Raw genomic sequence first — 57,671 nt, 5'->3', positions numbered from 1 at the left:
ATCTTGAAAGCGCCCCGCGTTACCCTCGATCAATGGCGCACGCTGCAAGCCGTGGTCGACCACGGCGGCTTCGCCCAGGCGGCTGAAGCGTTGCACCGTTCGCAGTCTTCGGTGAGTTACACCGTTGCTCGCATGCAAGACCAACTCGGCGTGCCGCTGCTGCGCATCGACGGACGCAAGGCGGTGCTCACCGACGCCGGTGAAGTGTTGTTGCGCCGCTCGCGGCAACTGGTGAAAAACGCCAGTCAACTGGAAGACCTTGCCCACCACATGGAACAGGGTTGGGAGGCTGAAGTGCGGTTGGTCGTGGATGCCGCCTACCCCAATGCACGCCTGGTGCGCGCCCTTACCGCCTTTATGCCGCAAAGCCGTGGCTGCCGCGTGCGCCTGCGTGAAGAAGTGCTGTCGGGCGTCGAAGAGTTGCTGATAGATGGCATGGCCGACCTGGCGATCAGCGGGTTCATTATCCCCGGCTACCTGGGCACGGAAATGAGCGATGTGGAATTTATCGCCGTGGCCCACCCGGACCATTCGCTGCATCGCTTGAACCGTGAGCTGAGCTTCCAGGACCTGGAAAGCCAGATGCAGGTGGTGATCCGCGACTCCGGCCGCCAGCAACCGCGAGATGTGGGCTGGCTTGGCGCCGAACAGCGCTGGACCGTCGGCAGCCTGCCCACCGCCGCGACATTCGTCAGCAGCGGCCTGGGCTTTGCCTGGCTGCCCCGGCACATGATCGAGCGCGAACTCAACGATGGCCTGCTCAAGCAGCTACCCTTGGAAAAAGGCGGCAGCCGCAACCCGACGTTTTATCTGTACGCGAACAAGGACAAACCCCTGGGCCCAGCCACACAGATCCTCGTGGAATTGCTGCGCACCTTTGACACCGCCCCCCTGGACGCGCCTTACGCCGCTCCCCAGCAAGCCTGAAACGGAGTTCATGCATGGCCTGGTTCGACCATGAAGGCTGCAGCCTGCATTACGAGGAATACGGTCACGGCAGCCCGTTGATCCTGATCCACGGCCTGGGCTCCAGTAGCCAGGATTGGGAATTGCAGATTCCGGTGCTGGCCCGGCATTACCGCCTGATCGTGGTGGATGTGCGCGGTCACGGGCGCTCCGACAAGCCTCGCGAGCGCTACAGCATCAAGGGTTTCACCGTCGACCTGCTCGCCTTGATCGAACATCTGAACTTGCCGCCCGCTCATGTCGTGGGCCTGTCCATGGGCGGCATGATCGCCTTCCAGCTGGCGGTGGACGAACCTGCCCGGGTCAAGAGCCTGTGTATCGTCAACAGTGCGCCCGAGGTCAAAGTGCGCAGCGCCGATGATTATTGGCAGTGGGCCAAGCGCTGGAGCCTGGCGCGAGTGCTCAGCCTGGCCACCATCGGCAAGGCCCTGGGTGATCGGCTGTTCCCCAAACCGCACCAGGGCGACCTGCGGCGCAAGATGGCCGAACGCTGGGCAAAAAACGACAAACGTGCTTATCTCGCCAGTTTCGACGCGATTGTGGGCTGGGGCGTACAGGAACAACTTTCCGGGATCACCTGTCCAACCCTGGTCATCAGCGCCGACCACGACTACACACCCGTGGCGCAAAAAGAAATCTATGTAAAACTGCTGCCCGATGCGCGACTGGTGGTGATTGAAGATTCCCGCCATGCCACGCCTTTGGATCAACCCGAAGTCTTTAACGCTACCCTGCTCGATTTTCTAAAGACAGTCGAAACCACTACCCAGGATCACTGACCCATGTTGAAAAAAATCGCCTTCTTTGCCGGTTCTGTTTTGTTCGCCGCCAACCTGATGGCCGCCGAGCCCGCCAAGGCGCCTCACGTCCTGATTACCACCACCAATGGCGACATTGAAATCGAACTGGACCCGGTCAAGGCGCCGATCAGCACCAAGAACTTCCTGGCCTATGTCGACAAAGGCTTCTACACCAACACGATTTTCCACCGCGTGATCCCGGGCTTCATGGTCCAGGGCGGCGGATTCACCGCGCAGATGTCGCAAAAGCCAACCGAAGCACCGATCAAGAACGAAGCCAGCAACGGCCTGCACAACGTACGCGGCACCCTGTCGATGGCCCGCACCAATGACCCGAACTCGGCCACCAGCCAGTTCTTCATCAACGTGGCCGACAATGCTTTCCTCGATCCGGGCCGTGACGCCGGTTACGCCGTATTCGCCAAAGTGGTCAAGGGCATGGACGTGGTCGATATCATCGTCAACTCGCAGACCACCACCAAGCAAGGCATGCAGAACGTGCCTATCGATCCTGTTCTGATCAAGTCGGCCAAGCGCATCGACTGAGGTCTGCAGGTAGCTCCGCGCATGGCCCACAAGGCCACGCGCGCATTTGAACAGGAGAGCCCGCCAGGCGGGCGTCAACCTAATGCTCTATCGTCGTTTTGAACAACTGATCGATATTTTCCGCGCTGCCCCCAGCGACGCCCCGCCCGACAAAGTCCTGCCCTTCTACCTCTATTACCTGCGCCAGGTGTGGCCAAGCTTTGCCGCCTTGCTGGTGGTAGGCCTGGTCGGTGCGTTGATCGAAGTGGCGTTGTTCAGCTACCTGAGCCGCATCATCGATCTGGCCCAAGGCACACCGCCCGCCAACTTCTTCCAGGTTCACAGCGCCGAGCTGATCTGGATGGCCGTGGTCGCCCTGCTATTGCGCCCGATCTTCAACGGCTTGCATGACTTGCTGGTGCACCAGACCATCAACCCCGGCATGACCAGCCTGATTCGCTGGCAAAACCACAGCTACGTGCTCAAGCAGAGCCTGAATTTCTTTCAAAACGATTTCGCCGGGCGTATTGCCCAGCGCATCATGCAAACCGGCAACTCCTTGCGTGACTCGGCGGTGGCGACGGCGGAAGCCATCTGGCACGTGTCGATCTATGCGGTCAGCGCCCTGGTGCTGTTTGCCGAGGCCGACTGGCGGCTGATGATCCCGCTGATCACCTGGATCATCTGCTACAGCCTGGCCTTGCGTTACTTCGTGCCGCGCGTGAAAGAGCGCTCGGTGATCTCCTCTGAAGCGCGCTCCAAACTGATGGGCCGCATCGTCGACGGCTACACCAACATCACCACCTTGAAGCTGTTCGCCCATACGCAGAATGAGCAGGAATACGCCAAGGAAGCGATCATCGAGCAGACCGAAAAAACCCAGTTGGCCGCGCGCGTGCTGACCAGCATGGACGTGACGATTGCCATCTTGAACGGCCTGCTGATCGTCACCACCACCGGCCTGGCTCTGTGGCTGTGGACCCAGTCGCTGATTTCCGTGGGCGCGATTGCCTTGGCCACCGGCCTGGTGATTCGTATCGTCAACATGTCCGGCTGGATCATGTGGGTGGTCAACGGCATTTTCGAAAACATCGGCATGGTGCAGGACGGGCTGAAAACCATCGCAGCGCCGCTGGCGGTCACCGACCGCGAGAATGCCCCGCGCCTGAACGTGCCCCATGGCGAAGTGCGCTTTGAGCAGGTGGATTTTCACTACGGCAAAAAGAGCGGAATCATTGGCGGCTTGAACCTGACGATCAAGGCCGGGGAAAAGATCGGCCTGATCGGCCCGTCCGGCGCGGGCAAGTCGACCCTGGTCAACCTGCTGCTGCGCCTGTACGACCTGCAAGGCGGGCGCATCCTGATCGACGGGCAGAACATCGCCGAGGTTGCCCAGGAAAGCCTGCGCGCGCAGATCGGCATGATCACCCAGGACACTTCGCTGCTGCACCGTTCGATCCGTGACAACCTGCTGTACGGCAAGCCGGACGCGACCGATGAAGAACTGACGGCCGCCATCCACAAGGCCCGCGCCGATGAATTCATTCCGCTGCTGTCGGACGCCGAAGGGCGTACCGGGCTGGACGCCCATGTGGGTGAGCGCGGGGTCAAACTCTCGGGTGGGCAACGCCAGCGCATCGCCATTGCGCGGGTGCTGCTCAAGGACGCGCCGATTCTGATCATGGACGAGGCCACCTCGGCGCTGGACTCGGAAGTGGAAGCGGCGATCCAGGAAAGCCTGGAAACCTTGATGCAAGGCAAGACGGTGATAGCGATTGCGCACCGGTTGTCGACCATCGCGCGAATGGACCGATTGGTGGTGCTGGAGAAAGGGCAAATCGCCGAGACTGGCAGCCACGCCGAATTGCTGGCCCACGGCGGGTTGTATGCCAGGTTGTGGCAGCATCAAACCGGAGGCTTCGTCGGCATCGACTGATAGTTTGAGGGCACACACAATCCAAACTGTGGGAGCGGGCTTGCTCGCGAAAGCGGTGTACCCGTCGCCCTATAAGCTGACTGACACTGCGCCTTCGCGAGCAAGCCCGCTCCCACAGTTGATCGCATTGCATAGCAGCATTGGCCTATCGCGCCAGCGCCCAAAGGGCCCTGGCGCTTTTTTATGGCCTGGACTTGCCCACAAACCCTGCTTCAATCAAAGCAGTGCCCAGACGGGCGCTGAAGTAAATCTGCAGGGAGCATCATTGATTTACTGATTGGGTAGAGCGATCTATCAAGGACGTGTTGCATGTCTTTGTTCAAACGTTCAATCACAGAGGGGTTGGGTACGTTTTGGCTGGTGTTGGGCGGTTGCGGGAGTGCGGTGTTGGCCGCAGCGTTTCCCGCCGTCGGGATTGGGCTGTTGGGTGTGGCCCTGGCGTTCGGGCTCACGGTGTTGACCATGGCGTTTGCCATCGGGCACATCAGCGGCTGCCATCTCAACCCTGCCGTATCAGTAGGCTTGGTAGTGGGCGGGAGGTTCCCAGCCAGGGAGTTACCGGCTTATATCCTCTCGCAGGTTATCGGCGGCACGGTCGCCGCTGCGCTGTTGTACTTCATTGCCAGCGGCAAACCCGGGTTCGAACTGGCATCGGGCCTGGCTGCCAATGGCTATGGCGAGCATTCGCCGGGCAGTTACTCAATGGCAACGGGGTTTGTCTGTGAGCTGGTGATGACGGCGATGTTCGTGCTGATCATCCTTGGCGCCACAGACCGTCGTGCCCCAGCGGGCCTCGCGCCCATCGCCATCGGCCTGGCCTTGACCCTGATCCACTTGATCTCCATCCCCGTGACCAACACCTCGGTCAACCCGGCCCGCAGTACCGGCCCGGCGCTGATTGTCGGCGGGTGGGCGCTTCAGCAGTTGTGGATGTTCTGGCTGGCGCCCATTTTGGGTGCTGTGATCGGCGGCGCGACCTATCGATGGCTGGGCGAGGAGGACCCAGCCTGAGGTCAAGGGGTTCAGCCCTGCCGATAAGGCAGGGCTGTCCTCGCTTCTTCGGCATACGCCAGAATCCCCACGCGCTCGCGCTCGAGGAAATCTTCCACGGCATTCTTCAGGCCCGGATGGCGCAGGTAGTGCCACGACCGGGTGATAACTGGTTCAAACCCGCGAATCAATTTGTGCTCGCCTTGGGCGCCGGCGTCGAAGCGCTGCAAGCCGTGAGCAATGGCGTAATCCATGCCCTGGTAGAAGCAGGTTTCGAAATGCAGACGATCGAATTCCGCCAGGCAGCCCCAATAACGCCCGTAGAAGCTGTCGCCACCGATCAGGCTGAAGGCCATCGCAACCGGGCGCACGCCCTGTTTAGCCAGCACCACGCGAATCGCTTCGGGCATGCGCTCGGCCAGCAGGCTGAAAAACGCCCGCGTCAGGTACGGCGACTGGCGGCGCACGGCATAGGTGTTGGCGTAGCAGGCGTAGACAAAATCCCACTGCGCTTCGCTCAACTCATGGCCTTGCAGCCATTCGAACTCGATGCCCTGCCCCGCCACTTGCTCGCGCTCTTTGCGCATTTGTTTGCGCTTGCGCGAACTCAAGGCGTCAAGGAAATCCTGGAAGTCGCGATAACCGCGGTTTTGCCAATGAAACTGGCAGCCCAAGCGCTGTAACCAACCTGGATGCTGCGCCAAGGCTTGGTCGGCCAAAGGGTCAGTGAAGTTGATGTGGGCGCTGGAGAGCCCTTCGATTTCCAGGTAGCCCGGCAGGCTGTTCAGCAGCTCGAAGCCATCTTCGGCGCTCCTGGCCAGCAAGCGCGGCCCGCTGACCGGGCTGAACGGCACTGCGGTCAGCAACTTTGGGTAGTAATCAATGCCTGCCCGCTCACACGCATCGGCCCAACCGTGATCGAACACGTACTCACCGTAGGAATGCCATTTGCGGTAGCTGGGCATTGCCGCCACCAGGCGATCGCCTTCCCAGTGCAGCAAATGCTCAGGTTGCCAGCCCGATTGCGGGCCCAGGCTGGCGCTGTCTTCCAGCGCACTCAGGAATGCATGCCGCACAAAGGGTTGGGCCTGCGGCACGAGGGCATCCCACACCTGCGGGGCGATTTCGGACAGGGCGTCCAGGCGTTGCAACGGCATCGGCATCCTCACTACTTCAGGGCGTGAAAGCCTGGCGAGTATCGCTTATCGCTGGCCTTCGCACACGCTCAAATGGCACGACAAAGGCCGAATCAAATAGTTCCTTCTTAAATATTTTGTCATCTACATGACATCACTTAGCCACTGCCCCGTCATAAGTGATCGTGATACTGACGCCTGTTTTTAGAGCGCCTGGTTCTAGCAGGCGGCTATTTTCCGTCCGTCATCGGTCGGTTGTGTCCTGGGTGGTTTGCCATCCCTCCTCACTTTCGGAGATTGATATGCGTCTTGCTTCCACTAAAACTGCGGCGGCCCTGTGTGGCGGCCTGTTGCTGGCCCTGAGCGTTCCGGCCAGCGCTGCAGTCGACGCTAAATTGCTCGACATGCTCAAGGCCAACGGCCAGATCACCGCTGCGCAGTACACCGAACTGCAAGCGGAATTGGCCAAGGACCAGAAAGAAAAGCAGATCGCACAGCAAGCTCAACAAGAGACCAACGAGCAGATCGCGGCCACCGCGAAAAAAACCAATGACCTGAGCGTGTTCGACCAGAAACTGGCCTGGGCCGCGCGCACTCAGCTTAAGGGTGACGTGCGTTTCCGTCAGGAAACCGTGAAGATCCAGGGCGAATCCAACAACGGCGGGCGTGACAAGGACCGTCAGCGCATCCGTGCCCGCCTGGGCGCCTACACCGAGGTCAACTCGCAGGTCGACACCGGCATTCGCATTGCCACCGGCAGCAGCGACGACGCGCGCTCCACCAATCAGGACCAGGACAACTACTTCGACAAGAAGTCGATCTGGCTGGACCTGGGCTACATCGACTACCACCCGGACCAGATCAAAAACCTGCACGTGATCGGCGGCAAGATGCTGCAGCCGTGGGTCAACATGGGCGACGTGATCTGGGACAGCGACATCAACCCGGAAGGCCTGGCCCTGACCTACAAATACCCATTGGGCAGCAGCGCCGAGTTGTTCGGCAGCATCGGCAACTACAACCTCAAGGACAACGTCGACGGCGACGGCGTGCAATTTCGTCACGACCTGCGCCTGACGTCCGGCCAGCTGGGCACGCGGTTCTCGGTGACTGACAACTTGAAAATGACTCTGGGCGGCAGCGTCTACGCCTACCAGAACGACAAGGACAGCCGCTGCACGACCACCACCACGCCTTGCGCATTGGCGGTCAACGGCAACTCGGCCGACAACCAGTTCCGCCTGTACGAAGGTTTCGCCCAGGCCGACATCGGCGGCCTGGCAGTGCCGTTGGCGTTCTATGGCCAGTACGTGAAAAACAACGACGCCGTGACCGATCAGGACACTGCCTGGTTGATCGGTGCCAAGTCCAAAGTGTTCGGCTTGAACCTGGACTACAACTACCGCGATATCCAGCGTAACGCCGTGGTGGGTGCCTTCACCGACTCGGACTTCGCCAACGGCACCACCGGCTCGCGCGGTCACAAGATGAAGGTCAGCTACGACATCGACAAGAACTTCGCCCTCGGCGCCACGTACTTCCTGACCAAGGCTGACTATGCCAGCCGCACGCAGCGTGATGCCAACACCAACACCCTGCAGTTGGATGCTGAAGCCAAGTTCTAATGGGTGTGCAATAAACCTTGGGCCAGGACGGCCCGAGGTGGTTTCAACAGCCTTGCGTGGGTGGATCGCCCCTCATCATCCGTTCGCCCCGCCCACGCGAGTCTGCATTGTTCGCGCTTTTACTGATCTTTCAGCCGCTCGGCCACCAGCCGGTCAGCCAATGCATCCACGTCCTTTACCGGTTCTTCCGGCATGATTTTCAACGTCGCCTGCATCAGGTGCATCTGACGGATAAATCGCCGGCAATTAGGGCAAAACATCAAGTGATGACGCACCAGCAGACGTTCGCGAAAGGTCAATTGCCCATCGAGGTAGTCACTGGAACGTGCCACTTGTTCTTTGCAGGTCAACATTCGCCCGTTTCCTCAAAATGCTCCACCGTGGCGAAGACTTTAAGCCGTGCCCGATGCAACAGCACACGGACATTGGAGAGCGAGAGCGTCAGAAGATTACAAATCTCTTCCAACTCCAGGCCTTGGCGCTCACGCAGCACCAGCACGCTGCTTTGCAGCTCCGACAAACTCAGCAACGTATGCTCCAGGCACTTGCGCAATTCATCCTCGGTCAACAACGCTTCCGGGGTGTCCTGGTGCCAGGCGTAGGGGGCGACGGCCCAGTGGCCATCGTCGGGGACGAAGCGATCGTCACCGATGGTGCCGTGAGGTGAGGGCAAATCGTCGAGCAACACTTCCCGGCGATTTTGTTTATAGCGGCCCTTGGCGGAGTTGGCGGTGATGGTCAGCAGCCAGGTCTTGAGGCTGGAACGCCCTTCGAACTTGGCCAGGTTGCGCACCACCGACAACCACGCGTCCTGCACCACTTCGTCGGCGTGGCGCTGGCCGACGATGGCGTAGGCCACTGCGCGCATGGCGCTCTGGTAGGTGGTGACCAATTCCTTGTAGGCGCGCTGCTCGCCCTTGAGCAGCCGTTCCAGCAGGTGCGCGTCGTCGGCGGCTGCCATCGTTTACCTCAATCCTGCTGTGGAAATCCGATACCTGTGGGAGCTGGCTTGCCTGCGATAGCGGCGGTGGCGCCACTATCGTCATCGCAGGCAAGCCAGCTCCCACATTAAATCTGGCCAAATCCAACGATTAGCGTTTACGCAGGATCACGCTGCCGATCGAGTAACCCGCACCGAACGAACTGAGCACTGCCACGGCTCCTTTTGGCAAGTCGTCCTGGTAGGTGTGAAACGCAATCACCGAACCTGCCGAACTGGTGTTGGCGTAGGTGTCGAGAATCACCGGCGCTTCTTCCACCGAGGCTTCGCGGCCCAGCAGCTTTTTCACGATCAGGTGGTTCATGCTCAGGTTGGCCTGGTGCAGCCAGAAACGCTTCACATCGGTCACATTCAGCTGGTTTTCGTCCAGGTGCACACCGATCAGTTCGGCAACCATCGGGCAGACGTCACGGAAGACCTTGCGACCTTCCTGTACGAACAGCTTGTCCGGCGCGCCGATGCCCTCTTCCGCCGTGCGGTTGAGGAAGCCGAAGTTGTTGCGGATGTTGTTGGAAAACTTGGTCAGCAGTTTGGTGCTCACCACGTCGAACTGATGCTCGGAAGTCGCCAGGTCGGCGCGCTCGAGAATCACGGCCGTAGCCGCATCACCGAAGATGAAGTGGCTGTCGCGATCACGGAAATTCAGGTGGCCGGTGCAGACTTCCGGATTGACCATCAGGATCGCCCGCGCCTGGCCCAGCTGGATGCTGTTGGCGGCGTTCTGGATACCAAAGGTCGCCGACGAGCACGCCACGTTCATGTCGAAACCGAAACCTTCGATACCCAGCGCTTCCTGGACTTCGATGGCGATGGCCGGGTAGGCGCGCTGCAGGTTGGAGCAGGCGACGATCACGCCGTCGATGTCGGCGGCAGTCTTGCCGGCGCGCTGCAGGGCCTGTTCGGCCGCGCCAACCGCCATCTGGCAAAGCACCGACCACTCGTCATTGCTGCGCTCAGGCAAACGCGGAGCCATGCGCTGCGGGTCGAGAATACCGTCCTTGTCCATGACAAAACGGCTCTTGATGCCCGATGCTTTCTCGATAAAGGCCGCGCTGGACTCAGTCAGTGCCTGAACCTCACCGCGCTCGATGGCGGCGGCGTTGTCAGTGTTGAACTGCTGAACATAGGCATTGAAAGACTGCACCAGCTCTTCGTTGGAGATGCTGTTGGCCGGGGTGTACAGGCCAGTGCCGCTGATGACGACGTTATGCACGGTCGTTCCTCTAAATCTGTCAGGCAGAAGATATTGGTACCGTCGTACCAAACTTTAAGTCGTTCGATTCCGTCCAGCGGGCATCAAACTGGCAACGCTTTATTCCAGTACGCCGCGGCTGAACACCAGCCCTTCACGACGATCCCGGCATTTATGACCGCGAAGTTTGCCACAACCTCGGGGATTTGGCGCCATTTCCCGGATAAACCCGGTGCTGACTGTGGGCGCTGGCTTGCCTGCGATGGCATCCCAGTGTTTTGACTGATACACCGCGGTGTCTGCATCGCAGGCAAGCCAGCTCCCACATGAGATCGGTTTTGCTCTGGAAGCCAAGAAAGCCTCAGGCTTCCACCTGGCTCCATTGCTTGCTCAAACGCTTGTCGGAGATCGGCACTTTGGTGCCCAACTGCTGGGCAAACAACGACACGCGATATTCCTCCAACCACCAGCGATACAGCTCCAGCTGAGGGTCGCGCTTGCCTTCCTGGGCGTGTTTGTTCAGGCGGTTCTGGTATTGGGCCCACAAGCCGCTCAGCTCAGTGCTCCACACCCGGTCTTTTTGCACCTGGCTGGGCAGTTTCTCCAGGCGCAGTTCAATCGCCTTGAGAAAGCGCGGCAGTTCCTTGAACCACTGCGCCGGGGTTTCCCGCACAAAGCCCGGATACACCAGGTTGCTCAACTGCTGCTTGATGTCATTCAAGGCCACCGCCTGGGCCAGGTCGATCTTGCCCTTGAAACGCTTTTGCAAGCCATGCCACAGCTTCAGCACTTCCAGCGTCAGGCGGGCCAGGCGCTCGGCGTGCTCGGTCCAGCTGCCGCGCTTGCGTTCGGCCAGGGCCGCCAAACCTGCACCGTCACGCGGCAAGCTGGCTTCGCCTTCCAGTACGCAGGTGTCGAGGCTGGCCAACAGAATGTCTTCCACCAGTGCGTCGATGCGCCCCAGTTCGCGGTACATCAGGCCCAATTCGGTCAGGCCGGGCAATTTGCCGCGCAGGAATTTGGCCGGCTCGGCCAATTGCTGCAGTAGCAGACGCTGCAACGCGCGACGATGCTGGAACTCCGCCTCGGCGGCCGTCGAGAACCGCCCTTCCTTGACCGTGCCATTCTCTTCAACCAGCGCCGGGTAGACCGTCATCGACAGCCCGGCGATCTTTTGCTGGGTCTTCTCGGCCACCGCCGCAAACACCTTGGCTTGCACCGGTTGCTGGCTTTTCGCGGTTTGCGGCACGGCCAACGCGGCCTGGCTGGCCTCGGCAAAACGTGCCGTCAGCTCGGCCAGGTCGCGACCTTCGCCGAGGAACTTGCCCTGGCCGTCGACCACTTCCAGGTTCATCTTCAGGTGGTTTTCCACCTGCTGCGCCGCCTCGGCCCAGGCTTCATCGCTGACCCGTGCGCCGGTCATGCGCAGCAGTTCGCGCCCCAGCGCCTGGGGCAGCGAGCCCTGGCCGAATTCGATGCGTTGCAGCGCCGCCTTGACGAAATCCGGCACCGGTACGAAGTTTTTGCGCAGCGCCTTGGGCAGGTTGCGCACCAGGGCAATGCACTTGGCTTCGATCACTCCCGGCACCAGCCATTCCAGGCGTTCCGGCGGCAACGCCGGCAGCAGCGGCGCCGGCACGCGCAGGGTCACGCCGTCGCGTGGGTGATTGGGCTCGAAGTGGTAACTCAAGGCTAACTCCAGATCGCCCAGGTGCAAGGTGTCCGGATAATGCAGGGCCGTGACTTCACTGGCCTCGCGGGCCAGCACGTCTTCCTCGCGCATGATCAGCAGTTGCGGGTCTTTCTGGCTGTTGACCTTGTACCAGCTGTCGAACGTCGCGGTCTGGTGGATCTCCGCCGGCAAGCGCGCATCGTAGAAGGCGTACAGGGTTTCTTCGTCCGCCAGGATGTCGCGACGGCGCGCCTTGGCCTCCAGTTCGTCGAGCTGCTCCAGCAGTTGCTGGTTGGCCGTCAGGCACTTGGCCCGCGACTGAATCTCGCCGCGCACCAGGCCTTCGCGGATAAACAGCTCGCGCGACACCACCGGGTCGATCGGCCCGTAATGCACCGGCCGGCGCCCAACCACAATCAGCCCGAACAGGGTGATCTGCTCAAAGGCCACCACTTGGCCGCGCTTCTTCTCCCAGTGCGGCTCGAAGTGGTTTTTCTTGATCAGGTGCCCGGCCAGCGGCTCGATCCAGTCGGCATCGATCTTCGCCACCATGCGCGCATACAGCTTGGTGGTTTCCACCAGTTCGGCGGTCATCAGCCATTGCGGGCGCTTCTTGCCGATGCCCGAGGACGGATGAATCCAGAAGCGCCGCTGACGCGCGCCGAGGTAATCGCCGTCTTCGGTCTTCTGGCCGATCTGGCTCAACAGGCCAGACAACACGGCCTTGTGCAGCTTGGCAAAGTCCGCCGGCTCTTTATTGACGGTCAGCTGCATGTCGCGGCAAATCAGGCTGAGCTGGCGATGGGAGTCGCGCCACTCGCGCAGGCGCAGGTAATTCAGGAAGTTCTTGCGGCACCAGTTGCGCAACGGGCTGGCGGTCAATTCCTGGCGCTGCTCTTCAAAACCACGCCACAGATTCACCAACCCGGCGAAGTCCGAATCCGGGTCCTTCCACTGGGCGTGAGCCTGGTCGGCCGCTTGCTGGCGTTCCGGCGGACGTTCGCGCGGGTCCTGGATCGACATGGCACTGGCGACGATCAGCACTTCCTGCAAACTGCCCAGCTTGGCGGCTTCGAGCAGCATGCGGCCCATGCGCGGGTCCACTGGCAGGCGCGCCAGTTGACGGCCCAGCGGCGTGAGCTGGCTGTTGCGGTCGACCGCCGAAAGCTCTTGCAGCAGGTTGAAACCGTCGCTGATGGCCTTGCCGTCCGGCGGCTCGATGAACGGGAAATCGGTGATTTCGCCGAGGCGCAGGTGCAGCATCTGCAGGATTACGGCGGCAAGGTTGGTGCGCAGAATTTCCGGGTCGGTGAATTCCGGGCGGCCAATAAAATCCTCTTCGCTGTACAAGCGGATGCAAATACCCGGCTCGACCCGCCCGCAACGGCCTTTACGCTGGTTGGCGCTGGCCTGGGAAATCGCCTCGATCGGCAGGCGCTGCACCTTGGCGCGGTAGCTGTAACGGCTGATGCGCGCGGTGCCGCTGTCGATCACATACCGAATGCCCGGCACGGTCAGCGAGGTTTCCGCTACGTTGGTCGCCAGCACCACACGGCGGCCCGGGTGGGACTGGAAAATGCGCTGTTGTTCAGCCGGTGACAGGCGCGCATACAGCGGCAGAATTTCGGTGTGCTTGAGCTGGGCCTTGCGCAGCATCTCGGCGGCGTCACGAATCTCGCGCTCGCCCGGCAAGAACACCAGCACATCGCCAGGGCTGCGCCGCTCGCTGCGTTCATAAGCGGCAATTTCATCCAGAGTGGCGAGGATCGCCTGGTCGACGGTCAAGTCGTCCTCGACGCGGTTGCCCTCCTCGTCCTGCTCCAGGGTCAGCGGGCGATACCAGGTGTCCACCGGGAAGGTACGGCCCGAGACCTCAACAATCGGCGCATCGTCAAAGTGCTTGGAAAAACGCTCCAGGTCGATGGTCGCCGAGGTGATGATGACTTTCAGGTCGGGGCGACGCGGCAACAGAGTTTTCAGGTAGCCGAGCAGGAAGTCGATGTTCAGACTGCGTTCGTGGGCTTCGTCGACGATGATCGTGTCGTAGCGTTCCAGGTAACGGTCGTTCTGGGTTTCCGCCAGCAGGATGCCGTCGGTCATCAACTTGATCAGGGTATTGGCGTCACTCTGGTCTTCGAAACGCACCTGATAGCCGACCAGCGCGCCCAACGGCGTGGCCAGTTCATCGGCGACGCGACTGGCGACGCTGCGCGCGGCGATTCGGCGCGGCTGGGTGTGGCCGATCAGGCCGTATTGGCCACGGCCGATTTCCAGGCAGATCTTCGGCAGTTGGGTGGTTTTACCCGAGCCGGTTTCACCAGCGATGATCAACACCTGATGCTTTTGCAGCGCGTCTTTGATCTCGTCGCGCTTGGCGGCAATCGGCAGGCTGTCGTCGTAGCGAATCACCGGCAGGCTGGCGCGCCGCGCCGTGACCTGTGCGCAGGACGCCTGCATGCGCGTGACCCACTGCGCCAGCTTGTCCTCGTCGGGCTTCTTGCGCAGCTCGAGCAACTGGCGCCGCAAGCGGTGGCGGTCGGCGAGCATGGCGTGATCGAGGTTTTTCAGCAGTTGGTCGATAGCGGGCGCTTGGTCAGTCATCAGATGCGTTTGGGTCGTCTATTTATGCAGGGGCCGGATTGTCGCAGAAAACCGCCAACGCGCGCGCCCCTCATTCGTTATCACGGTCTTTGCGCCGGTACGGGAACACGTCGATGACCTTGCCGGCGCGAATCGCGTCCTGCAGGCCTTTCCAATAGTCGGCGTTGTACAACTCGCCATGCAGCTCATCGAACAGCTTGCGCTGGCCGGCGTCGGCAAACAGAAACGGCGGGAATTCTTCGGGGAACACGTCCAGCGGACCGATGGAGTACCAGGGCTCCGAGGCCATTTCGTCCTCGGGCGTGCGCGGTGCCGGGATGTGGCGAAAGTTGGCTTCGGTGAGAAAGCAGATTTCGTCGTAGTCATAGAACACCACGCGACCGTGGCGGGTGACGCCGAAGTTTTTCAGCAGCATGTCGCCGGGAAAGATGTTCGCCGCCGCCAGTTGCTTGATGGCCAGGCCGTAGTCCTCCAGGGCTTCACGCACCTGGGCGTCGTTGGCGTTGTCGAGGTAGAGGTTGAGTGGGGTCATGCGCCGTTCGGTCCAGCAGTGGCGGATCAGCACGGTGTCGCCTTCCACTTCGACGGTGCCCGCAGCGACTTCCAACAGCTCGGCCAGGCATTCTGGCTCGAACTTGCTCAAGGGGAAACGGAAATCGGCGAACTCCTGGGTGTCAGCCATGCGCCCCACGCGGTCGACGCTTTTGACCAGGCGATACTTCTCGATCACCGTGGCGCGGTTGACGTTTTTCGACGGTGAAAAACGGTCCTTGATGATCTTGAACACGGTGTTGAAGCCCGGCAGCGTGAACACGCTCATGACCATGCCACGCACGCCGGGCGCCATGATGAAGCGGTCATCGGTGGTGGCCAGGTGGTTGATCAGCGCGCGATAGAACTCCGACTTGCCGTGTTTGTAGAAACCGATTGAGGTGTACAGCTCGGCGATGTGCTTGCCAGGCAGGATGCGTTTGAGAAACCCGATGAATTCCGCGGGCACCGGCACATCGACCATGAAATACGAGCGCGTGAACGAGAAGATGATCGACACGTCGGCTTCGTCCGTGATCAGCGCGTCGATCTGAATGCCGCGCCCTTCGCGATGCAGCAGCGGAATCACCAACGGCCATTGTTCGTCACGGGTATAGATGCGTCCTACGAGGTAGGCGCCTTTATTGCGGTAGAGCACCGAGGAAAACAGCTCGACATTGAGGTCAGGATCTTTGCACACCCAGTCCGGCAAGTTCTCGCGCAGTTGCGATTCGAGCCGGCACAGGTCGGTCGCAAGGTCTGCGTAGGGTTCGCTGAACGCGTAGTCGGCGAAGACCTGCGCCAACATCGCCGTCAGGTCGCCCGCCGGCTGATAAACGCGGGTTTGCGCCGCACGCGCACGGCGCAGGCTCGGCCGCGTGGTGTGGATGAACATGCAGGCGTCGCTGATCAGGTCATGACTGAACAGGCCGCAGAAGATCGAGTTGTACCAGGTCTCGGACAGCTCATCGTCAAAGCGCAGGTCGATCAGGCCGATGTACGCACGCTTCACCAGCGGCCACGCGTCCACTTCCAGCAGCGTGGCCTCGTCGAACTGGGCGCGCAGGCGCGCCGTTACTTCAGCCACTTTCTCTTCATACAAGTTGATCCGCGCCGCCGAAGCCGCCTGCCCTTGCTGCCACTGGGCCTTCTCGAAACGTTCACGGGCGCCGTCAGTGATCTGGCGAAAGTGCTCACGGTAATCGTCGAAGCCCTCGAGGATCATGCGGGCGATGGCGAGGGCGGATGGCGACATGCGGGAAACCTCGAACGGGCATCTGGAAGCCCTGAGCTTAGCCAGTGAAACGAAGCAGGAGAAGGATGATTTTCCGGGCTTATCTGTAACCCTTCGCGCAGTTTGTACATTTACTTTCAATTTTCCCAACTCGACCAAGCGGTCAATAAACATACCGAAAAGTCTCACCGCGCACGCCTGTAGCCCCACAACCGCATGGCTTGGCGCTGGCGCGAGAGAACACCAGTGCTGTCGCCGATTCTCAGCACAGGTCACCGCCTCGATGCACCGTAAGGGAAACCCTGATTACTACCTTGATGGCACTTTGATATATAGCGCACCCCTTTTCCCACCCAAATCAGGTCCGAAGACCGGTCCGGGAACAGAAGCTAATCGCCTAAGGAGCACCAAGATGTCATTGAGGAATATGCGAATCGGTCTGCGCGCCAGTCTGAGTTTCGGGGTTTTGGCCGCCATGCTGGTGATTGTCGGCCTGTTTGGCCTGGGCCAGATGGCCAAGCTGCGGGAAAGCGCGCTGGTCATCGAAGCGTCATGGATGCCGAGCATCGAGAATATTCACGACAGTGCCGCCTATGTGGCCAATATTCGCCTTGAGGCCTTGCGCCTGGCGACCACCGACGAATCGCGGATTCGCGACAACAGCAAAAGCCTGATCACCCGCCAGAGTGCTGAGCTGCAAACGCTGCTGACCCATCACGAAACCCTGACCAGCGGCGACGAAGAAACCGCTCTGCTGAAAAAACTCAAAGGCGACGTGGCGACCTATCTCGGCATCGTCGGGCAGATGGTTGCCCTGGTGGACAAGGATCAACAGCAAGACGCCATCGACCTGCTGACCAGCCGGCTGGCACCCCAAGGTGCGGTCCTCAACAAGAGCCTGGAGGACATGATCACCTTCAATCAGAAAGGCGTCGAAGACGCGGCCGACGCGGCCGCGCAGATGTATTCCAGCGCGCAGTGGGTAGTCGGCCTGATCATCGTTTGCGCGTCGATCGCCACCTTATTGCTCGCCTGGCTGCTGACCCGCAGTATCACCGCCCCCCTCGGCCAGGCCCTGGCCGTGGCACGCACCATCGCCGGCGGCGATTTGAGCCAGCCTGTGGTGGTCAAAGGCACCGACGAACCGGCGCAATTGCTGACGGCCCTGGCCACCATGCAGGGCCAGTTGCGAACCACTATCCATGGCATCAGCGAATCGGCGCAGCAACTGGCCTCCGCCGCCGAGGAGATGAGCTCGGTGATGGAACAGAGCACCCGTGGCCTGCAGGCGCAAAACGATGAAATCGAACAGGCTGCGACCGCCGTCAACGAGATGAGCGCGGCCGTGGACGAAGTGGCGGGCAACGCGGTGTCCAGCGCTGAAGCGTCCAAGGCCTCCGATGAAGACAGCAAGCACGGCCACTACCAGATCAGCGAAACCATCAGTTCAATCCAGAACCTGGTGGACGAAGTGCTTGGCGCCTCGAACAAAGCCGAAGGCCTGGCCGTGCAGGCTCAGGACATCAGCAAAGTGCTTGAAGTGATCCGCGGCATCGCCGGGCAAACCAACCTGCTGGCCCTCAATGCCGCCATCGAAGCGGCGCGCGCAGGCGAAGCCGGCCGAGGCTTTGCGGTAGTGGCCGATGAGGTGCGCTCGCTGGCGCAACGCACCCAGGATTCCACCGAAGAAATCGAACAGATGATCACCGGTATCCAGCAAGGCACCCAGGACACCGTCGACGCCCTCAACAGCAGCGCCGAACACGCCGGCCAAACCCTGCAACGCGCCAACAGCGCCGGCAGCGCGCTGGAGAAAATCACCGCGGCCATCTCGCAGATCAGCGAGCGCAACCTGGTGATCGCCAGCGCCGCTGAGCAGCAGGCACTGGTGGCCCGTGACGTCGACCGTAGCCTGGTGAACATTCGCGACCTGTCCACCCAAACCGCCGCCGGCGCCACCCAGACTTCAGCCGCCAGCCAGGAGCTGTCGCGCCTGGCCGTGGACCTCAACGGCATGGTGACGCGGTTTGTCCTGTAATTAGCGATTGTGTCGACCAGGCCTCTAGGCAACACTCGCCGCCTAATTCAGTTAGGAGTGTTCCGTGAGACCTGTCGACACCCTGTATTTGCTGGGGCTGGCTGCCATCTGGGGCGCGAGCTTCCTGTTCATGCGCATCATCGCGCCGGAAATCGGCACCGTGCCGACCGCATTTTTTCGCGTGTCGATTGCCGCCGCCGGCTTGCTGGTGATACTCGCAGCGATGCGCGTCAACTGGGACTTCCAGGGCAAGTTCAAGACCGTGCTGCTGCTGGGCGTGATCAACTCCGGCATCCCCGCGACCATGTACTCGGTGGCGGCGCAGGTGCTGCCGGCCGGCTACTCGGCGATCTTCAACGCCACCACGCCGTTGATGGGCGTGTTGATTGGTGGGTTATTCTTCAGTGAACGGCTGACACCGTCGAAAATCGCCGGGGTGAGCCTGGGCCTGTTCGGCGTAGGCGTACTGACCCGCGCCGGGCCAGTGGCGTTTGACCTGGACCTCTTGATGGGCGCGCTGGCCTGCCTGTTGGCCACTACCTGCTACGGCTTCGCCGGGTTCCTCGCACGGCGTTGGCTGGACCAACGCGGCGGCCTGGACAGCCGACTCGCGGCGCTGGGCAGCATGCTCGGCGCTAGCCTGTTTTTGCTGCCGTTCTTTGCCTACAGCACCATCAGCCATCCTCCTGCAAGCTGGGGCGGCTGGCAGGTGTGGTCGTCACTGCTGGGATTGGGGCTGGTGTGCACGGCGTTTGCCTACATCCTGTACTTCCGCTTGCTGTCGTCCATTGGGCCGGTCAAGTCGATGACGGTGACGTTTATGATTCCGCCGTTTGGGGTGTTGTGGGGGGCGTTGTTATTGGATGAGCCGTTGTCGATGGCGCATGTGTATGGCGGGGTGTTGATTGGGGGGGCGTTGTGGTTGGTGTTGCGGGTGGGGAAATTGAGTAAGTCGCCTTAGGCTAATCCAAGCATTTATAAGTGCCGCACCTACCCTGAGCCTCTTGGAAAAGGCATAGTGCATGCCAAAATGAAATGACGCGGAATGAACCATGTACCTTGCTACAAAAGAGCGGCCGGTAGGCTACCTCATTCTCTTAGCTATATCGGCCGTCTTCGTTGCAGGCAACTTCCTATGGCAAGGCCATGACGGCTTTAATCTCTGGGATGAAGGCTATCTCTGGTACGGCGCCAGACAAATAGTCGCCGGTGAGATTCCGATTCGAGACTTCATGGCGTATGACCCAGGCCGTTATTACTGGGCTGCAGCCTATTTTTCTATTATTGGCGACAACGGGATCATAGCGCTGCGCGCAGCCGTGGCTTTATTCCAGGTGATAGGTCTGTATGCAGGACTTTGGACTGTGTCCATTGCCCTAAGACACACCACAGCAAAAAACATCGCCTATTTGTGCATCGTCGCGGTCACGCTGATGACCTGGATGTACCCGCGGCATAAAATTTTCGACATATCCATCTCAATGATTCTTGTCGCAGGCCTGACTTATCTGCTGCTGAATCCATCGACTATTCGGTATTTTTTTCTGGGTGCCTTAGTCGGGCTCGCGGCGGTCTTTGGTCGCAATCATGGTTTTTATGGCGCAGTGGCCAGTTTGATAGCTATCGGCTGGCTAAGGATCAAAGCACCGCAATCAAGTACGGGATGGACGGATATCGCGGCCTGGGTTGCAGGCGTCGTCATAGGCTATCTGCCCGTGATGGGCATGTGCCTTTTCATTCCAGGGTACTTCACAGCGTTCTTAGACACTATTGTCTTCATGCTGCAGCAAGGGAACACGAATTTACCTCTGCCTATTCCCTGGCCTTGGAAAGTCGGCTTCGGCACCATCGGCCTGATCATCGAGACCCGGTGGTTTCTCGTCGGAATTTGCTTCATTGCATTGATAGCTTTCGGCGCGGGAGCACTAGGGTGGGTATTTAGAGAGCGGTTCAAAGGCCGTTTTGTGCGTCCTGAACTGGTAGCCGTGTCCTGCGCTGCGCTCCCTTATGCACACTTTGCCTTCGCTCGTGCAGACGTAGGCCATCTCGCACAGGGTATCTACCCGCTACTGATGGGGTGTTTCATCCTGTTCGCCTATCTTCAATCGTGGGCTTCAAAGTTAACACTGGGTGTACTTACAGCGTCGGTCAGCCTATTCATACTCGCCGCATGGCAACCGGGCGTGCTTGCTCGCACGCAGGATGGCTGGCAACGGATCGAGGTTTCTGGCTCGGTGTTGTCTATGGACGCTGGGACTGCTGAAGCAGTGAACCTCTTGAGAGATCTCACCGAGAAATATGCGCCAGCCGGCAGACCCGTCCTGGTTCTGCCCTTCTGGCCAGGTGCCTATCCTTTATTAGATCGGCATGCGCCGCTTTGGGAAATCTACGCCTTGTCGCCACGCTCTGAGGAATTCCAGCGGGCCGAAATCGAACGGATAAAAAAGGCTGATCCCGGCTTTGCATTGGTCTTCAACATGGCAATGGATGGGCGAGAGGAATTGAGATTCTCGAACTCTCATCGTTTGATCGACGAATACATTCGCTCTCATTTTGACCTGATCCAGACTGCCGCCAACCCGGCGTTCCAAATTTATAAAGCACCGAGCACCAGGAATTAGCGCAAATGTGGCGACGATTCAGCCTTCATGATCAATAGTCATTTGATCTGATAGTGATATCGCGCCACTAAAATTCAAGGCAGGTAGCAGAGTGAAAGCAAGGGAGCGGACGAGTAGATTTCTTGGATTTTATGTGAGTGTTTGCATGTTCGAGTGACGTCGTTGCGCATTTTTCACACTGCGCTATAGGCCATGTCTGCAATGGGCATGAGTTACGTCCAACGATGGCAGCGCAAGATTTCTTGACGTTTCATGAACGCCACAAGCATGGTCCCGCTCGCAGATTGCGCAAGCGCAACACCAGGCTGGCGAACCGGTCAAGCGGCACCAGGCGCCGCAATGAATGCAAAAAAAAACCGCTAATGCGGTTTTTAGGTTTTTCAGTACAAGCGCCAGACAGTCGTTTCGCGTCAGCAAGCGCTCAAGCAGTATCAGGCTAGAAACTCACTCTTGAGGATGCTCCGGCTTCGGCCGACTCAAAAATAAGAACTTGGAAAAGATGAAGGTCAGCGGCACGGTGATAAGTATCGCCAACAGCGGGCCTACTCGCTCGTCAAATCCAAGTTTATCGACCCAGACCCATAGAATCAAAAGGCTGGTGAGGTATTGCGCCAGATAGACCAACGGGAACAACGCGACCGACTTGATGCCCTGATGACTCTTGAAAACAAAGAATCGGTTGAGGCTGTACGCAAGCACAATCCCGGCCACGTAGGCGATCGTATAACTTGTCCGGTAAGACAAAACATTCAGCAGCAGCAAATAAAGTCCGTAGGTGACGAGGGTATTAAAACCGCCCGACACCAGGAACCTGGCAAAGTCCACCTGCAGGATTTTAGCCGCTACGCGCTTAATCCCCCGCATCATTGAGCGTTGGCAATCAGCGATTTGAATTCGTCGTAATTGCGGATGTAATCGGCCGAATCGTAGTAATGCGACGCAAACACCATCAGCACTGCATCATGGGAATAGCGATACTGGATGCCCCATGTCATAGGCGGCAGGTAAATGCCCTTGTTCGGTTTATCCAGCACGAACTCTTCTCGGTTCCTGCCGTCATCCGCGACCACGTGAACCGAGCCCTTAACGGCAACCAGGAACTGATGGCAGACCTTGTGCGCATGTTCGCCGCGCGTTTCTGCGGTAGGCACGTCATACACCAGGAAGTAACGTTCCGACTTGAACGGGATGGTGCGCTCGAATTCACCCGCCGACAGGCTGCCGCGAATGTCAGCGACTTCAGTCATGGTGTGCAATGTCACACCACTGACCGTGGTTTGGACCACGCCGGGCTTGCTGTCGACCTTTTCAGCCACATCCTGGGATGTGCTGGCAGGCTTGGCATCAACGTAGCCGATAATTTTGGCGGGGTTGCCGACAACAATGGCATTGGGCGGAATGGAACGCGTAACCACCGCACCTGCGCCGATCATTGCGTTGATGCCAATGGTCAGACCCGGAAGGATGGTGCAGTTAGCACCCAGTGAGGCGCCCTTGCGGATGATGGTGCGATCGAAGGCTTGCGGGTAAACCTTGCTGCGCGGAAACAGATCATTCGTGAAGGTTGCATTCGGACCAATGAAGACGTCGTCTTCAATGGTGATGCCGTCCCAGACCTGCACGCCGCATTTGAGTGTGACGCGGTCGCCGATGATCACATCGTTTTCAATGAAAACGTTATCGCATACGTTGCACTCACTGCCCAAGGTCGCCCCAGGCAGAATGTGCGCGAACGCCCAGACTCGCGTGTCTTTGCCAATATTCTCGGATTCGCACAGTGCATGACTGTGAACGAAGAATTGCTTAGTGCTGCTCATTCTTGTCTCCAAAATCCTCAACACGCATTGGGATTGCCAAGGGTCGATTCTTTGTATTTTCGTAGGTACGCCATGCATAGGAGCCCACGATTCCCAGCCCCAGAAGATTCAGGCAGCCAAGGAAGGTGATCGTCAGCATGATCATTGCGTAGCCCGGCACTTCAATCATGCCGTGCAACTTCGCCGCCAATGTGAAAACGCCGAATAGTGCCGCCAGAAACGAACCGAACGCGCCGACACGCGTGAGCAGCCTAATGGGCAGGTCCGTAAAGGAAAACACACTGTCCATCAGGTAATTGACTTTCTTGCGCAGGGTCCAGGCCGAGGTGCCGTGGACTCTTTCCTGACGGGTGTAGGTCACGACTTTCCTGCGATAACCCAGCCAGAAAATCTGGGCGATCAGCGAGCTGTGCCGCTCATCCAGCGTCAACAGTGTGTCCCTGAACGCGCGATTGCAGGCAAACATATCGACGCCACCCGGCGGAATCTCCGGGATGACGTATCGGCGGTAAAGCCCCCAGAAGAGGTTGGATGCCATGCGACTGCCCCACGGGTCCTGCCGCCCCTCTCGAACACCGACGACAACATCGGTGTCCTGGCCCAACAGCACGCGGTTCATTTCAAGAACCAGTTCAGGCGGCTCCTGCAAGTCCGCGGCCATTACCGCAAATCGGTCGCCACTGCCATTTTGCAGCCCCGTACGAATAGCCATGAACGAGCCAAAGTTCTTCGACAGCAAAATGAGCTTGGAGCGGAAAGGCTGCGAAGGCAGCTTCTCTCGCAAAATCTCATAGCAGCGGTCCGGACTGCCGTCCACAACGAAGACAACCTCAAGGTTGTTATCAAGCTGCGTATTCAGGCCAGCTATGGCGACGAGCAGATCGGGAAGATTGCCCTCGTTGCGATATACGGGGATGACCAACGTCAGCAAGGTTATTTCCCCTCAGAGAAGTAAGCAGTGACGGCCTCGATCACACGATCGACTTCTTCGTCGGTCAGGCCAGGGTAGCAAGGCAGCGAAATAACTGTTTCACATGCATGCTCGGTCACGCTCAACGCGGCTGGCTTGGCAGCGTAGGCCGGTTGCTTGTGGTCAGCGATTGGGTAATGGATATCAGTGCTGACGCTCTTTTCTTTCAATGCAGCAGCAAACTGCGCCCTCGCCTTCACGCGCACGACGTAGAGGTGGCCTACGTAATCTTCGCCGGTGGAGCATGGCAATTGCATGTCCAGTGCCGCGAACGCCGCGTTGTAGCGCTTGGCGATCGCACGACGTTGCTCGTTCCAGGTGTCCAGGTGCGGGAGTTTTACACGGAGGATCGCGGCCTGCATTTCGTCAAGGCGGCTGTTACGGCCGCCCGGGACAGACACTTGGTACTTTTGAGTCCAGCCGTATTGGCGCAACTGACGGATGCGAGTCGCGAGTTCGTCATCATCGGTGACCACTGCGCCACCATCACCCAGAGCACCGAGATTTTTGGTGGGGTAAAAGCTGAAGCACGCAATCGTGCCAAAACTGCCGGCCTGCTTGCCATTGCGTCGCGCACCGTGGGATTGGGCGCAATCCTCCAGCACCGGGACGCCCGCCGCCGAAGCGATACGCACGATTTCCTCGATGTTGGCCAGTTGACCGTAAAGGTGCGTCACGATCACCGCCGCGGGCTTGCTGTCCAGTACCTGCGCGAGCGCTTTCGGGCAGATGGTCAGGCTGGCCGGATCCACATCAACGTACAGAGGCTCTGCGCCGACTGCATGAATCGCCGTGCTGCCGTAGAAGCCAGCGTTCGCAACCGCAGCAACATGGTCGCCGGGGTTAACGCCCAGCCCCTTCAGAGCCAGCTCAAGAGCATCTGAGCCATTGGCAACGCTGACGCAGTGCTTGATGCCGACATAACCTGCGAATTCCTCTTCGAACAACTTCACTTCGTTCCCAAGAACGTACCAGTGGCTGTCCAATACAGCTTTCAGAGGTGTGACGAAATCCAGGCCAGCATTTGCCTTTACGGCCGAGAAAAGAACGATATTTTCCATAAAAGTCCAAAAGTCACTGAGCAGATTGGTTGGCCTTGTCACAAAGGCTTGGCATTGCGAAAAGCTTAAAAGATGAAGTAAGGGTGTAAAGAATTAGCTTGCACCCCCCTGCGTTAGGCTGGAGGGTGATCTGGCCTGAATAGCCTGTGCGCAAGGCCTTTGGGGTATTGAGTGCTTTTGCGACATCAGGCCGCTGCAAGTCCACCGGCAATACACCAACGACCTTCTCATTTTCGACGACAATCACGAATTCCGGAGTGCCGGCGCTCTCAGGAACATAAGTCCACCCCCTGAGTTTCCAGGTGTTATCGGACGTGTAACCTTCATCTATATTCCCTGCCGCTATCGAGTCAGCAGCGCGAGGCAGGGTGAGATACGCCTGTGCTTTTTCGGGGACAAACAGGCGGCTGGATAACTCATTTTGAGCCAACGAGAACTTGCTCGACGTTTCTTTGCCGCGATTTTGATCAACAACGCCCTGAATCGCAGCGCCGATAGCTGAGCCCTTCAAATTCCCAGCAGCCGTAATATTTGCTTTCCAACTCAACACATTACTCAGCACCATGAAGACTAGCAATATGCCCAAGGCTACGCTGAGCTTGCTGGCAGCGTTGCTGTTTTTTGGCTCGTACGCGCTCATTTAGCCGTCCTTTCTACCAGCCGCTTTGCGATCAAGGAGAGAAGAAGCCCCAGAAAGGGAATGGTCACAAACAAATACCTGCCCTGCGGCTGAGGAAGTGAATTTTGAGAGGCGATCAGACTGAATAACGTCATGGAGGGAAACAAACCAACGATCATGACAAGTGGCAAAATGTAGTCCAGCACAATTTCACGCTTAGGCTCTCTGACGCTCAGAGGTTTGACCTGGGCAATGGCTACGCAAATGATACCGATCAACGCAAATGCAGCTAATTGGTAATAGACAGTGGGTATGAATAAATTCATCCAGCCCGTCACAGAGAAATAGCTTTTATAGGTCAACCCCAGCCACGGCCAGAGATTAGCTGTGTTCAAGAAATCGTGCCCGCACCGAAAGTAGCAAGTACCAAAACCCGCGGCCGGATTCAGCCTGTGCAGATTCACGAATTCGATTTGACCCGATATCCCCGATATTTCGCCATATTTGTGATAGACCAGTATCAGCATGGGGGCAGCCAATACAGCGGCGGCCACAATCATTGTTGGCAGGTGCTCAAATAAACGCTTGTTTCTGAACATACGCGTCGACAACAACGTCACGAAAGCAAACACCAGCGCTGGAATAAAATACAGCTTGGCCATCAACATAAGACCGACTGCCAATCCGAAATACATGGCTCGCTTTCGAGTGGGCGACTGTATGAAACTCATCAGCGTGCTTATCAATAGCGCGATACTGGTCAGCCCATAAGCGTCGCTGTTGAAATATGAGAATACAAACGTAACTTGTGGAATCAGGGCAATAATGCCGGCAATGAGCGCAGACATTACTGGCGACAACCCAATAAGGCGGGAAGTACGGAAAAGCGCGCAGATGAACACGCCTCCCAACATCCAATCGAAGCTGCGAGCCCCCAGATAAAGGAAGTCAGGCGACACGATCCAACTGCTCACATAGGTGGTTACCAAAGCGCCCAATATGTGAGGAAAAGGAAGCCCGTGGTACCAGAACTCGCCTTTTTGCCAAGTGTGCCCAGAGATGGTTCCCACGAAAACCTCATGCGGCTCAGTAGCGAGCGGCAGGGCATGAGAGCCTCTCAAAAACTCCAACAAGTAAAAATGGGTCGACTCGTCGGGCGCACCATTAAAGGCAATGCCCAACGACCAACTCGCAACCAACAAAAAGTAACCGATTGCCAATAACCACTGCCAGCTGAAGTCAGATAGGCCTGTAGCGCTACGGGTTTGAATTTCACTACTCACTGCCAGGCCTCTGTGCATAATCAAAAATTGGTCATCGCTCGTGCAAACTGATTACAGTTTTACCCTCGGTGGCCACGCCAAACTGAAATCTTCATGTTCCAAAGTAAGATTCGGATTGTACGTATAGTCTTCATGAATCTTCGGCCAGCGCGCCTGAACATGAAGAACCTCTTTGGAAAACCGCTCCTTCTTCTCAGGTGTATCCTCAAGGCCCCGTGTCGCGGACTCATGGTGATACAGCTCGGCAAAAGGCGTCCAGACATTGATGTAGCCTGCTTCCTGAACCCTCAGGCAGAAGTCGACATCATTGAACGCGATTTTGAGATTCTCTTCGTCCAAGCCATCCACTTGCTCAAAGATGGACTTCTTGATTATCAAGCACGCTGCAGTGACGGCTGAAAACTCTTGGATCAACCCAGCCCGGCAGAAGTAACCGTAGTCACCTTTAGGCAGGTATTTATGGGAGTGGCCCGCGACGCCGCCGACACCGAGCACTACACCGCCGTGCTGTAAGCGGTCGTCTGGATACCAGAGGCGAGCGCCTACCGCGCCGACATTAGGCTGCAACGCGATTGACACCATCTCATCCAGCCATTGCGGCGTGATCACTTCAATGTCGTTGTTAATCAGGCCGATCAGTTCGCCGCGTGCCATTCTCACTGCGCGATTATTCAACGCAGAATAGTTGAATGGACCATCGTCACGTAAGACTCGAATGTTGTCTTGCTGATCAAGTGATGCGAAATACTCGAGAGAAACAGGATCATCCGACCCGTTATCGATCAAGATAATTTCGTAATTTTTGTAGGTGGTTAGACGCTCAATGCTGTCGATGCATTGCTTGACCAGCGCGTAAGCGTTACGCGTCGGAATAACCAGCGTGACCAACGGAGCTTTAGCTGGGAGCGTGTAGTGGACCCGGTACAAGCCCATCGGCAGCAGCTCTGTACGGCCTATGTCACCTTTGCGTAGCAAATGTTCGTCCAGCGCCTTAACACCAGCGAGGGCGGCATAGGGCTTTTCATCCCCTGCCATGGCTGTGCTGCCAGCGTGCATGCGCCAGTGGTAGAGAACCCGAGGAATGTGCACGATTTGTGCGCGCTCGAGTTTTTCGGCGCAGCGCAGCGCGAGATCGTAATCTTGCGAGCCTTCAAAGCCAACGCGGAAACCGCCGACTTCTTTGACCAGGTCGGAGCGATAGACACCCAGGTGACAAACCATATTCTGCGAACGGAACAGAAACTCGTTCCAGTCCGATTTAAAGTAAGGCGAGCTGCGTTTCCCCGAGGAATCAATCTTGTCCTCGTCGGAATAGATCATACCGGCGTCCGGGTTGTCGTGGATGGCGCGGGCAACCCAATACAGTGCGTGTTCCGGAATGAGGTCGTCATTATCCATCAGCGCAATGTACTGCCCCGAGGCCAGTTCCAGCGCCGAGTTACTGGCCTTGGAAATATGGCCGTTTTCTTTGCGGAACATGACTTTGAAACGCTTGTCCTGACTCGACAGCGTCTTGAGATACGCGATGACCTCTTTATCCGTGGAAGCATCGTCGGCGATGCACAACTCCCAATTCTTGTAGAGTTGGGATTTAACACTGTCAATGGCTTCACGCAGCAAATCGAGCGGTGGATTGTAGACAGGCATGATGATCGAAATCAGCGGCTTGCTTTTCCACGTGCGAATTTCTTCGCTCATCTTCCAACGGCCATTGTCATCCAAGGTGTCGTAATACTCGACCCACTTGGAATAATCAAAGCGATCAGATACTTCTCGAGCTTCCTGACCGATGGAGTTAAGACTGCTCGAGGTGGCCACATACACAACGCGTGCTCTTAAACCGGCCAATCCTTGCTGCCGAGCAACCGTAATGGCTTTGCCCACGGTGCTGCTAAGGCCGCCGCCACGACGAATCACCGCCGGCAGCAGACGCACACCCTTTTTGACTTGCCCGACACGTTTCACAAGCTTGCGAAAAGGCGCAGTCACCTTCCAGCTGGACGTGGATTGCATGGCAATTATGTGCAGGTTCAAATTATGGATATGAGTATCTTTTTGAACTTGCTGAACACGCATTTGCTCTTCGAGGTTGGCGATGTGAACATCTTTATCCCTCAACGATTCCTGCCAAGTGGCCAGCGTGTTGTGCAACGCTTCATCTTTAAGCACGATCTGCTGATGCAGCGTTTCGATTATCTTGAGACGCTCGGCTTCGGAATGTGCATTTTCCAGCGCTACCGCGGCGATAAACTCACTGATCTGAATGTCCTTCTCATCCAACTCGAGATTTTTCTGTTCTGTCAGTAGCTGAAGGGCGGACTGATGCTCTTCGGCCGCCAACTGCAACTGCTCAACCACCGCCTGAACTTCTTTATCTTTCTCGCGAACAGCTTGAGCGATCATCTCAGCATGAGTGGAGGTGATCGATGCCTTCAACAGTCCAAGCACATCGCTGATTTCTCTGTTCGAATCAACGAGCTGCTCCAGCTTGACGCTCGAATCAAGTATCTGGTCGAGCTTGCTGTTCGAATCGATAATCTGATCCAGCTTGCTGTTCGAATCGAGAAGTTGATCCAACTTGCTGTTTGAATCAAGAATCTGGTCCAGCTTGCTGTTCGCGTCAAGAATCTGATCCAATTTAGCATTCGAATCGAGAAGTTGATCCAGCTTGCTATTTGAATCGAGAATCTGGTCCAGCTTGCTGTTTGAATCGAGAAGCTGATCCAGCTTGTCTTGCAGTTCGGAGTTGGGGCGTGTCAGCCCGGATTGATTCAGCACATTAATCTCTTGAGCGAGTTGCTCTTCCGTGAATAAAGTAAGGCTTACTTCCAGCTCAAGCAGGTCGGCGCCACTAAGCATGTCGTCTTTTAAAGGAATCGTTACGCTTGGGTCGTCACTCAGCGCTAGATAAAGCGTGTTGCGACCGATCTGGGAAATCCGCATGGCGGAGGCGATGACCAGCGGGTCACTGATGTCATCCTGCCACTCCCAAATCGTTTCGGCGCTAGAGTACACCTTGATAGTGTCAATCGAGAAGCTTTGGCGACGATTGATGGGGTCGAAACGCAACACCACGCCATCGGGCAACCCATCGGGCAGGCGGAACTTGATTACCTGGTGCCCGTCATTGACCACCTGGAGCAACGTTGATTCTTCAGAAAAATTTCCCGCCGCGTCACTCATATAGAGTTTGGCGTGCGTGGAAGGCAGGTGCACCGCGCCTATCTTGTGAATCATGGCTTCAGGAGACCAGTTGAGAAACTGGCCTGCATCGGCACCGGTTACCCGCTCTTGAAAGGCCGCTTCAGTCGCAATGTAGCGCGTCAGGTCATCTGCGCTGATATCCATGCCTGCGCTAGCCAACAGCTGAGTCACGAATTCTTGGCGGCTCACCGATGAGCTGCTTGGATAGAACGGGTTCGCAGCCGCCATAAGCAGCAGCAGGGCTCGCATCATCAGATAACCGAGCTCCACACCCTCATTCATCTCCCACTCGACATCGATAAACTTGGGGATGTTGCTAGCGTCGACGACGATATTTTGCGGAACGGCGTCAATGTAACGGCCGGGGAGCAGTGTTTTGGCTGAAAGAAGCTTGGTGCCAGCGCCCTCCTCGTCCAACAGGCTCTGCAAACACGCCAGGTACTTCTGCAAAAACGGCGTAAAGCCCTCAATACTCCAATCGCGGCGGGCCGCAACATCGAGGAACTCAAGGCTCAGCACGCTACCTTTCGCGTAGGCATCCACACGCGGAAGCACGTATTTGAAACCGTCGTCAGCAATGGCACTCGACTCATCGACAGCCACATTGCCCAGCTTTCTGTACTGAACCTGAATCCCTTGCGCGGTGTTAACGAACAACGATTCCTTACAGTACCGAGTCTTTCTGCCTGTGCTGTAGTGATACGCCAATACATCACTGTCCAGCGGTTGATCGTCGGCACAAGAAGCCACGATCAAAAACGAGTTGGCCAGTTCCATACCCAGGCGGTTGTTGATAACCACCGACCAGGCCTTCTCCAGATTGAAGGTTGTCTGCTCAGGAAGTTGCGGGTCTTTCTTGACGTTCTGCCAAGCCAACGCGGCGGCGTCAAAACCGTCGCACGCAAAGCCGCTCTCGGTAATGATCGAATTGGGAAGTTTGTAATCCGGGCTCGGCGCCAGAAAGCTGGACGAGGTGAAACCTGCGCGCGCTATGAGGTCTTCGAGCTCTTTCTTGCCGTAGGTCTTGGGCTGTCCGCGCTCGTACCGGCCTTCGATACCGTACATGGTGATGCCGACGTGATCTTCCGGCGCGCCGGCGAAGTACTTCAGACCCAACTGGTTTTCGATGGCGATAAAAAGACGGCCATCGGGCTTCAACAATTGGCGAACGCGCATGAGCATCGCTAAGGCGGGGTCGGGTGCGCTGCTAAACATACTGGCGTATTCGAGGACGCCAATCAGCGTGACAACGTCGAACTGCTCCTCGATTTTGAAGTCATCGAAGCGCTCGGCCAACACCGTCACGTTATCCAGGTCCCGCGTACGGCTCGCAGCCATGGCTGCTCGGCGCGGGCTTCCTTCCAGACACAATAAATCAGCGCCACATTCGCCGAGGTAGCGGCTGATAGCGCCACAGCCGGCGCCAATTTCCAGCACTCGGGATTTGAACAGGTGCTCAAAGGGACGCAGGATGTTCGCGCGCGTCGCGCTCAAGTGGTAGAGCTTGGCCCAGTCGGTGCAGTATTGCGGCAGCTCGTCTGATAACACAGACACGTCGCTGGCATTACTGATGATCTGGGCGAGTTCGTTTTCTGCATTATCTCCGTCGCTGTACGCGATGCCTTGGAAGTCGGCGCGCACCCAAACACCCGTATCGCTATCCTTGGAATAACCATATTGATCAAGTTTAAACATTAAGGTCTACCGGATCGATGCTCATAGTCGCGGCAAGGTCAATCAACCCCAATAGCTTTGGCGTGGGTTCGACAACAAAGTGAATGGAGTCATAACGCCTGTCATGGGGAATGATGTGCTCGCCCTCTCTGGACGCGATCCCTAGGGATATAAAGTAATCGCCAGTGGCCAATTTGTTAGTGAATTTCACACTGGCAGTGGCAACAGTCCCGGATTCGCCCATCGAACGGGTCTCAACACAATCCAGTAAATAGGAGTTTGTGCCGTATACCGTGACACCTTCCTTGGTTTTGATAGTGAACCCAAGAATGGGGTTTATGACCGAACGGTTAAATTTAAGCGACAAACCCAGTACGATTTCCTCACCTGGTTCCAGGCTGGTTGGGTACTCTCGACCGCTTGCGCTCAGATGAAAATCCATCAACGTTGCAGCACCGTCACCCCATCGATACTCGTGCGGGTTATAGCCCACACGCGACGCGTAAACATCGCTATCCAGCGACAGTTGCACGGTTGGTACCAGGGGCTCGGCCGCTTTATCCGACTGCACCGGAATGTCTTGCTCTTCAGTGCTTGCGTCGGAATTGCGGCCAAACAGGATGTCGGTGTAACGATTTATAACCGGACGTGACTCTCCGATCATTTCTATTCGACTTTGTTCCAACAGGATCGCGCGCGAGCAATGGGTAACCACCTGCTCACTGGAATGGGTCACTAACAGAATGCTGGTGCCATTTTCCTTCAGCTGACGCAGGCGTTCGAAGCACTTGGCTTGAAAGCGTGCATCGCCCACCGAAAGCGCTTCGTCCACCACAAGGATTTCAGGATCGACCTGGGCCTGTACCGCAAATGCGAGCCTTACCGCCATGCCACTGGAGTAGGTCTTGACCGGGTGATCCAGGAACTCACCGATATCGGCGAAGCTTGCGATTGCATCAAAGCGATCATTCACCTCGTCGTGCGTCAGCCCGAGGACCGCCGCGTTCAGATAGACATTCTCCCGACCGGTAAACTCCGGGTTAAAACCCGAGCCCAACTCAAGCAGCGCGGCGATGCGGCCGCGCGTCTCGATCTCGCCGATGGTCGGTGTCAGCGTGCCGCATATAATTTGCAGCAGCGTGGACTTACCCGAGCCATTGCGACCGACAATTCCGACGGTTTCACCTTTATTGACTTCAAAGCTGACGTCGCGCAGCGCCCAGAACTCCTTGCCGTAGGTGGTGACTTTGTCACCCGCCCATCGCTGGAAACGCGGCACGATTGCCTGCTTTAAACGGTCTCTAGGCTTGTCGTAGGTGTAAAAACATTTGGAGACATTCCGAACGCTGATTACGGCTTGATCAGATGACATCAGCGAACCCTTTACGTGTTTTTTGGAAGAACCAATAGCCGACGGAGGCAATGATTGCTCCAACGATGACAGCGACGCCGAGACTCTCCCAATTTGGTAGATGGCCGAAAAGCAAAACGCTTCGACTCTCTTCAATAATGTAGGTCAGCGGGTTGAGCTTTAACCAAGGCTTATAAACATCCGGCAGCGCCGCTACCGGGTAAAGCACGGGCGAAAGAAAGAGCAGTACGGTGGTGAGCACCGTGATTACGTGTCCCACGTCCCGCAGGTAAACCCCCAGCGACGCCAAAAACCAACTGACCCCCAGCGTGGCCAGAATCAATGGCACGAGAATCAAGGGGAACAGCAGCGCCGTCCAATGCAGTTCTCCCAGGATAAGAAACTGGGCGCCCAACAATACGACCAAGCTAATGCAACTGTGGAACAGGGCAGAACCCAAGGTAATTACCGGCAGGATCTCAAGCGGGAACACAACCTTTTTGACATAGTTGCTGTTGGCCATGACAAGCGTCGGTGCACGATTGGCGCACTCGGCAAATAGCCCATGGACGATCATGCCGACAAACAGCAGGATCGCGAACCCACCCTTGCCTGTATCGACACCGATCCATCGGGATTTGAAAATTTCTGAAAACACGAAGGTGTAGACCGCGAGCATCAGAATCGGGTTGAAGAAAGACCATGTCAGGCCCATCACCGATCCGCGGTAACGCCCAATGACTTCACGTTTGGTCATTTGTGAAATCAATGAACGGTATTTCCAGAGATTGACCACAAGACTGATTGGACCTGCTGAAGGTCTGCTATGAGGATCCACTAGGCGAACTTCTCAGCGTTGACCAGACTTACGGCATTCGCATCTTTGGCAGAGAGCGTAGGCGGCTCGGTAATCGGCCATTCGATTGCCACGTCAGCGTCATCCCACGCAAGACTGCGCTCATGCTCAGGTGCCCAATAATCGGTGGTCTTGTAGAGGAACTCGGCACTTTCCGAGAGCACCACGAAACCGTGGGCAAATCCTGGCGGAATCCAGAGCTGCGCTCGGTTGCTGGCACTAAGGTGTACGCCGACCCATTTACCGAATGTCGACGAGCTTTCACGCAGGTCTACGGCGACGTCAAAGACCTCACCGTGTGTGACGCGTACCAGCTTGCCCTGGGCCTGTTTGATCTGATAATGCAGCCCGCGAAGCACGCCCTTGACTGATTTGGAGTGGTTGTCTTGCACGAAATGAACAGGTCTTCCAACGGCCTCCTCGAAAACTTTCTGATTGAAGCTTTCGTAGAAAAAACCGCGTTCATCCCCGAACACCTTCGGCTCAAACAGAATTACGTCCGGGATGGCAAGTGAGCTGGATCGCATTATTACAATATCTCCAAAGTGTTATCAGGGCCGGCTTCGCGGCGCTACAGATCAAATTATTCTTCAGGCAACAGCTCCGAATACCGCGCCGGGCATCGCACTATCAAAAAATCTTTTCGTGCAGCAAACGCTTGAGATACTGACCGTAGCCATTCTTGGAAAGCGGCGCGGCGAGTTTCTCCAGCTGCTGCGCATCAATCCACTTTTGTCGAAACGCGATCTCTTCAGGGCAGGCCACTTTAAGCCCCTGACGGTGCTCAAGCGTAGCGATGAAACTACTGGCTTCCAGCAGCGAGTCGTGGGTGCCGGTATCCAACCACGCATAGCCTCGGCCCATGATCTCTACCGACAGCTTGCCCCGCTCCATGTAGATACGGTTAAGGTCGGTAATCTCAAGCTCGCCTCGTGGCGACGGCTTGATGCTTTTGGCGATGTCCACTACGTCCTGGTCATAGAAATAAAGACCGGTCACCGCGTAGTTCGACTTGGGCTCAAGAGGCTTTTCTTCGAGGCTGATCGCCTTGCCCTGTGTATCGAACTCTACAACGCCGTAACGCTCAGGATCGTTCACGTGATAGGCGAAAACACTCGCGCCATCCTGACGCAGCATCGCGCTTGCCAGCAGTTCATTGAAATGATGGCCGTGATAAATGTTATCGCCCAGCACCAAGGCCGACAGGTCGTTGCCGATGAACTCTTCGCCGATGATGAATGCCTGCGCCAGGCCATCCGGGGACGCCTGCACGGCATACGAAATATTCAAACCCCAGCTACTGCCATCGCCCAACAGCTGCTCGAAACGCGGGGTGTCCTGCGGCGTTGAAATGATCAGGATGTCGCGAATACCCGCCAGCATCAGCGTGGTCAGCGGGTAGTAGATCATTGGCTTATCGTAAACCGGCAGCAATTGCTTGGAGATAGCCAAGGTTGCAGGGTGCAGGCGCGTGCCTGAGCCGCCAGCCAGGATGATTCCTTTACGTTTGAGCATGTTCATTTCTCTAGTGTTTCTATGAGCATCCGTGCCACACCGTCTTGCCATTCAGGCAAGCGCAATGAGAAGGCATTCTGCAGTTTTTGGGTGTTGAGTCGGGAGTTGCCGGGGCGCTTGGCCGGTGTTGGGTAAGCGGCCGTAGTCAGCGCACCCACGGCGTCCGGGGCAACCTTGAGGTGCACACCGGCAGCCTGAGCGTGTTCAAGCACGAAGCGGGCATAACGATACCATGTGGTCTCGCCAGCTGCCGCAAGGTGATAAACCCCACTCAGTTGGGGGTTCGAATGCATTGTGCGGATGGCATGTGCGGTAACGTCGGCCAACAGATCCGCCCCGGTGGGCGTACCAAACTGGTCGTCGATCACGTTAAGGCTGTCGCGCTCTTGCGCCAGACGCAGCATGGTCTTGGCGAAGTTATTACCTCGCGCTGCATAGACCCAGCTGGTGCGCAGGATCAGATGCGCGCAGCCGCTGGCCTGGATCGCTTGCTCGCCCTGGAGTTTGGTCGCGCCGTAAACGCTCAGCGGCCCAACCGGGTCGCTTTCCTGCCAAGGCGTCTGGCCATCACCGGCGAACACGTAGTCAGTGGAGTAGTGAACCAACAGGGCATTGAGCTTCTGCGCCTCTGCCGCCAGCACTGCCGGGGCCTGCGCATTCACACGCAGGGCCTGGTCCGGCTCGCTTTCGGCTTTGTCGACGGCCGTATAGGCCGCCGCATTGACGATGACGTCAGGCGCAAAGCGCTGCAAGGTGGCCGCCAACCCTTGCAGGTCGTTCAGATCACCGCAGTAGTCCTGGCTTTTCGAGTCGAGCGCAAGCAATTGGCCCAGCGGGGCCAAACTGCGTTGCAACTCCCACCCCACTTGGCCATTTTTGCCAAGTAGAAGGATCTTCATGCGGAACGCTCGGCGTAGTTCTTTTCTACCCACTCGCGGTAAGCGCCCGATTGGATATTGCTGACCCAATCCTGGTTATCCAGGTACCACTCCACGGTCTTGCGGATGCCGGTCTCGAAGGTTTCGGCCGGCTTCCACCCCAACTCGCGCTCCAGTTTGCGCGCGTCGATGGCGTAACGGCGGTCATGGCCAGGGCGATCGGTGACGTATGCAATCTGGTCGCTGTACGGCGTGCCATTCGCCTGAGGGCGCAGCTCATCGAGCAGGGCGCACACGGTGTGGACGATGTCCAGATTTGGCTTCTCGTTCCAGCCGCCGACGTTGTAGACCTCGCCCACGGTGCCGGCTTCCAGCACACGACGGATAGCACTGCAGTGGTCTTTTACGTACAGCCAGTCACGAATCTGCTGACCGTCGCCATACACCGGCAGTGCCTTGCCTGCCAACGCGTTAACGATCATCAACGGAATCAGTTTTTCCGGGAAATGGTACGGCCCGTAGTTGTTCGAACAGTTGGTGGTCAGTACCGGCAAGCCGTAGGTGTGATGGTAGGCACGCACCAAATGGTCGCTGGCCGCCTTACTGGCCGAGTACGGGCTGTTAGGCTCGTACTGATGGTGTTCGGTGAACGCAGGATCGTCCTTGGCCAAGGAGCCGTAGACTTCGTCAGTCGACACATGCAGGAAACGGAAGGATTGCTGAGCATCGGCGTCCAGCGCTTTCCAGTAGGCACGCACCGCCTCCAACAGGCGGAAGGTACCGACGACGTTAGTCTCGATGAAGTCTTCCGGGCCATGGATAGAACGGTCTACGTGCGACTCAGCGGCGAAGTTCAGGATAGCGCGCGGCTGATGTTCAGCGAGCAAACGCTGGACCAGCTGGGTATCTGCGATGTCGCCCTGTACGAATACGTGGCGCTTGTTGCCTTCCAGCGAGCTGAGGTTCTCCAGGTTGCCGGCATACGTCAGCTTATCCAGATTAATGACCGGCTCATCCGCCTGGGCTACCCAGTCCAATACAAAGTTTGCACCGATAAAGCCAGCACCGCCGGTTACTAAGATAGTCATTGAGTCAGATCTTTTTCAGTAGTGTTGCAAGAATTAGCCCGAGGTTCCCCATTAAAGTCTGCCGATACAAACCGGCCGACCGGAACCCCAACACTCGTCTAAGTAACGTTTGCCTGCGCGCATGCTTGAAACGCATAAGAGTCAGTCGTTGCTCTTCGCAAAGACGGTGGGACATCGCTTCGAGGGCACAGATGTTCTGTTCGTTCCATTCGAAGAAGCGTCCCTGGAAAATCATTTTCAGCCGTACGACGCGAGCGGCCCAACTGGAGTTGCTGCCAATGAGGTTTTCATCGTGCTGGCGGTACAACATTCTCGGCTCGTGATCATAGTGCACGGCGCCGCCCGCCCCAGTCACAAGCTGGTAAATCCACCAGTCGTGAGAGGGAACCTTGACGTTCAAACCCGCCTCGATGATCAATTCACGTGCAGCGCGATTAAAAACCATCGTGTTGCCACCCGCAATACTTTGAACGAGCGCGTTTGAGAAGTGCGGAGGGCGTGGGAAAAGCGGAGAAAAGCCAAGCTTTGCACCAGACTCACTGACTAACTGAGTACGGCCACAGTATAGAGCAGGGATGTGCTCAGGAATGGTCTGCAACCAGGACTGCGCCACCGCCAGCTTATCGTCGTTCCAGATATCGTCCTGATCACACCAGGCGAAATAATCCGCAACGACGTCAGGACGGCAGGTTAACGAGAGAAAATTGGCAACAAACCCTCTTCCGGGGCCTGCCACAACCTTCAGACGGTCGCGCCCCCAACGCTGAGCATAGTCTTGGAGAATCGCTGGCGTACCATCTCGAGAGCCGTCATCGGAAACGACTAATGACCAGTTGCGATGGCTCTGTCGCTCAATGGAGTCGAGTTGGTCCCTAAGGAACGCCTCACCATTGTACGAGCACATCAAAACCGCAACCTTTGCTAAGCAAACGTCGTGCGGTTGGACATTGGATAGACTGCGCGATGCGAAAATAGACACAACATCCCTTTGCGAGCAAACTGCATACCCTATAAATACGTAGGATATAGGCCACAATAAGGTCGGAATTATTACAGCATTACTCTGTAAGCACAATCGTACTGAATGCCAGCGGTCGGCTAACATGAGTGTGCTGAGCGCTCTGCAATGCGGCATCGGGCCACTATCTGAGCGTTTGCCCTTAATAGCGCGAGTATGGCGCAGACTCTGAATCTTGCGCGTAACACAATAAACAATGCTTTGACTGGAGCACCTTCTTGCGCGTGCTCCAGTCAGCATTGACTCAACGGCTCGCCACGCACTCAGCTTTTACGAAACACAAACCCCAAGCCAACAATGATCAACCCCATCCCCAACACGCTCAACAGCGCCAGCCGATTGCCAAAAATCAGGTAATCCATCACCGCTGTCACCGCCGGCACCAAGTAGAACAGACTGGTGACATTCACCAGGTTGCCCCGCGCGATAAGCCGGTACAGCAACAGGGTCGCCAGCAACGACACCACCAACCCCATCCACACCACCGGCAGGTAAAAGCTGGCGCTGTGTTCAAAATGGAACGGCTGGAACGGCACGAATACCGAGCACAGCAGCAACCCGGCGAGGTATTGCACCGGCAGCGTACCCAACGGGTTATCGGTGATGCGCTTCTGCATGATCGAGCCAAGCGTCATGCTCGCCAGTGCCAACAGGCCATAGAGCATGCCCGCCATCGACATGCCGGACAGACCGATGCCCTGGTAGACCACCATGATCAACCCCGCCAATCCCAGGCCCAGGCCAAACAGCCGGCGCCAGGAACGCTGGCGCTCCACCAGCACCACCGTGAGTATCGGCTGCACCCCCATGATGGTGGCCATCACGCCGGGAGTGACTTTAAGGTCCAGCGCCAGCAGATAGAAAATCTGATACGCGCCTAACAGCACCAGCCCCGTCGCCGCCGCATACAGCATGGGCTTGCCGGGGCGTGGCAGTTTCAACCTGAGGACCGGCACCAGAACCACCAGCCCCACCAGGGCGATGGCGAAGCGAATCAGCAGAAAGGCAAAAGGCGAAGCATGGGCCAGGCCCAACTTGGAGAAAATCGCCCCGCTGCTCCACAACAGAACAAACAGGCTCGTCGAGGCCGCCGCGGCCACGGATTGTTTCGAAAAAACAGACATGGATACCACCTGTAATCAGGCAAAAAAGCCGATTCAGCCAAAGCTGAAACTCAATAGGTTTTTTTCAGGCAGGCAAAGGGGAACAGCGATTCGCTGATCAGCCCGAAATGCCGACACCCGGCGGTGATACGACTGCGTACACCGGCGTGCTACTGACAGGTGGGGGGTAGTGACTGATCTGCGCAGGCTGTTTCTTCCCGCACGGCACGACCACAGCGCTGACCGCTGAATCGACTACCGCTATGCGCTGGGAAGCAGGCATGTGCTGATCTTTTTTGAAGGGATAACGACGCGCCGACTATAACCAGCCGCCTTCCTGTTTTGCAATCACTTCACCCACGCGCCGTGCGTGGAAGAGTTTTCATGCCGACGCAGAAAGCCGGTCGCTATAATGCCGGCCAGTTTTTTCCAAGGATTTCACATGTTCGCTTTGCCCTGGCTGTACCTGGTGCTTCTTTCGATTGGCTACGGACTGGCCCTGACCTACGGGCAACTGGACGCGCTGGCGGCCGTGTCGGTGGCCATGCTGCTGATCGCCGGGTACGCCGTGCGCCAGCAACGCAGCCCTTGGGCGCGCTACCTCGGCCATGGCCTGTTCATCGTCCTGGCCCTGGGTCTGGCGATGCACTGGCTGCCGGGCTTCTACAACGGCCGCGGTATCGCGCCGCAGCGCTTTACGCCTGACTCGGTACCGTTTTCGATGTACCTGAACCAGGACAAACCGCTGATTGGCTTCTGGCTGTTGCTGGCCTGCCCATGGATCGTGGCACGTCGCACGCTGCGCCTGTCGATCTGCGTCGCGGCCCTGGCACTGACCCTCACGGCGGTCGCTGCGCTGGGCGGCGCCACATTGCTGGGGATGATCGACTGGGCACCCAAATGGCCGGAACAGGCGTGGCTGTGGGTCCTGAACAACCTGCTGCTGGTGACGCTGGTGGAAGAGGCGTTGTTTCGTGGCTATATCCAGGGCGGCCTGAGTCAACGCTTCAAACACCTGCCCTACGGTGAAAACCTGGCACTGCTGCTGGCCTCGCTATTATTCGGCCTGGTGCACCTCGGCGCGGGCTGGCATTGGGTGCTGCTGGCGAGTATTGCAGGCATCGGCTATGGCCTGGCGTATCGCTTCGGCGGGTTGGGCGCCGCGATTGCCACGCACTTTGGCTTGAATCTGCTTCACTTCGGGTTGTTCACCTACCCGATGCTGGCAGGCTGATTGTTGCAAAAAATAAGTTAAATAAATGCCTGCAACGGCCGACAACCCATCAAAGCCTTGCGGATTGAACAATCATGCGTAATAACCAACCCGTTACACAGCGCGAACGTACCTTCCCCGCTCAGCAACGGTTGATCTCCACCACAGACGCCAAAGGTGTGATCACCTACTGCAACGACGCGTTCGTCGAAATCAGTGGGTTCACCCGTGACGAATTGATCCGTGCCCCGCACAACCTGGTGCGTCACCCGGATGTGCCGTCGGCCGTGTTCGCGCACATGTGGTCCACGCTCAAACAAGGCTTGCCATGGATGGGCATCGTCAAGAACCGCTGCAAGACCGGCGATCACTACTGGGTTAACGCCTATGTAACGCCGGTTTTCGATGGCAACCAGGTGATCGGCTACGAATCGGTGCGCATCAAGCCCACCGCCGAGCAGATTCGCCGCGCCGAAGCGCTCTATCAACGCATCAACCAGGGCAAGTCAGCCGTACCTCAGCGCGACAAGTGGCTGCCGGTGTTGCAAGACTGGCTGCCATTTATCCTGATCAGCCAGCTCAGCTTCATGATCGGTGCGTCGCTCAACTCCCACTGGGGCTTTGCCCTGGCGGCGGGGCTGTCGGTGCCGCTGGGCCTGCTGGGCCTGAGCTGGCAGCAGCGCGGCCTCAAGCGTTTGCTGCGCCTGGCGGAGCAGACCACGTCCGACCCGCTGATCGCGCAGATGTACACCGACAGCCGTGGCGCACAAGCGCGGCTGGAGATGTCGATTCTCAGCCAGGAAGCGCGTCTGAAAACGTGCCTTACTCGCTTGCAGGATACGGCCGAGCACCTCAACGACCAGGCCGCGCAGTCCAACACCCTGGCGCACAACAGCTCCAGCGGCCTGGAACGCCAGCGCGTGGAAACCGAGCAGGTCGCCACCGCCGTCAACCAGATGGCAGCAACGACCCAGGAAGTGGCCAGCCACGTGCAGCGCACGGCGGACGCTACCCAGGAAGCCAATCGCCTGACCGGTCGCGGTCGCGACATCGCCGGGGAAACCCGCGAAGCGATCCAGCGCCTGTCGGTCGCCGTGGGTGAAACCGGTGTAACCGTCACCCAGCTGGCCAAGGACAGTGATGAAATCGGCGGCGTGGTGGACGTGATCAAAGGCATCGCCGACCAGACCAACCTGCTGGCATTGAACGCCGCCATCGAAGCGGCCCGTGCCGGCGAAATGGGCCGTGGCTTTGCAGTGGTGGCTGACGAAGTCCGTCAACTGGCGCAGCGTACCGCCGAGTCCACCGGGCAGATCCATGCCCTGATCGCCAAACTGCAGCAGACCGCCGCTGCCGCCGTGCAAACCATGGACGCCGGGCATCGCCAGGCCGAAGAAGGTGTGGCACGCGTGATGGAGGCGGATCAGGCGCTGGTGGGCATCAGTGAAGCGGTGGCCAACATCACCGACATGACCACGCAGATTGCCGCCGCCACCGAAGAGCAAAGCGCCGTGGCCGAAGAGATCAGCCGCAATATCAGCACGATTGCGCTGTTGGCGGATCAGACCTCGGAGCAGGCGATGAACTCGGCGCAGTTGAGTGAAGAGCTGACGCATACGGCGAATACCCAGTATTCGCTGGTGGAGCGCTTTAACCGGTAAACCGCTATCGCGGGCAAGCCCGCTCCCACATTGGATTGGGTTCACACATTTCTATTTGTGAATACAGTCAAATGTGGGAGCTGGCTTGCCTGCGATGAGGCCCTAAAGGCCGCCGAGAAACTCGGCCACTTTCACCGCCGCAGCCTCCAAATGCTGCTCATGGCTAAACCCCGAAGCCTTCAACGGCTTCAAATCATGATCCCCCGCCACCAGCCACATCACTTCGATGCTCGGCGACAACGCATACCCCTGCACCGCCGCCCGATTGCCCAGCGCATCGCGCTCACCCTGCACAATCAACGTCGGCGTCTTCAGACCGGCCAGATGCTCAGTGCGTGGTTTCTCCGGCTTGCCCACTGCATAAAATGGATAACCCAGGCACACCAACCCGCCTGCCCCCAACTCATCCGCCAGCAAACTGGCCATCCGGCCGCCCATGGACTTGCCGCCAACGGCCAACTGTCCAGCGACATGGCGTCGCACCTCGGCATACACCTCGCGCCAGGCCTGCAATAGCTTCGGCGCCGGATTCGGCGGACGTTTGCCGCCGTCCAAGCGGCGCTGGGCCATATAAGGGAATTCAAAGCGCAACACGTTCACGCCATGCCCGGCAAGGCGTGCAGCCATGTCGTTCATAAACCCCGAGTCCATGGGCGCACCGGCACCGTGGGCCAGGATCAGCGTCACCGGCGCACGCGCGCTGGTGCCTGTCGCCGCATCCCACAACCAGCCGTGCTCGCGCACACACTGCGCCCATTGATCCCCGTCAATACTGGCCTTGTGCTCTTTGCCCATGCTTGCCTCGCTTTTTAGTCTGCCTATAACTCCAGCCCAAGTGCCGCATTGGCTTGGGTTGAACCGTGGATGGGGAACCATGAACACTACTTTAAGTACCGCCTATAACTACAAGGTGGTCCGCCAATTCACCATTATGACGGTGGTGTGGGGCATCGTCGGCATGGGGCTCGGGGTTTTTCTCGCCGCCCAATTGGTTTGGCCTGCACTCAACTTCGATTTGCCCTGGACCAGCTTCGGCCGCTTGCGCCCGCTGCACACCAACGCGGTGATCTTTGCCTTCGGCGGCTGCGCGCTGTTCGCCAGCTCCTTCTACTCGGTACAACGCACCTGCCAGACACAGCTGTTCGCGCCGAAAATCGCCGCGTTCTGCTTCTGGGGCTGGCAGCTCGTGATTCTATTGGCCGCGATCAGCTTGCCGCTGGGCTACACCAGCTCCAAGGAATACGCCGAGCTGGAATGGCCGATCGACATTCTGATCACCATCGTCTGGGTGGCCTACGCCATCGTGTTCTTCGGCACGATCATGAAGCGCAACACCAAGCACATCTACGTCGGCAACTGGTTCTTCGGTGCGTTCATCATCACCGTGGCCATCCTGCACATCGTCAACAACCTGGAAATCCCGGTCAGCCTGACCAAGTCCTACTCCCTCTACGGCGGTGCGACGGATGCCATGGTGCAGTGGTGGTATGGGCATAACGCGGTTGGCTTTTTCCTCACCGCCGGTTTCCTCGGGATGATGTATTACTTCGTGCCCAAGCAAGCCGAGCGCCCGGTATATTCGTATCGCTTGTCCATCGTGCACTTCTGGGCGCTGATCACCCTGTACATCTGGGCCGGCCCGCACCACTTGCACTACACCGCGCTGCCGGATTGGGCGCAGTCACTGGGCATGGTGATGTCGCTGGTACTGCTGGCCCCGAGCTGGGGCGGCATGATCAACGGCATGATGACGCTGTCGGGCGCCTGGCATAAGTTGCGCAGCGACCCGATCCTGCGCTTTTTGGTGGTGTCGCTGGCGTTCTACGGCATGTCGACCTTCGAAGGGCCGATGATGGCCATCAAGACGGTCAACGCCCTCTCCCACTACACCGACTGGACCATCGGCCACGTACACGCCGGCGCGCTGGGCTGGGTGGCGATGATTTCCATCGGCGCGCTGTACCACATGATCCCCAAAGTGTTCGGCCGCGAGCAGATGTACAGCCTCGGCCTGATCAACGCGCACTTCTGGCTGGCCACCATCGGCACCGTGCTCTACATCGCCTCGATGTGGGTCAACGGCATCGCCCAGGGCCTGATGTGGCGTGCGGTCAACGAAGACGGCACCTTGACTTACTCCTTCGTCGAAACCCTGGTGGCCAGTCACCCTGGCTACATCGTGCGACTGGTGGGCGGTGCAGTGTTCCTCAGCGGCATGTTCCTGATGGCTTACAACACGTGGCGCACCGTGCGCTCGGCGCAACCTGCCGAAGCCGCCCCTGTCGCGCAAATGGCCTGAGGAGTCAGTGATGAAACACGAAACGATTGAAAAGAACGTCGGCCTGCTGATGCTGCTGATGGTGCTGGCCGTGAGCATCGGCGGCCTGACCCAGATCGTCCCGCTGTTCTTTCAGGACGTGACCAACAAGCCGGTCGAAGGCATGAAGCCCTATACCGCGCTGCAACTGGAAGGGCGCGACATTTACATTCGCGAAGGCTGCGTGCAGTGCCACTCGCAGATGATCCGCCCGTTCCGTGCCGAAACCGAGCGCTACGGCCACTACTCGGTGGCGGGCGAAAGCGTGTGGGACCACCCGTTCCTGTGGGGCTCCAAGCGCACCGGGCCGGACCTGGCCCGCGTCGGCGCGCGCTACTCGGACGACTGGCACCGCGCGCACCTGTACAACCCGCGCAACGTGGTGCCGGAGTCAAAAATGCCGGCCTACCCATGGCTAGTCACCGCGCCGGTCGACAGCAGCCACACCGAAACCAAGTTGAAAGTGATGCGCACCCTCGGCGTGCCCTACACCGACGACGACATCAGTGGCGCCGTCGCCAGCCTCAAGGGCAAGACCGAGATGGACGCGCTGGTTGCGTACCTGCAAGTGCTCGGCACTGCCATCAAGAGCAAGAGGTGAGCCATGGGATTTGAATTTGACGCGGGCACCATCCGCGGCCTTGGCACGCTGGTGGTCGCCATCGCTTTTATCGGCCTGTCGCTGTGGGTGTTCAACAACCGGCGCAACGCGGAATTCGAGCAGGCCCGCCTGCTGCCGTTTGCCGATGAACCTACTCCATCCGACGCTCAAGAAGAGCCTGCAACAAGGAGCACTCGCCCATGACGACCTTCTGGAGTACATGGATCTGCGTATTGACCCTCGGCAGCCTGATCGGCCTGACCTGGCTATTGATCGGCACCCGCAAGGGCGAAACCAAGGGCAGCGTCGACCAGACCATGGGCCACGCCTTCGATGGCATCGAGGAATACGACAACCCGCTGCCGCAGTGGTGGTTCATGCTGTTCGCCGGCACCCTAGTGTTTGCGGTCGGCTACCTGATCCTCTACCCGGGCCTGGGTAACTGGAAAGGCGTGTTGCCGGGCTATGAAGGCGGCTGGACCCAGACCAAGGAATGGGACAAGGAAATGGCCAAGGCCGACGCCAGGTTCGGGCCGATCTTCGCCAAATTCGCGGCCATGCCGGTGGAAGAAGTCGCCAAGGACCCACAGGCGCTGAAAATGGGCGGCCGCCTCTTTGCCTCCAACTGCGCGGTGTGCCACGGCTCGGATGCCAAGGGCGCGTATGGCTTCCCGAACCTGGCGGACAACCTCTGGCGCTGGGGCGGTTCGGCGGAAGCGATCAAGACGACCATCCTGAATGGTCGCCACGCGGCAATGCCGGCCTGGGGTGAAATATTGGGCGAAGAGGGTGTGAAGAACGTCGCCGCCTTTGTGCGTCACGACCTGGCCAAGCTGCCATTACCCGCCGACAGCACCGCCGATCTGGCGGCCGGTCAAGCCGCCTTCAATACCACCTGCGTCGCCTGCCACGGCCCACAAGGCCACGGCATGGAAGCCATGGGCGCGCCGAACCTGACCGAGCCTGCCGGTTTCATCTACGGCACCAGCCTGGCGCAACTGCAGCAGACCATTCGCCACGGCCGCCAGGGCCAGATGCCAGCGCAGGACGTGCTGCAAGGCAATGACAAAGTGCACCTGCTCGCGGCCTATGTGTACAGCTTGTCCCATAACGCTGATGGCGCAACGCCAGAAAGCCCAACCGAGTAACCGTAGACTGCCGCCCCAACCTGGGGCGGCAGCCCTGCCCCCCTCAGCGACCAAGTGTCGCACCCCTGCCCACCCCAACTTTCCCCTGCTGCCATTCGGGTCTACGCTTGCCCAACAGTGACCGGTTTTGGCGTATCAGGCGACTGCCGTTGCGACCTGAAAAAATTCCTGTCCACTCGATCAGCTTTCGATTTCTGATTTTGTCCTTACGCCAAACATGGAAAGGGCGCAGAATCTGGCCCGGAACGCATTGATACAGGTCAGCCATTGCGTTGCAATGGCCCCTCGGTTTGTCCATACTTGCGGCCGATTTCAACTATAAAAAAACCTAAACCGTGGAACCTTAGAATGAGCACAGCAATCAGTCCGACTGCTTATAACTATAAGGTAGTCCGCCAGTTCGCCATCATGACGGTGGTCTGGGGGATCCTTGGCATGGGGCTCGGGGTGTTCATCGCCTCGCAACTGGTTTGGCCGGAATTGAATTTCGGTTTGCCATGGACGACCTTCGGCCGCCTGCGCCCGCTGCACACCAACCTGGTGATTTTCGCCTTCGGCGGATGTGCATTGTTTGCCACCTCCTACTATGTCGTGCAGCGAACCTGCCAGACGCGACTGATCTCCGACGGCCTCGCCGCCTTCACCTTCTGGGGCTGGCAAGCCGTGATCCTCGGCGCCATCATCACCCTGCCGCTGGGCTACACCACCACCAAGGAATACGCCGAGCTGGAATGGCCGATCGCCATTTTGCTGGCCATCGTCTGGGTGACCTACGCCGTGGTGTTCTTCGGCACCATCGTCAAGCGCAAGACCAAGCACATTTATGTGGGTAACTGGTTCTACGGTGCCTTCATCCTGGTCACGGCGATGCTGCACATCGTCAACCACGCGTCCTTGCCGGTGAGCTGGTTCAAGTCCTACTCGGCCTACGCCGGGGCGACGGACGCGATGATCCAATGGTGGTACGGCCACAACGCGGTGGGGTTCTTCCTCACCACCGGCTTCCTGGGGATGATGTATTACTTCGTGCCCAAACAGGCCGAGCGTCCGATCTACTCGTATCGCCTGTCCATCGTGCACTTCTGGGCGCTGATCACCCTGTACATCTGGGCCGGCCCGCACCACTTGCACTACACCGCGCTGCCGGATTGGGCGCAGTCGCTGGGCATGGCGATGTCGATCATCCTGCTGGCCCCCAGCTGGGGCGGCATGATCAACGGCATGATGACCCTGTCGGGCGCCTGGCATAAATTGCGCACCGACCCGATCCTGCGCTTTTTGGTGGTGTCGCTGGCGTTCTACGGCATGTCGACCTTCGAAGGGCCGATGATGGCGATCAAGACCGTCAACTCGCTGTCCCACTACACCGACTGGACCATCGGCCACGTCCACGCCGGCGCGTTGGGCTGGGTGGCGATGATCTCCATCGGCGCGCTGTACCACATGATCCCCAAACTGTTCGGCCGTGCGCAGATGCACAGCGTCGGGCTGATCAACGCGCACTTCTGGCTGGCCACCATCGGCACCGTGCTCTACATCGCCTCGATGTGGGTCAACGGCATCACCCAGGGCCTGATGTGGCGTGCGATCAACGATGACGGCACGCTCACCTACTCCTTCGTCGAAGCGCTGCAAGCCAGCCATCCGGGCTACATCGTCCGCGCCCTGGGCGGTGCGTTCTTTGCCAGCGGCATGCTGTTGATGGCCTACAACGTCTGGCGCACCGTGCGTGCCTCCGACCCTGTAGAGGCTGAAGCCGCCGCCAAGATCGCCGTTGTGGGAGCTCACTGATGAAGCATGAAGTAGTCGAGAAGAATATCGGCCTGCTGGCCTTCTTCATGGTCATCGCCGTGAGTATCGGCGGCCTGACCCAGATCGTTCCACTGTTTTTCCAGGACGTGACCAACAAGCCGGTCGAAGGCATGAAGCCGCGCACCGCGCTTGAACTGGAAGGCCGCGACGTCTACATCGCCAACGGTTGCGTGGGCTGCCACTCGCAGATGATCCGCCCGTTCCGCGCCGAAACCGAGCGCTACGGCCACTACTCGGTGGCCGGTGAAAGCGTGTGGGACCACCCGTTCCTGTGGGGTTCCAAGCGCACCGGCCCGGACCTGGCCCGCGTCGGCGCACGTTACTCGGACGACTGGCACCGCGCGCACTTGTATAACCCGCGCAACGTGGTGCCGGAGTCGAAAATGCCGGCCTACCCGTTCCTCGTGGAAAACAAGCTCGACGGCAAGGACACCGCGAAGAAGATGGAAGTCTTGCGCACCCTGGGCGTGCCCTACACCGATGAAGACATCGCCGGTGCAGCCGCAGCCGTCAAGGGCAAGACCGAAATGGACGCACTGGTGGCCTACCTGCAAGGCCTTGGCACCATCATCAAAAGCAAACGGTGATCTGCATGGATATCGGGATGATTCGTGGCCTGGGCACCGTTGTGGTGATGGTGGCCTTTATCGGCCTGGCGCTGTGGGTGTTCAGCCCCAGGCGCAAGTCGGAGTTTGACGACGCAACCATGTTGCCTTTTGCGGATGACCCCGAAGCCATCAAGCACGTCGAGCAAGCGTCTAGGAGTAACAAAGAATGACTACGTTCTGGAGTCTGTACGTCACAGTCCTCAGTCTGGGTACCATCTTCGCCCTGACCTGGCTGCTGCTGTCGACCCGCAAGGGCCAGCGCACCGAGCAGACGGACGAGACCGTCGGCCACTCGTTCGATGGCATCGAGGAATACGACAACCCGCTGCCCAAATGGTGGTTCATGCTGTTCGTCGGCACCATCATCTTCGCGCTCGGCTACCTGGCGTTGTACCCAGGGCTTGGCAATTGGAAAGGCCTGCTGCCGGGCTACAACTACCTCGACAACGACAAGCAAACCCCCTTCGCCAACGGCCAGACCGGCTGGACCGGCGTGCACGAATGGGAAAAGGAAATGGCCAGGTCGGAGGCCAAGTTCGGCCCGATCTTCGCCAAATTCGCTGCGATGCCGATTGAAGAGGTTGCCAAGGACCCGCAAGCCTTGAAGATGGGCGGCCGCCTGTTCGCCTCCAACTGCTCGGTGTGCCACGGTTCCGACGCCAAGGGCGCCTACGGTTTTCCCAACCTGACCGACGCCGATTGGCGCTGGGGCGGCGAGCCGGCGACCATCAAGGAAACCATCATGAAAGGCCGCCACGCGGTGATGCCGGCGTGGGCCGAAGTCATTGGCGAGCAAGGCGTGGCTGACGTGGCGGGCTTTGTGGTGACCAACCTCGACGGTCGCAAACTGCCGGAAGGCGCCAAGGCCGATGTGGCCAATGGCGCGAAACTCTTCGCCGCCAACTGCGTGGCCTGCCACGGTCCTGCCGGTAAAGGCACGCCGGCGATGGGCGCGCCGGACCTGACGCACCCGGGTGCATTCATCTACGGTTCGAGCTTCGCGCAGCTGCAGCAGACCATTCGTTATGGCCGTCAGGGCCAGATGCCAGCGCAGGAGTTGCTGCAAGGCAACGACAAGGTGCACTTGCTGGCGGCCTATGTTTACAGCCTGTCCCATGGCGACAAGCCGGCTGAAGAGCAGTAAGACACAAAAGCAAACGGTGGGAGGGGGCTTGGCCCCGATAGCGGTGCCTCAGTGACAGTTGATCAACTGACATGCCGCAATCGGGGGCAAGCCCCCTCGCACATTTGGAGCGCATTCGACTGCCTGCAAATCTGCAACACAGCCAAAACCGACCATACTTCACAAGTCAATTGATCCAGATCACTTACACCATCAATTGATTTCCCCCAACGCGACCAAAGGTCGCACCCGTGCAGCACTGCCGCAGGCGTATCATTACGCCACTGCAAGAGCCTATTTTTGACCCCGGTTGGCACGTACTGGCCGAGGCAAATCTCCACCGCCGTGGGATGCAATGATGAGCAACCAAATACCGGTACATGACGTTACCCCGCCTGCCAAAAACGCCAGTCAGTCCGTCGACCTGTATGCGTCGCGAGAGAAAATCTACACCCGCGCCTTCACCGGCTTGTTCCGCAACTTGCGTATGCTCGGCGGCGCCGTTTTGTTCCTGCTGTACTTCGGCACCGTGTGGCTGAACTGGGGCGGGCATCAGGCGGTTTGGTGGAACTTGCCGGAGCGTAAATTCTTCATTTTTGGCGCGACCTTCTGGCCCCAGGATTTCATTCTGCTGTCGGGCATTCTGATCGTGGCCGCCTTTGGCCTGTTCTTTATCACCGTGTACGCCGGTCGCGTGTGGTGTGGCTATACCTGCCCGCAAAGCGTGTGGACCTGGATCTTCATGTGGTGTGAAAAGGTCACCGAAGGCGACCGCAACCAGCGCATCAAGCTCGACAAGGCGCCGATGGGCGCCAACAAGTTCCTGCGCAAATTCAGCAAGCACACGCTGTGGCTGTCGATCGGCTTTGTCACCGGTATGACGTTCGTTGGCTACTTCTCGCCGATCCGCGAGCTGGTGTTCGACTTCTTCACCGGTCAGGCCGATGGCTGGTCGTACTTCTGGGTCGGCTTTTTCACCCTGGCCACCTATGGCAATGCCGGCTGGCTGCGCGAACAGGTGTGCATCTACATGTGCCCGTACGCGCGTTTTCAAAGCGTGATGTTCGACAAGGACACCCTGATCGTTTCCTACGACCCACGCCGTGGCGAAGTGCGTGGCCCGCGTAAAAAAGGCACCGACTACAAGGCCCAGGGCCTGGGCGACTGCATCGATTGCACGATGTGCGTGCAGGTGTGCCCCACCGGTATCGACATCCGCGACGGCCTGCAGATCGAGTGCATCGGCTGCGCTGCGTGTATCGACGCGTGCGACAACATCATGGACAAAATGGAGTACCCGCGCGGCCTGATCAGCTACACCACCGAGCACAACCTGTCGGGGCAGAAAACCCATAAATTGCGCCCGCGCCTGATCGGTTACGCGCTGGTATTGCTGGCAATGATCAGCCTGTTGGTCGGTGCATTTTTCATGCGCTCGCTGGTCGGTTTCGACGTCAGCAAAGACCGTGTGCTGTTCCGTGAAAACGCCGAAGGCCGCATCGAAAACGTCTACAGCCTGAAGATCATGAACAAGGACCAGCGCGACCACACCTACGTGCTCGACGCCTCGGGCCTGCCGGACCTCAAGCTGCAGGGTCGACGCGAGATCAAAGTGGCGGCCGGGGAAATCCTCAGCCTGCCGGTCGAGTTGTCGAGCGCACCCGAGCAACTGCCGTCGAGCACCAACGAGGTGACCTTCATCCTCAAGGATGCCGATGACGACAGCGTCCACATTGAAGCCAAGAGCCGATTCATCGGCCCACAAGTTCGTTAACTAGAGAGCACGACAATGCCCGCAGCTACTGCCGCAAGCCCTTGGTACAAGCACCTCTGGCCGTGGATCATCATTGGGATCCTGACCTGTTCGGTGACCTTGACCTTGTCCATGGTGACCATTGCGGTGAAGAACCCGGACAACCTGGTCAACGACAACTACTACGAGGCCGGCAAAGGCATCAACCGTTCCCTGGACCGCGAACTGCTGGCCCAGACCCTGCAACTGCGCGCCGCAGTGCACCTGGACGAACTGACCGGTGAAGTCGACCTGCACCTGACCGGCAACAGCAACCCGACCACCCTGGAACTGAACCTGATTTCTCCGACCCAGCCGGAGAAGGATCGCAAGATCAATCTGGCGCGCAGCGACAGTGAACCGGGCCGCTACATTGGCCAGGTCACCGACAAGGTCGAAGGCCGACGCTTTGTGGAATTGCTCGGCGTCGAGGGCGACAGGACCTGGCGCCTGTTCGAAGAAGAACAGGTCAGCCACGACAAGGACTTGCTGCTGGGTGATGAGCCGTTGCAGGGCGCTGAAGACCTGAAGAAGTAATAAGCCTGCGCTTCGCGCATCGCGGGCAAACCGGCTCCCCATTGCTGTGGGAGCCGGGCTTGCCCGCGATGAGGCCCTCCCAGCCGACTAAGATCTAAACCCATGAGCACCCCAACCCCCTGCTACCACTGCGCCCTGCCCGTCCCGTCCGGTAGCCGGTTCACCGCCGTGATCCTTGGCGAGCGCCGCGAACTGTGCTGCCCGGGCTGTCAGGCGGTGGCCGAAGCCATTGTGGCCGGCGGGCTGGAAAGCTATTACCAGCACCGCAGCGATGCCTCGGCCAACCCCGAAGCGCTGCCGGTGCAACTGGTGGACGAGTTGGCCCTGTACGACCGCGCCGACGTGCAAAAACCCTTTGTGCGCCATGACGGTGACCTCGCCGAAACCACCCTGTTGATGGAAGGCATCAGCTGCGCGGCCTGTGGCTGGCTGATCGAAAAACACCTGCGCAGCCTGCCTGCGGTGGCCGAGGCGCGGCTGAACCTGTCCAACCACCGCCTGCACGTGCGCTGGGCCGACGCGCAATTGCCGCTGAGCCAGCTGCTCAGCGAGCTGCGCCATATCGGCTACGCCGCCCACCCTTATCAGGCTGATCGCGCCGCCGAGCAGCTGGCCGGCGAAAACCGTCTGGCCTTGCGCCAATTGGGGGTGGCGGGGTTGCTGTGGTTCCAGGCGATGATGGCAACCATGGCCACTTGGCCCGAATTCAATATCGACCTGAGCCCGGAGCTGCACGTGATCCTGCGCTGGGTGGCGATGTTTCTGACCACGCCCATCGTGTTCTACAGCTGCGCGCCCTTCTTCAAAGGTGCGCTGCGCGACCTGCGCACGCGCCACCTGACGATGGACGTGTCGGTGTCCCTGGCGATTGGCGGCGCGTATCTGGCCGGCATCTGGACCGCCATCACCGGCGTCGGCGAGCTGTATTTCGACGCGGTGGGCATGTTCGCGCTGTTCCTGCTGGCCGGCCGTTACCTGGAGCGCCGAGCGCGGGAACGTACGGCCGCCGCCACCGCTCAACTGGTCAACCTGTTGCCCGCCTCGTGCCTGCGCCTGAAAGCTGACGGCCAGAGCGAACGCATTCTGCTCAGCGAATTGGCCGTGGGTGACCGCGTGCTGGTACACCCCGGCGCGGTGCTGCCGGCAGACGGCGTCATCCTCGACGGCCAGTCAAGCATCGATGAAGCCCTGCTCACCGGCGAATACCTGCCGCAGCCACGCCACGTGGGCGATGTGGTGACTGCCGGCACACTCAACGTCGAAGGTGCGCTGACCGTTGAAGTCCGCGCCCTGGGCCATGACACGCGCCTGTCCGCCATCGTGCGCCTGCTGGAGCGTGCCCAGGCCGAAAAACCGCGCCTGGCGCAAATCGCCGACCGTGCCGCGCAATGGTTTCTGCTGTGCTCGCTGATCGCCGCGGCGTTGATCGGCCTGCTGTGGTGGGAACTGGACGCCTCGCGGGCGTTCTGGATTGTGTTGGCGATGCTGGTGGCGACCTGCCCGTGCGCGCTCTCTTTGGCCACGCCAACCGCCCTCACCGCCGCCACGGGTACGCTGCATAAACTTGGGCTGTTACTGACTCGCGGGCATGTGCTGGAAGGCCTGAACCAGATCGACACGGTGATTTTCGACAAGACCGGCACCCTCACCGAAGGCCGCCTGGCGTTACGTGCGACCCATCCCTTGGGCGCGCTGAACAGCGATGATTGCCTGAGCCTCGCCGCCGCCCTGGAAAACCGCTCCGAACACCCGATTGCGCGGGCTTTTGGCCGTGCGCCGCTGGCCGCCGAAGAAGTCCTGAGTTTCCCCGGCCTGGGCCTGGAAGGCCGTGTGGGTGAGCGCCGACTGCGTATCGGCCAACCGGGGTTTGTCTGCCAATTGAGCGGTTGCCCAACTCCCGCCTCGCCGGACGACGCGGGCCAGTGGCTGCTGCTGGGTGATCGTGACGGCGCACTCGCCTGGTTCGTGCTGGATGACCGTCTGCGCAGCGACGCGCCGGCCCTGTTGGCGGCATGCAAAGCGCGCGGTTGGCGCACGTTGCTGCTGTCCGGTGACAGCTCGCCGATGGTGGCCAGCGTCGCCTGCGAACTGGGCATCGACGAAGCCCACGGCGGCCTGCGCCCCGACGACAAACTGCAGGTGCTGCAACAGTTGCACAAGGAAGGCCGCAAGGTGCTGATGCTTGGCGATGGCGTCAACGATGTGCCAGTGCTCGCCGCTGCCGATATCAGTGTGGCAATGGGCTCGGCCACGGACCTGGCAAAAACCAGCGCCGATGCCGTGCTGTTGTCCAATCGTCTCGACGCGCTGGTGCAGGCCTTTACCCTCGCGCGGCTCACCCGTCGGGTAATCCTCGAAAACCTGCTGTGGGCCGGGCTGTACAATGGCCTTATGCTGCCGTTTGCCGCGCTCGGCTGGATCACGCCGATCTGGGCGGCGATCGGCATGTCCCTCAGCTCGTTGACTGTGGTGCTCAACGCCTTGCGCCTGACTCGCCTGCCGAGCGCGCCGACTGCAAGCGCCCCCTTAGTAACCCGCCCGCTGCCGGCCTGAGCCGCGTGGGCATGGAGTGCAGATGCCAGCTCTATACGTGATGATTCCAGCGGCGCTGCTGTTAGTCGGCGTCGCCATCTACATCTTCTTCTGGGCAGTGGACAGCGGCCAGTACGACGACCTCGACGGCCCGGCCCACAGCGTGCTGTTCGATGACCAGGACCCGAACCACTTGGCGGCTGTCGACGAAGCCAACGGGCCTGAGCAACCGCCCAAAGATCCGCCCCATGCTTGAACTGGCGCCGCTGCTGGTCTCCGCGCTGATCCTTGGCCTGCTGGGCGGCGGCCATTGCCTGGGCATGTGCGGCGGGCTGATGGGCGCACTGACCCTGGCGATCCCCAAAGAGCAACGCAGTCGGCGCTTTCGCCTGCTGCTGGCGTACAACCTGGGGCGCATCCTCAGCTATGCCGCCGCCGGCTTATTGATCGGCCTGGCCGGCTGGGCGGTGGCCAACAGCCCGGCGGCGATGTTCATGCGTGTGCTTGCCGGTTTATTGCTGATCAGCATGGGCCTGTACCTGGCCGGTTGGTGGAGCGGCCTTACGCGCATCGAAAGCCTAGGTCGCGGCTTGTGGCGCTATATACAGCCCGTCGCCAACCGTTTGCTGCCGGTGTCCAGCCTGCCGCGCGCGTTGCTGTTGGGCGCGCTGTGGGGCTGGCTGCCGTGCGGCCTGGTCTACAGCACGTTGCTGTGGGCGGCGAGCCAGGGCAATGCGGCGGACAGTGCGTTGCTGATGCTGGCGTTCGGGCTCGGCACCTGGCCGGTGTTGCTGGCGACCGGGCTGGCCGCTGAACGCGTCACAGCCGTGCTGCGCAAACGCAGCGTGCGTGTGGCTGGAGGCTTGCTGGTGATTCTGTTTGGCCTGTGGACCTTGCCCGGTCCGCACCAACACTGGCTAATGGGCAATTAAATCGCCATGTGGCATAGCGCCGCTCCCCGTTGATGCAAATCAACATGCCCTGCCCGGCGCGCCCCTAGACTCGGCCCACTAGCCAATCCGGGGGACCGCCCGCATGCTCGACGCCATTCGTTGGGACACAGATCTGATTCACCGCTACGACTTGGCGGGGCCGCGCTACACGTCCTACCCCACCGCCGTACAATTCGACAGCCAGGTCGGCACTTTCGACCTGCTCCACGCCCTGCGCGACAGCCGCAAGGCCGTGCGCCCCCTGTCGCTGTATGTGCATGTGCCGTTCTGCGCGAACATTTGCTACTACTGCGCCTGCAACAAGGTCATCACCAAGGACCGTGGCCGCGCCCAGGCTTACCTGCAACGCCTGGAGCAGGAAATCCAACTGGTGGCCTGCCACCTCGACCCGAAACAGCCGGTCGAGCAGTTGCACTTTGGCGGCGGCACACCGACCTTTCTGAGCCACGACGAACTGCGCCAGGTCATGGCACGCCTGCGCCAGCACTTCAATTTGCTCGACGATGATTCTGGCGACTACGGCATTGAAATCGACCCGCGTGAAGCCGACTGGGCGACCATGGGCCTGCTGCGTGAACTGGGTTTCAACCGTGTGAGCATCGGCCTGCAAGACCTCGACCCCGAGGTGCAGCGTGCGGTCAACCGCCTGCAGAGCCTGGAAGAAACCCGCGCCGTGATCGATGCGGCGCGCACCTTGCAGTTTCGCTCGATCAATATCGACTTGATCTACGGGCTGCCCAAGCAAACGCCGATCAACTTCGCACGCACGGTGGAGGAAGTGATCAGCCTGCAACCGGATCGCCTGTCGGTGTTCAACTACGCGCATTTGCCGGAGCGTTTCATGCCGCAACGGCGGATCAACACCGACGACCTGCCCTCCCCGGCGGAAAAACTGCTGATGCTGCAAACCACCATCGAGCAGTTGACCCGCGCGGGCTATCGCTACATCGGCATGGACCACTTCGCGCTGCCGGATGACGAACTGGCCGTCGCCCAGGAAGAAGGCACGTTGCAGCGTAACTTTCAGGGCTACACCACCCACGGGCATTGCGACCTGATCGGGCTGGGCGTGTCGGCGATCAGCCAGATCGGCGACCTGTACTGCCAGAACAGCAGTGACCTCAACCACTATCAGAACGCCCTGGCCGGTGCGCAACTGGCTACCAGCCGTGGCTTGGTGTGCACCACGGATGATCGGTTGCGGCGCGAAGTGATTCAGCAGTTGATCTGCACCTTCAGCCTGAAATTCGAGCAGATCGAACAGGCCTTCAACATCGATTTTCGCGGCTATTTCGACGAGCTATGGCCGCAGCTGCAGACGATGGCCGCCGATGGCCTGATCGAGCTTGATGCTCAGGGCATTCGCGTATTGCCTGCCGGGCGCTTGCTGGTGCGCTCGGTGTGCATGGTGTTCGATGCCTACCTGGAGCACCAGAACAGGCAACGATTCTCGCGGGTGATCTAGGCGTGAATTATTTCGACAGCAGCGTCATTGCTTCCATTTGAGCTTCAGGCGATTCATCTTTCAGCGATTTGGACAGCTGCCCCTGGGCGGTCATCAACCCGGACTGAATCGAAGCAATATCCCCCTGCAAACCGGCGACCTTCGCCTGGCGTGCCTCCGGGCTCAGGGCCGTGTCATTCATGGCTGCTGAAAGCTGAGCCATCTTCTCGGCAAGCTGTTTCCTGAGTTCGCGGATCATTTTCAGCAGCTGTTTGATGTTGTCTTTCAGGTTGCTGTCGTCGATGTCCTGGTTAGGGTTGCTACCGGCTTGAGAAGCCTTGAGCCCTGCCCCGGATATCTTCACCACCACACCTTCGCCGGGCGTGGGTGGAGGCGCAGGTTTGTCATCGACCTTCTTGCCCGCAAGCGCATCAGCGGCCGTCAGAACCTGAGGGGCCTTGGTAGTAATGACAGGATTATTGAAAGGGATTACCGACATGACCTGAGCTCCAGCTCATAGGGATTCACCTATGTATCGGCGTCGATACATAAACCTTTATGCACGTGCTGCTTTTTTGTACACGCTGGTCTGATCCCCCCTCGGTGCGTTACCCTTACGTCTTATG

At 58.9% G+C, this 57,671-nt stretch carries 48 protein-coding genes; 25 read left to right on the top strand and 23 right to left on the bottom strand.

All coding sequences use genetic code 11. From position 1 onward, the window contains the following. Positions 1-3: 3 nt before the first annotated feature. The 5 genes from ACM530_RS18760 to aqpZ all read left to right on the top strand — a co-directional run bounded on the left by ACM530_RS18760 (position 4) and on the right by aqpZ (position 5,238). Positions 4-927: a LysR family transcriptional regulator gene (locus ACM530_RS18760; protein ID WP_416362880.1), complete on the top strand. Its 924-nt coding sequence runs from the start codon at positions 4-6 to the stop codon at positions 925-927. 14 nt (positions 928-941) lie between these two features. Then, positions 942-1,745: an alpha/beta fold hydrolase gene (locus ACM530_RS18755; RefSeq protein WP_416362879.1), complete on the top strand. Its 804-nt coding sequence runs from the start codon at positions 942-944 to the stop codon at positions 1,743-1,745. Positions 1,746-1,748: 3 nt separating this feature from the next. Then, positions 1,749-2,312: a peptidylprolyl isomerase gene (locus tag ACM530_RS18750; protein WP_106576379.1), complete on the top strand. Its 564-nt coding sequence runs from the start codon at positions 1,749-1,751 to the stop codon at positions 2,310-2,312. An 82-nt stretch (positions 2,313-2,394) separates the two neighbouring features. Further along, positions 2,395-4,227 carry an ABC transporter ATP-binding protein gene (locus ACM530_RS18745; RefSeq protein ID WP_416362878.1) on the top strand — a complete coding sequence of 611 codons (1,833 nt, stop codon included), beginning with the start codon at positions 2,395-2,397 and terminating at the stop codon, positions 4,225-4,227. A 309-nt stretch (positions 4,228-4,536) separates the two neighbouring features. Beyond that, a complete protein-coding gene (aqpZ, locus tag ACM530_RS18740) occupies positions 4,537-5,238 on the top strand; it encodes an aquaporin Z (RefSeq protein WP_145159012.1) in 702 nt (233 codons plus the stop codon). 11 nt (positions 5,239-5,249) lie between these two features. Here aqpZ and ACM530_RS18735 read toward each other — a convergent pair whose 3' ends face one another. After that, complete coding sequence (locus ACM530_RS18735; protein WP_416362877.1) at positions 5,250-6,374, bottom strand: GNAT family N-acetyltransferase; 1,125 nt, start codon at positions 6,372-6,374, stop codon at positions 5,250-5,252. A gap of 281 nt (positions 6,375-6,655) precedes the next feature. On the opposite strand from ACM530_RS18735, the gene ACM530_RS18730 reads away from it, so the two are divergent. Beyond that, positions 6,656-7,978, top strand: a complete 1,323-nt coding sequence (locus ACM530_RS18730) for a putative porin (RefSeq protein WP_145159016.1) — start codon at positions 6,656-6,658, stop codon at positions 7,976-7,978. A 119-nt stretch (positions 7,979-8,097) separates the two neighbouring features. Here ACM530_RS18730 and ACM530_RS18725 read toward each other — a convergent pair whose 3' ends face one another. The 5 genes from ACM530_RS18725 to aceK form a co-directional block, all read right to left on the bottom strand. Next, a complete protein-coding gene (locus ACM530_RS18725; RefSeq protein ID WP_416362876.1) occupies positions 8,098-8,331 on the bottom strand; it encodes a zf-HC2 domain-containing protein in 234 nt (77 codons plus the stop codon). Next, the gene (locus ACM530_RS18720) at positions 8,325-8,939 is read right to left on the bottom strand and encodes an RNA polymerase sigma factor (RefSeq protein WP_064453547.1); all 615 of its coding nucleotides are present in this window, start codon (positions 8,937-8,939) and stop codon (positions 8,325-8,327) included. The genes ACM530_RS18725 and ACM530_RS18720 overlap by 7 nt, the downstream gene beginning before the upstream one ends. Positions 8,940-9,069: 130 nt before the next feature. Beyond that, positions 9,070-10,191 carry a beta-ketoacyl-ACP synthase III gene (locus ACM530_RS18715; RefSeq protein ID WP_262208335.1) on the bottom strand — a complete coding sequence of 374 codons (1,122 nt, stop codon included), beginning with the start codon at positions 10,189-10,191 and terminating at the stop codon, positions 9,070-9,072. A 340-nt stretch (positions 10,192-10,531) separates the two neighbouring features. Next, positions 10,532-14,443, bottom strand: coding sequence for an ATP-dependent RNA helicase HrpA (gene hrpA, locus ACM530_RS18710; protein ID WP_416362875.1), 3,912 nt, complete (start codon positions 14,441-14,443; stop codon positions 10,532-10,534). Between the two features lie 70 nt (positions 14,444-14,513). Further along, entirely contained in the window at positions 14,514-16,229 is a 1,716-nt protein-coding gene (gene aceK / locus ACM530_RS18705) for a bifunctional isocitrate dehydrogenase kinase/phosphatase (protein ID WP_416362874.1), read from the bottom strand. Here aceK and ACM530_RS18700 point away from each other — a divergent pair. The 3 genes from ACM530_RS18700 to ACM530_RS18690 all read left to right on the top strand — a co-directional run bounded on the left by ACM530_RS18700 (position 16,198) and on the right by ACM530_RS18690 (position 20,867). Next, on the top strand, positions 16,198-18,246 hold the full coding sequence (locus ACM530_RS18700) for a methyl-accepting chemotaxis protein (RefSeq protein ID WP_416362873.1): 2,049 nt from the start codon (positions 16,198-16,200) through the stop codon (positions 18,244-18,246). The genes aceK and ACM530_RS18700 overlap by 32 nt on opposite strands. 64 nt (positions 18,247-18,310) lie before the next feature. Continuing rightward, positions 18,311-19,207 (top strand): DMT family transporter, encoded by an 897-nt coding sequence (locus tag ACM530_RS18695; protein ID WP_416362872.1) that lies wholly within the window; start codon positions 18,311-18,313, stop codon positions 19,205-19,207. Between the two features lie 91 nt (positions 19,208-19,298). Then, a complete protein-coding gene (locus tag ACM530_RS18690) occupies positions 19,299-20,867 on the top strand; it encodes a hypothetical protein (RefSeq protein WP_416362871.1) in 1,569 nt (522 codons plus the stop codon). A gap of 444 nt (positions 20,868-21,311) precedes the next feature. Here the strand turns inward: ACM530_RS18690 and ACM530_RS18685 are convergent, their stop codons facing one another. From ACM530_RS18685 to ACM530_RS18615, 15 genes are all read right to left on the bottom strand, one after another. Continuing rightward, positions 21,312-21,731 carry a GtrA family protein gene (locus ACM530_RS18685; RefSeq protein ID WP_242196394.1) on the bottom strand — a complete coding sequence of 140 codons (420 nt, stop codon included), beginning with the start codon at positions 21,729-21,731 and terminating at the stop codon, positions 21,312-21,314. Next, the gene (locus ACM530_RS18680; RefSeq protein WP_242195768.1) at positions 21,731-22,684 is read right to left on the bottom strand and encodes a WxcM-like domain-containing protein; all 954 of its coding nucleotides are present in this window, start codon (positions 22,682-22,684) and stop codon (positions 21,731-21,733) included. The genes ACM530_RS18685 and ACM530_RS18680 overlap by 1 nt, the downstream gene beginning before the upstream one ends. Continuing rightward, entirely contained in the window at positions 22,671-23,621 is a 951-nt protein-coding gene (locus tag ACM530_RS18675) for a glycosyltransferase family 2 protein (protein ID WP_242196395.1), read from the bottom strand. The genes ACM530_RS18680 and ACM530_RS18675 overlap by 14 nt, the downstream gene beginning before the upstream one ends. After that, on the bottom strand, positions 23,618-24,715 hold the full coding sequence (locus tag ACM530_RS18670) for a DegT/DnrJ/EryC1/StrS family aminotransferase (protein WP_416362870.1): 1,098 nt from the start codon (positions 24,713-24,715) through the stop codon (positions 23,618-23,620). Before ACM530_RS18670 ends, ACM530_RS18675 begins: the two co-directional genes overlap by 4 nt. A 13-nt stretch (positions 24,716-24,728) precedes the next feature. Continuing rightward, positions 24,729-25,355, bottom strand: a complete 627-nt coding sequence (locus ACM530_RS18665) for a hypothetical protein (protein WP_416362869.1) — start codon at positions 25,353-25,355, stop codon at positions 24,729-24,731. Then, the gene (locus ACM530_RS18660; RefSeq protein ID WP_416362868.1) at positions 25,352-26,617 is read right to left on the bottom strand and encodes a hypothetical protein; all 1,266 of its coding nucleotides are present in this window, start codon (positions 26,615-26,617) and stop codon (positions 25,352-25,354) included. Before ACM530_RS18660 ends, ACM530_RS18665 begins: the two co-directional genes overlap by 4 nt. Before the next feature lie 51 nt (positions 26,618-26,668). Further along, entirely contained in the window at positions 26,669-31,516 is a 4,848-nt protein-coding gene (locus tag ACM530_RS18655; protein WP_416362867.1) for a glycosyltransferase, read from the bottom strand. Further along, positions 31,509-32,867, bottom strand: a complete 1,359-nt coding sequence (locus tag ACM530_RS18650; RefSeq protein WP_262208346.1) for an ABC transporter ATP-binding protein — start codon at positions 32,865-32,867, stop codon at positions 31,509-31,511. The genes ACM530_RS18655 and ACM530_RS18650 overlap by 8 nt, the downstream gene beginning before the upstream one ends. Beyond that, the gene (locus tag ACM530_RS18645) at positions 32,857-33,684 is read right to left on the bottom strand and encodes an ABC transporter permease (RefSeq protein ID WP_262208347.1); all 828 of its coding nucleotides are present in this window, start codon (positions 33,682-33,684) and stop codon (positions 32,857-32,859) included. Before ACM530_RS18645 ends, ACM530_RS18650 begins: the two co-directional genes overlap by 11 nt. Continuing rightward, positions 33,684-34,229: a dTDP-4-dehydrorhamnose 3,5-epimerase gene (gene rfbC / locus ACM530_RS18640; protein ID WP_242195789.1), complete on the bottom strand. Its 546-nt coding sequence runs from the start codon at positions 34,227-34,229 to the stop codon at positions 33,684-33,686. The genes ACM530_RS18645 and rfbC overlap by 1 nt, the downstream gene beginning before the upstream one ends. Before the next feature lie 103 nt (positions 34,230-34,332). Beyond that, a complete protein-coding gene (gene rfbA, locus ACM530_RS18635) occupies positions 34,333-35,217 on the bottom strand; it encodes a glucose-1-phosphate thymidylyltransferase RfbA (RefSeq protein ID WP_242195792.1) in 885 nt (294 codons plus the stop codon). Positions 35,218-35,219: 2 nt separating this feature from the next. Further along, the gene (gene rfbD / locus ACM530_RS18630; protein ID WP_416362866.1) at positions 35,220-36,116 is read right to left on the bottom strand and encodes a dTDP-4-dehydrorhamnose reductase; all 897 of its coding nucleotides are present in this window, start codon (positions 36,114-36,116) and stop codon (positions 35,220-35,222) included. Then, positions 36,113-37,183, bottom strand: coding sequence for a dTDP-glucose 4,6-dehydratase (rfbB, locus tag ACM530_RS18625; RefSeq protein WP_416362865.1), 1,071 nt, complete (start codon positions 37,181-37,183; stop codon positions 36,113-36,115). Before rfbB ends, rfbD begins: the two co-directional genes overlap by 4 nt. 4 nt (positions 37,184-37,187) lie before the next feature. Continuing rightward, the gene (locus ACM530_RS18620; RefSeq protein WP_369301320.1) at positions 37,188-38,162 is read right to left on the bottom strand and encodes a glycosyltransferase family 2 protein; all 975 of its coding nucleotides are present in this window, start codon (positions 38,160-38,162) and stop codon (positions 37,188-37,190) included. Positions 38,163-38,464: 302 nt separating this feature from the next. Beyond that, entirely contained in the window at positions 38,465-39,325 is an 861-nt protein-coding gene (locus ACM530_RS18615) for a DMT family transporter (RefSeq protein ID WP_416362864.1), read from the bottom strand. Positions 39,326-39,746: 421 nt separating this feature from the next. Here ACM530_RS18615 and ACM530_RS18610 point away from each other — a divergent pair, with 421 nt between their 5' ends. Together ACM530_RS18610 and ACM530_RS18605 are read left to right on the top strand one after the other, a co-directional pair. Beyond that, positions 39,747-40,538 carry a lysostaphin resistance A-like protein gene (locus tag ACM530_RS18610; protein WP_416362863.1) on the top strand — a complete coding sequence of 264 codons (792 nt, stop codon included), beginning with the start codon at positions 39,747-39,749 and terminating at the stop codon, positions 40,536-40,538. Positions 40,539-40,612: 74 nt separating this feature from the next. Then, positions 40,613-42,178: a methyl-accepting chemotaxis protein gene (locus ACM530_RS18605; protein ID WP_145159037.1), complete on the top strand. Its 1,566-nt coding sequence runs from the start codon at positions 40,613-40,615 to the stop codon at positions 42,176-42,178. A 102-nt stretch (positions 42,179-42,280) separates the two neighbouring features. On the opposite strand, the gene ACM530_RS18600 is transcribed toward ACM530_RS18605, so the two are convergent. Then, positions 42,281-42,973, bottom strand: coding sequence for an alpha/beta family hydrolase (locus ACM530_RS18600; protein WP_416362862.1), 693 nt, complete (start codon positions 42,971-42,973; stop codon positions 42,281-42,283). Between the two features lie 79 nt (positions 42,974-43,052). Here ACM530_RS18600 and ccoN (ACM530_RS18595) point away from each other — a divergent pair, with 79 nt between their 5' ends. The 14 genes from ccoN (ACM530_RS18595) to hemN all read left to right on the top strand — a co-directional run bounded on the left by ccoN (ACM530_RS18595) (position 43,053) and on the right by hemN (position 57,066). Continuing rightward, entirely contained in the window at positions 43,053-44,477 is a 1,425-nt protein-coding gene (gene ccoN, locus ACM530_RS18595) for a cytochrome-c oxidase, cbb3-type subunit I (RefSeq protein ID WP_242195813.1), read from the top strand. Positions 44,478-44,487: 10 nt separating this feature from the next. Further along, positions 44,488-45,096, top strand: coding sequence for a cytochrome-c oxidase, cbb3-type subunit II (ccoO, locus tag ACM530_RS18590; RefSeq protein WP_065909614.1), 609 nt, complete (start codon positions 44,488-44,490; stop codon positions 45,094-45,096). Between the two features lie 3 nt (positions 45,097-45,099). Continuing rightward, positions 45,100-45,300 (top strand): cbb3-type cytochrome oxidase subunit 3, encoded by a 201-nt coding sequence (locus ACM530_RS18585; RefSeq protein ID WP_106576350.1) that lies wholly within the window; start codon positions 45,100-45,102, stop codon positions 45,298-45,300. Continuing rightward, the gene (ccoP, locus tag ACM530_RS18580; protein WP_404484166.1) at positions 45,297-46,244 is read left to right on the top strand and encodes a cytochrome-c oxidase, cbb3-type subunit III; all 948 of its coding nucleotides are present in this window, start codon (positions 45,297-45,299) and stop codon (positions 46,242-46,244) included. Before ACM530_RS18585 ends, ccoP (ACM530_RS18580) begins: the two co-directional genes overlap by 4 nt. A 348-nt stretch (positions 46,245-46,592) precedes the next feature. Continuing rightward, positions 46,593-48,035 (top strand): cytochrome-c oxidase, cbb3-type subunit I, encoded by a 1,443-nt coding sequence (gene ccoN / locus ACM530_RS18575; protein ID WP_106576348.1) that lies wholly within the window; start codon positions 46,593-46,595, stop codon positions 48,033-48,035. After that, positions 48,035-48,643 (top strand): cytochrome-c oxidase, cbb3-type subunit II, encoded by a 609-nt coding sequence (gene ccoO, locus ACM530_RS18570; RefSeq protein WP_078738505.1) that lies wholly within the window; start codon positions 48,035-48,037, stop codon positions 48,641-48,643. Before ccoN (ACM530_RS18575) ends, ccoO (ACM530_RS18570) begins: the two co-directional genes overlap by 1 nt. Before the next feature lie 5 nt (positions 48,644-48,648). Further along, positions 48,649-48,834, top strand: a complete 186-nt coding sequence (locus tag ACM530_RS18565; protein ID WP_003193169.1) for a CcoQ/FixQ family Cbb3-type cytochrome c oxidase assembly chaperone — start codon at positions 48,649-48,651, stop codon at positions 48,832-48,834. Further along, positions 48,831-49,808 (top strand): cytochrome-c oxidase, cbb3-type subunit III, encoded by a 978-nt coding sequence (gene ccoP, locus ACM530_RS18560; protein ID WP_242195823.1) that lies wholly within the window; start codon positions 48,831-48,833, stop codon positions 49,806-49,808. The genes ACM530_RS18565 and ccoP (ACM530_RS18560) overlap by 4 nt, the downstream gene beginning before the upstream one ends. 337 nt (positions 49,809-50,145) lie before the next feature. Next, a complete protein-coding gene (gene ccoG / locus ACM530_RS18555; protein ID WP_416362861.1) occupies positions 50,146-51,561 on the top strand; it encodes a cytochrome c oxidase accessory protein CcoG in 1,416 nt (471 codons plus the stop codon). Between the two features lie 15 nt (positions 51,562-51,576). Then, the gene (locus ACM530_RS18550; protein WP_106576345.1) at positions 51,577-52,116 is read left to right on the top strand and encodes a FixH family protein; all 540 of its coding nucleotides are present in this window, start codon (positions 51,577-51,579) and stop codon (positions 52,114-52,116) included. Between the two features lie 102 nt (positions 52,117-52,218). Next, the gene (locus ACM530_RS18545; protein ID WP_416362860.1) at positions 52,219-54,669 is read left to right on the top strand and encodes a heavy metal translocating P-type ATPase; all 2,451 of its coding nucleotides are present in this window, start codon (positions 52,219-52,221) and stop codon (positions 54,667-54,669) included. A 22-nt stretch (positions 54,670-54,691) separates the two neighbouring features. Beyond that, positions 54,692-54,904 carry a cbb3-type cytochrome oxidase assembly protein CcoS gene (gene ccoS / locus ACM530_RS18540; protein WP_017735332.1) on the top strand — a complete coding sequence of 71 codons (213 nt, stop codon included), beginning with the start codon at positions 54,692-54,694 and terminating at the stop codon, positions 54,902-54,904. After that, positions 54,897-55,580 carry a sulfite exporter TauE/SafE family protein gene (locus ACM530_RS18535; protein ID WP_416362859.1) on the top strand — a complete coding sequence of 228 codons (684 nt, stop codon included), beginning with the start codon at positions 54,897-54,899 and terminating at the stop codon, positions 55,578-55,580. The genes ccoS and ACM530_RS18535 overlap by 8 nt, the downstream gene beginning before the upstream one ends. A gap of 103 nt (positions 55,581-55,683) precedes the next feature. After that, a complete protein-coding gene (gene hemN / locus ACM530_RS18530) occupies positions 55,684-57,066 on the top strand; it encodes an oxygen-independent coproporphyrinogen III oxidase (RefSeq protein ID WP_369301334.1) in 1,383 nt (460 codons plus the stop codon). 7 nt (positions 57,067-57,073) lie between these two features. Here hemN and ACM530_RS18525 read toward each other — a convergent pair whose 3' ends face one another. Then, entirely contained in the window at positions 57,074-57,544 is a 471-nt protein-coding gene (locus ACM530_RS18525) for a hypothetical protein (protein ID WP_145159057.1), read from the bottom strand. Positions 57,545-57,671: the final 127 nt, after the last annotated feature.

The sequence above is a fragment of the Pseudomonas sp. NFX183 genome (assembly GCF_047943075.1).
Lineage (GTDB): Bacteria > Pseudomonadota > Gammaproteobacteria > Pseudomonadales > Pseudomonadaceae > Aquipseudomonas.
The sequence above is the reverse complement of the archived record's forward strand: the minus strand, read 5'-3'. Positions and strand labels throughout refer to the sequence as shown.

Coding starts and splice junctions, on each gene's coding strand:
- ACM530_RS18755 (WP_416362879.1), top strand. CDS start 942: ATGGCCTGGTTCGACCATGAAGGCTGCAGCCTGCATTACGAGGAATAC.
- ACM530_RS18750 (WP_106576379.1), top strand. CDS start 1,749: ATGTTGAAAAAAATCGCCTTCTTTGCCGGTTCTGTTTTGTTCGCCGCC.
- ACM530_RS18745 (WP_416362878.1), top strand. CDS start 2,395: ATGCTCTATCGTCGTTTTGAACAACTGATCGATATTTTCCGCGCTGCC.
- aqpZ (WP_145159012.1), top strand. CDS start 4,537: ATGTCTTTGTTCAAACGTTCAATCACAGAGGGGTTGGGTACGTTTTGG.
- ACM530_RS18735 (WP_416362877.1), bottom strand. CDS start 6,374: ATGCCGTTGCAACGCCTGGACGCCCTGTCCGAAATCGCCCCGCAGGTG.
- ACM530_RS18730 (WP_145159016.1), top strand. CDS start 6,656: ATGCGTCTTGCTTCCACTAAAACTGCGGCGGCCCTGTGTGGCGGCCTG.
- ACM530_RS18725 (WP_416362876.1), bottom strand. CDS start 8,331: ATGTTGACCTGCAAAGAACAAGTGGCACGTTCCAGTGACTACCTCGAT.
- ACM530_RS18720 (WP_064453547.1), bottom strand. CDS start 8,939: ATGGCAGCCGCCGACGACGCGCACCTGCTGGAACGGCTGCTCAAGGGC.
- hrpA (WP_416362875.1), bottom strand. CDS start 14,443: ATGACTGACCAAGCGCCCGCTATCGACCAACTGCTGAAAAACCTCGAT.
- ACM530_RS18700 (WP_416362873.1), top strand. CDS start 16,198: ATGCGGGCGATGGCGAGGGCGGATGGCGACATGCGGGAAACCTCGAAC.
- aceK (WP_416362874.1), bottom strand. CDS start 16,229: ATGTCGCCATCCGCCCTCGCCATCGCCCGCATGATCCTCGAGGGCTTC.
- ACM530_RS18690 (WP_416362871.1), top strand. CDS start 19,299: ATGTACCTTGCTACAAAAGAGCGGCCGGTAGGCTACCTCATTCTCTTA.
- ACM530_RS18685 (WP_242196394.1), bottom strand. CDS start 21,731: ATGCGGGGGATTAAGCGCGTAGCGGCTAAAATCCTGCAGGTGGACTTT.
- ACM530_RS18680 (WP_242195768.1), bottom strand. CDS start 22,684: ATGAGCAGCACTAAGCAATTCTTCGTTCACAGTCATGCACTGTGCGAA.
- ACM530_RS18670 (WP_416362870.1), bottom strand. CDS start 24,715: ATGGAAAATATCGTTCTTTTCTCGGCCGTAAAGGCAAATGCTGGCCTG.
- ACM530_RS18665 (WP_416362869.1), bottom strand. CDS start 25,355: ATGAGCGCGTACGAGCCAAAAAACAGCAACGCTGCCAGCAAGCTCAGC.
- ACM530_RS18655 (WP_416362867.1), bottom strand. CDS start 31,516: ATGTTTAAACTTGATCAATATGGTTATTCCAAGGATAGCGATACGGGT.
- ACM530_RS18650 (WP_262208346.1), bottom strand. CDS start 32,867: ATGTCATCTGATCAAGCCGTAATCAGCGTTCGGAATGTCTCCAAATGT.
- rfbC (WP_242195789.1), bottom strand. CDS start 34,229: ATGCGATCCAGCTCACTTGCCATCCCGGACGTAATTCTGTTTGAGCCG.
- rfbA (WP_242195792.1), bottom strand. CDS start 35,217: ATGCTCAAACGTAAAGGAATCATCCTGGCTGGCGGCTCAGGCACGCGC.
- rfbD (WP_416362866.1), bottom strand. CDS start 36,116: ATGAAGATCCTTCTACTTGGCAAAAATGGCCAAGTGGGGTGGGAGTTG.
- rfbB (WP_416362865.1), bottom strand. CDS start 37,183: ATGACTATCTTAGTAACCGGCGGTGCTGGCTTTATCGGTGCAAACTTT.
- ACM530_RS18615 (WP_416362864.1), bottom strand. CDS start 39,325: ATGTCTGTTTTTTCGAAACAATCCGTGGCCGCGGCGGCCTCGACGAGC.
- ACM530_RS18610 (WP_416362863.1), top strand. CDS start 39,747: ATGTTCGCTTTGCCCTGGCTGTACCTGGTGCTTCTTTCGATTGGCTAC.
- ACM530_RS18605 (WP_145159037.1), top strand. CDS start 40,613: ATGCGTAATAACCAACCCGTTACACAGCGCGAACGTACCTTCCCCGCT.
- ACM530_RS18600 (WP_416362862.1), bottom strand. CDS start 42,973: ATGGGCAAAGAGCACAAGGCCAGTATTGACGGGGATCAATGGGCGCAG.
- ccoN (WP_242195813.1), top strand. CDS start 43,053: ATGAACACTACTTTAAGTACCGCCTATAACTACAAGGTGGTCCGCCAA.
- ccoO (WP_065909614.1), top strand. CDS start 44,488: ATGAAACACGAAACGATTGAAAAGAACGTCGGCCTGCTGATGCTGCTG.
- ACM530_RS18585 (WP_106576350.1), top strand. CDS start 45,100: ATGGGATTTGAATTTGACGCGGGCACCATCCGCGGCCTTGGCACGCTG.
- ccoP (WP_404484166.1), top strand. CDS start 45,297: ATGACGACCTTCTGGAGTACATGGATCTGCGTATTGACCCTCGGCAGC.
- ccoN (WP_106576348.1), top strand. CDS start 46,593: ATGAGCACAGCAATCAGTCCGACTGCTTATAACTATAAGGTAGTCCGC.
- ccoO (WP_078738505.1), top strand. CDS start 48,035: ATGAAGCATGAAGTAGTCGAGAAGAATATCGGCCTGCTGGCCTTCTTC.
- ACM530_RS18565 (WP_003193169.1), top strand. CDS start 48,649: ATGGATATCGGGATGATTCGTGGCCTGGGCACCGTTGTGGTGATGGTG.
- ccoP (WP_242195823.1), top strand. CDS start 48,831: ATGACTACGTTCTGGAGTCTGTACGTCACAGTCCTCAGTCTGGGTACC.
- ccoG (WP_416362861.1), top strand. CDS start 50,146: ATGAGCAACCAAATACCGGTACATGACGTTACCCCGCCTGCCAAAAAC.
- ACM530_RS18550 (WP_106576345.1), top strand. CDS start 51,577: ATGCCCGCAGCTACTGCCGCAAGCCCTTGGTACAAGCACCTCTGGCCG.
- ACM530_RS18545 (WP_416362860.1), top strand. CDS start 52,219: ATGAGCACCCCAACCCCCTGCTACCACTGCGCCCTGCCCGTCCCGTCC.
- ccoS (WP_017735332.1), top strand. CDS start 54,692: ATGCCAGCTCTATACGTGATGATTCCAGCGGCGCTGCTGTTAGTCGGC.
- ACM530_RS18535 (WP_416362859.1), top strand. CDS start 54,897: ATGCTTGAACTGGCGCCGCTGCTGGTCTCCGCGCTGATCCTTGGCCTG.
- hemN (WP_369301334.1), top strand. CDS start 55,684: ATGCTCGACGCCATTCGTTGGGACACAGATCTGATTCACCGCTACGAC.
- ACM530_RS18525 (WP_145159057.1), bottom strand. CDS start 57,544: ATGTCGGTAATCCCTTTCAATAATCCTGTCATTACTACCAAGGCCCCT.